The organism is Mycobacterium sp. NGS63, from assembly GCF_059812295.1.
Map to the genome: position 1 here is coordinate 1 of NZ_JCALCJ010000002.1, position 56,679 is coordinate 56,679.

At 69.9% G+C, this 56,679-nt stretch carries 51 protein-coding genes (1 of these 51 only partly in view); 32 read left to right on the forward strand and 19 right to left on the reverse strand.

The features are described 5' to 3' along the window. Window positions 1–21 precede the first annotated feature (21 nt). Together greA and AC5Y4Z_RS03440 are read right to left on the reverse strand one after the other, a co-directional pair. Window positions 22–516, reverse strand: coding sequence for a transcription elongation factor GreA (greA, locus tag AC5Y4Z_RS03435; protein ID WP_499960936.1), 495 nt, complete (start codon window positions 514–516; stop codon window positions 22–24). A gap of 210 nt (window positions 517–726) precedes the next feature. Then, the gene (locus tag AC5Y4Z_RS03440) at window positions 727–1,161 is read right to left on the reverse strand and encodes a DUF4307 domain-containing protein (RefSeq protein ID WP_499960937.1); all 435 of its coding nucleotides are present in this window, start codon (window positions 1,159–1,161) and stop codon (window positions 727–729) included. A 136-nt stretch (window positions 1,162–1,297) separates the two neighbouring features. Between AC5Y4Z_RS03440 and mca the strand changes: the two genes are divergently transcribed. Genes mca through AC5Y4Z_RS03460 form a run of 4 tightly spaced genes read left to right on the forward strand, consistent with a single transcriptional unit; the run spans window position 1,298 to window position 4,874 of the window. Further along, window positions 1,298–2,170: a mycothiol conjugate amidase Mca gene (mca, locus tag AC5Y4Z_RS03445; RefSeq protein ID WP_499960938.1), complete on the forward strand. Its 873-nt coding sequence runs from the start codon at window positions 1,298–1,300 to the stop codon at window positions 2,168–2,170. After that, window positions 2,167–2,466, forward strand: a complete 300-nt coding sequence (locus tag AC5Y4Z_RS03450) for a hypothetical protein (RefSeq protein WP_499960939.1) — start codon at window positions 2,167–2,169, stop codon at window positions 2,464–2,466. The genes mca and AC5Y4Z_RS03450 overlap by 4 nt, the downstream gene beginning before the upstream one ends. Continuing rightward, window positions 2,453–4,468, forward strand: coding sequence for a thioredoxin domain-containing protein (locus AC5Y4Z_RS03455; RefSeq protein WP_499960940.1), 2,016 nt, complete (start codon window positions 2,453–2,455; stop codon window positions 4,466–4,468). The genes AC5Y4Z_RS03450 and AC5Y4Z_RS03455 overlap by 14 nt, the downstream gene beginning before the upstream one ends. A 22-nt stretch (window positions 4,469–4,490) precedes the next feature. Further along, window positions 4,491–4,874 carry a nuclear transport factor 2 family protein gene (locus AC5Y4Z_RS03460; RefSeq protein WP_499960941.1) on the forward strand — a complete coding sequence of 128 codons (384 nt, stop codon included), beginning with the start codon at window positions 4,491–4,493 and terminating at the stop codon, window positions 4,872–4,874. Here AC5Y4Z_RS03460 and trhA read toward each other — a convergent pair. Then, window positions 4,871–5,623 carry a PAQR family membrane homeostasis protein TrhA gene (gene trhA, locus AC5Y4Z_RS03465; RefSeq protein ID WP_499960942.1) on the reverse strand — a complete coding sequence of 251 codons (753 nt, stop codon included), beginning with the start codon at window positions 5,621–5,623 and terminating at the stop codon, window positions 4,871–4,873. The genes AC5Y4Z_RS03460 and trhA overlap by 4 nt on opposite strands. A 118-nt stretch (window positions 5,624–5,741) precedes the next feature. On the opposite strand from trhA, the gene AC5Y4Z_RS03470 reads away from it, so the two are divergent. The 4 genes from AC5Y4Z_RS03470 (at window position 5,742) to AC5Y4Z_RS03485 (ending at window position 9,679) form a co-directional block, all read left to right on the forward strand. After that, the gene (locus AC5Y4Z_RS03470; protein ID WP_499960943.1) at window positions 5,742–6,530 is read left to right on the forward strand and encodes a (2Z,6E)-farnesyl diphosphate synthase; all 789 of its coding nucleotides are present in this window, start codon (window positions 5,742–5,744) and stop codon (window positions 6,528–6,530) included. Window positions 6,531–6,543: 13 nt separating this feature from the next. Continuing rightward, complete coding sequence (locus AC5Y4Z_RS03475) at window positions 6,544–7,926, forward strand: hypothetical protein (RefSeq protein WP_499960944.1); 1,383 nt, start codon at window positions 6,544–6,546, stop codon at window positions 7,924–7,926. A 12-nt stretch (window positions 7,927–7,938) separates the two neighbouring features. Further along, the gene (locus AC5Y4Z_RS03480) at window positions 7,939–9,024 is read left to right on the forward strand and encodes a methyltransferase (RefSeq protein WP_499960945.1); all 1,086 of its coding nucleotides are present in this window, start codon (window positions 7,939–7,941) and stop codon (window positions 9,022–9,024) included. Between the two features lie 241 nt (window positions 9,025–9,265). Next, complete coding sequence (locus tag AC5Y4Z_RS03485; protein ID WP_499960946.1) at window positions 9,266–9,679, forward strand: hypothetical protein; 414 nt, start codon at window positions 9,266–9,268, stop codon at window positions 9,677–9,679. 7 nt (window positions 9,680–9,686) lie between these two features. Here AC5Y4Z_RS03485 and coaA read toward each other — a convergent pair whose 3' ends face one another. After that, the gene (gene coaA / locus AC5Y4Z_RS03490) at window positions 9,687–10,625 is read right to left on the reverse strand and encodes a type I pantothenate kinase (protein WP_067321324.1); all 939 of its coding nucleotides are present in this window, start codon (window positions 10,623–10,625) and stop codon (window positions 9,687–9,689) included. Between the two features lie 115 nt (window positions 10,626–10,740). Between coaA and glyA the strand changes: the two genes are divergently transcribed. The 5 genes from glyA (at window position 10,741) to AC5Y4Z_RS03515 (ending at window position 17,033) form a co-directional block, all read left to right on the forward strand. After that, the gene (gene glyA, locus AC5Y4Z_RS03495) at window positions 10,741–12,024 is read left to right on the forward strand and encodes a serine hydroxymethyltransferase (RefSeq protein ID WP_499961781.1); all 1,284 of its coding nucleotides are present in this window, start codon (window positions 10,741–10,743) and stop codon (window positions 12,022–12,024) included. Window positions 12,025–12,093: 69 nt separating this feature from the next. Further along, window positions 12,094–12,921 (forward strand): acyl-ACP desaturase, encoded by an 828-nt coding sequence (locus tag AC5Y4Z_RS03500; protein ID WP_499960947.1) that lies wholly within the window; start codon window positions 12,094–12,096, stop codon window positions 12,919–12,921. Between the two features lie 250 nt (window positions 12,922–13,171). Beyond that, the gene (phoH2, locus tag AC5Y4Z_RS03505) at window positions 13,172–14,473 is read left to right on the forward strand and encodes an RNA 5'-3' helicase PhoH2 (RefSeq protein ID WP_499960948.1); all 1,302 of its coding nucleotides are present in this window, start codon (window positions 13,172–13,174) and stop codon (window positions 14,471–14,473) included. 127 nt (window positions 14,474–14,600) lie between these two features. Further along, window positions 14,601–15,485, forward strand: a complete 885-nt coding sequence (locus AC5Y4Z_RS03510; RefSeq protein ID WP_499960949.1) for a polysaccharide deacetylase family protein — start codon at window positions 14,601–14,603, stop codon at window positions 15,483–15,485. 75 nt (window positions 15,486–15,560) lie between these two features. Next, window positions 15,561–17,033, forward strand: coding sequence for an adenylate/guanylate cyclase domain-containing protein (locus tag AC5Y4Z_RS03515; protein WP_499960950.1), 1,473 nt, complete (start codon window positions 15,561–15,563; stop codon window positions 17,031–17,033). Here AC5Y4Z_RS03515 and AC5Y4Z_RS03520 read toward each other — a convergent pair. From AC5Y4Z_RS03520 to glpX, 3 genes are read right to left on the reverse strand one after another with little or no spacing between them, the layout of a single operon-like run. Further along, window positions 17,023–17,982: a hypothetical protein gene (locus tag AC5Y4Z_RS03520; RefSeq protein ID WP_499960951.1), complete on the reverse strand. Its 960-nt coding sequence runs from the start codon at window positions 17,980–17,982 to the stop codon at window positions 17,023–17,025. The genes AC5Y4Z_RS03515 and AC5Y4Z_RS03520 overlap by 11 nt on opposite strands. 2 nt (window positions 17,983–17,984) lie before the next feature. Beyond that, window positions 17,985–19,388 (reverse strand): class II fumarate hydratase, encoded by a 1,404-nt coding sequence (locus AC5Y4Z_RS03525; protein WP_499960952.1) that lies wholly within the window; start codon window positions 19,386–19,388, stop codon window positions 17,985–17,987. A gap of 30 nt (window positions 19,389–19,418) precedes the next feature. Next, a complete protein-coding gene (gene glpX, locus AC5Y4Z_RS03530) occupies window positions 19,419–20,447 on the reverse strand; it encodes a class II fructose-bisphosphatase (protein ID WP_499960953.1) in 1,029 nt (342 codons plus the stop codon). A gap of 80 nt (window positions 20,448–20,527) precedes the next feature. Between glpX and AC5Y4Z_RS03535 the strand changes: the two genes are divergently transcribed. Together AC5Y4Z_RS03535 and AC5Y4Z_RS03540 are read left to right on the forward strand one after the other, a co-directional pair. Next, window positions 20,528–21,211 carry a DUF4245 domain-containing protein gene (locus AC5Y4Z_RS03535; RefSeq protein WP_499960954.1) on the forward strand — a complete coding sequence of 228 codons (684 nt, stop codon included), beginning with the start codon at window positions 20,528–20,530 and terminating at the stop codon, window positions 21,209–21,211. An 11-nt stretch (window positions 21,212–21,222) separates the two neighbouring features. Further along, on the forward strand, window positions 21,223–22,020 hold the full coding sequence (locus AC5Y4Z_RS03540; RefSeq protein ID WP_499960955.1) for a dienelactone hydrolase family protein: 798 nt from the start codon (window positions 21,223–21,225) through the stop codon (window positions 22,018–22,020). Here AC5Y4Z_RS03540 and AC5Y4Z_RS03545 read toward each other — a convergent pair. The 4 genes from AC5Y4Z_RS03545 to AC5Y4Z_RS03560 form a co-directional block, all read right to left on the reverse strand. Beyond that, window positions 22,013–23,110 (reverse strand): 3-beta-hydroxysteroid dehydrogenase, encoded by a 1,098-nt coding sequence (locus AC5Y4Z_RS03545; RefSeq protein WP_499960956.1) that lies wholly within the window; start codon window positions 23,108–23,110, stop codon window positions 22,013–22,015. The genes AC5Y4Z_RS03540 and AC5Y4Z_RS03545 overlap by 8 nt on opposite strands. A gap of 74 nt (window positions 23,111–23,184) precedes the next feature. Beyond that, window positions 23,185–23,421 (reverse strand): exodeoxyribonuclease VII small subunit, encoded by a 237-nt coding sequence (locus tag AC5Y4Z_RS03550; protein WP_499960957.1) that lies wholly within the window; start codon window positions 23,419–23,421, stop codon window positions 23,185–23,187. Beyond that, entirely contained in the window at window positions 23,411–24,646 is a 1,236-nt protein-coding gene (gene xseA, locus AC5Y4Z_RS03555; protein ID WP_499960958.1) for an exodeoxyribonuclease VII large subunit, read from the reverse strand. The genes AC5Y4Z_RS03550 and xseA overlap by 11 nt, the downstream gene beginning before the upstream one ends. Next, on the reverse strand, window positions 24,643–25,233 hold the full coding sequence (locus tag AC5Y4Z_RS03560) for a lipid droplet-associated protein (RefSeq protein WP_499960959.1): 591 nt from the start codon (window positions 25,231–25,233) through the stop codon (window positions 24,643–24,645). Before AC5Y4Z_RS03560 ends, xseA begins: the two co-directional genes overlap by 4 nt. A gap of 58 nt (window positions 25,234–25,291) precedes the next feature. Here AC5Y4Z_RS03560 and AC5Y4Z_RS03565 point away from each other — a divergent pair, with 58 nt between their 5' ends. Continuing rightward, entirely contained in the window at window positions 25,292–26,290 is a 999-nt protein-coding gene (locus AC5Y4Z_RS03565; protein ID WP_499960960.1) for a 4-hydroxy-3-methylbut-2-enyl diphosphate reductase, read from the forward strand. Here the strand turns inward: AC5Y4Z_RS03565 and AC5Y4Z_RS03570 are convergent. Continuing rightward, the gene (locus AC5Y4Z_RS03570) at window positions 26,287–27,348 is read right to left on the reverse strand and encodes a DUF6542 domain-containing protein (protein WP_499960961.1); all 1,062 of its coding nucleotides are present in this window, start codon (window positions 27,346–27,348) and stop codon (window positions 26,287–26,289) included. The genes AC5Y4Z_RS03565 and AC5Y4Z_RS03570 overlap by 4 nt on opposite strands. A gap of 97 nt (window positions 27,349–27,445) precedes the next feature. Between AC5Y4Z_RS03570 and ychF the strand changes: the two genes are divergently transcribed. Continuing rightward, window positions 27,446–28,519, forward strand: coding sequence for a redox-regulated ATPase YchF (ychF, locus tag AC5Y4Z_RS03575; protein WP_499960962.1), 1,074 nt, complete (start codon window positions 27,446–27,448; stop codon window positions 28,517–28,519). Window positions 28,520–28,524: 5 nt separating this feature from the next. On the opposite strand, the gene AC5Y4Z_RS03580 is transcribed toward ychF, so the two are convergent. After that, window positions 28,525–28,950, reverse strand: coding sequence for a VOC family protein (locus AC5Y4Z_RS03580; protein WP_499960963.1), 426 nt, complete (start codon window positions 28,948–28,950; stop codon window positions 28,525–28,527). 206 nt (window positions 28,951–29,156) lie between these two features. Beyond that, window positions 29,157–29,630, reverse strand: a complete 474-nt coding sequence (locus AC5Y4Z_RS03585; protein ID WP_499960964.1) for a class I SAM-dependent methyltransferase — start codon at window positions 29,628–29,630, stop codon at window positions 29,157–29,159. Window positions 29,631–29,703: 73 nt separating this feature from the next. On the opposite strand from AC5Y4Z_RS03585, the gene AC5Y4Z_RS03590 reads away from it, so the two are divergent. The 7 genes from AC5Y4Z_RS03590 to AC5Y4Z_RS03620 all read left to right on the forward strand — a co-directional run bounded on the left by AC5Y4Z_RS03590 (window position 29,704) and on the right by AC5Y4Z_RS03620 (window position 32,847). Beyond that, complete coding sequence (locus AC5Y4Z_RS03590) at window positions 29,704–29,958, forward strand: type II toxin-antitoxin system Phd/YefM family antitoxin (RefSeq protein WP_499960965.1); 255 nt, start codon at window positions 29,704–29,706, stop codon at window positions 29,956–29,958. Continuing rightward, window positions 29,951–30,364 carry a type II toxin-antitoxin system VapC family toxin gene (locus AC5Y4Z_RS03595; protein ID WP_499960966.1) on the forward strand — a complete coding sequence of 138 codons (414 nt, stop codon included), beginning with the start codon at window positions 29,951–29,953 and terminating at the stop codon, window positions 30,362–30,364. The genes AC5Y4Z_RS03590 and AC5Y4Z_RS03595 overlap by 8 nt, the downstream gene beginning before the upstream one ends. A 44-nt stretch (window positions 30,365–30,408) precedes the next feature. After that, a complete protein-coding gene (locus AC5Y4Z_RS03600) occupies window positions 30,409–30,759 on the forward strand; it encodes an Mtp family mycobacterial-type pilin (protein WP_499960967.1) in 351 nt (116 codons plus the stop codon). Between the two features lie 120 nt (window positions 30,760–30,879). Then, window positions 30,880–31,158 (forward strand): hypothetical protein, encoded by a 279-nt coding sequence (locus tag AC5Y4Z_RS03605; RefSeq protein ID WP_499961784.1) that lies wholly within the window; start codon window positions 30,880–30,882, stop codon window positions 31,156–31,158. 40 nt (window positions 31,159–31,198) lie between these two features. Continuing rightward, window positions 31,199–31,597, forward strand: coding sequence for a VOC family protein (locus tag AC5Y4Z_RS03610; RefSeq protein WP_499960968.1), 399 nt, complete (start codon window positions 31,199–31,201; stop codon window positions 31,595–31,597). Between the two features lie 99 nt (window positions 31,598–31,696). Next, window positions 31,697–32,335, forward strand: coding sequence for a peptidoglycan endopeptidase (locus tag AC5Y4Z_RS03615; RefSeq protein ID WP_499960969.1), 639 nt, complete (start codon window positions 31,697–31,699; stop codon window positions 32,333–32,335). 188 nt (window positions 32,336–32,523) lie between these two features. Further along, complete coding sequence (locus AC5Y4Z_RS03620; RefSeq protein ID WP_499960970.1) at window positions 32,524–32,847, forward strand: putative quinol monooxygenase; 324 nt, start codon at window positions 32,524–32,526, stop codon at window positions 32,845–32,847. Here the strand turns inward: AC5Y4Z_RS03620 and AC5Y4Z_RS03625 are convergent. Beyond that, window positions 32,844–33,527: a guanylate cyclase gene (locus AC5Y4Z_RS03625; protein ID WP_499960971.1), complete on the reverse strand. Its 684-nt coding sequence runs from the start codon at window positions 33,525–33,527 to the stop codon at window positions 32,844–32,846. The genes AC5Y4Z_RS03620 and AC5Y4Z_RS03625 overlap by 4 nt on opposite strands. A 27-nt stretch (window positions 33,528–33,554) precedes the next feature. On the opposite strand from AC5Y4Z_RS03625, the gene AC5Y4Z_RS03630 reads away from it, so the two are divergent. Then, a complete protein-coding gene (locus tag AC5Y4Z_RS03630; RefSeq protein ID WP_499960972.1) occupies window positions 33,555–33,728 on the forward strand; it encodes a hypothetical protein in 174 nt (57 codons plus the stop codon). On the opposite strand, the gene AC5Y4Z_RS03635 is transcribed toward AC5Y4Z_RS03630, so the two are convergent. Continuing rightward, window positions 33,683–34,513: an adenylate/guanylate cyclase domain-containing protein gene (locus tag AC5Y4Z_RS03635; RefSeq protein WP_499961786.1), complete on the reverse strand. Its 831-nt coding sequence runs from the start codon at window positions 34,511–34,513 to the stop codon at window positions 33,683–33,685. The genes AC5Y4Z_RS03630 and AC5Y4Z_RS03635 overlap by 46 nt on opposite strands. A 121-nt stretch (window positions 34,514–34,634) precedes the next feature. Between AC5Y4Z_RS03635 and AC5Y4Z_RS03640 the strand changes: the two genes are divergently transcribed. Beyond that, entirely contained in the window at window positions 34,635–36,044 is a 1,410-nt protein-coding gene (locus tag AC5Y4Z_RS03640; protein ID WP_499960973.1) for a glucose-6-phosphate dehydrogenase, read from the forward strand. A 14-nt stretch (window positions 36,045–36,058) separates the two neighbouring features. Continuing rightward, window positions 36,059–37,081: a phosphogluconate dehydrogenase (NAD(+)-dependent, decarboxylating) gene (gnd, locus tag AC5Y4Z_RS03645; protein WP_499960974.1), complete on the forward strand. Its 1,023-nt coding sequence runs from the start codon at window positions 36,059–36,061 to the stop codon at window positions 37,079–37,081. 134 nt (window positions 37,082–37,215) lie between these two features. Here the strand turns inward: gnd and AC5Y4Z_RS03650 are convergent, their stop codons facing one another. The 3 genes from AC5Y4Z_RS03650 to AC5Y4Z_RS03660 are packed head-to-tail and all read right to left on the reverse strand — an operon-like array spanning window position 37,216 to window position 40,816. Then, window positions 37,216–38,079 carry an alpha/beta fold hydrolase gene (locus AC5Y4Z_RS03650; protein WP_499960975.1) on the reverse strand — a complete coding sequence of 288 codons (864 nt, stop codon included), beginning with the start codon at window positions 38,077–38,079 and terminating at the stop codon, window positions 37,216–37,218. 24 nt (window positions 38,080–38,103) lie between these two features. Continuing rightward, window positions 38,104–39,462, reverse strand: a complete 1,359-nt coding sequence (locus AC5Y4Z_RS03655) for a cytochrome P450 (protein WP_499960976.1) — start codon at window positions 39,460–39,462, stop codon at window positions 38,104–38,106. A gap of 52 nt (window positions 39,463–39,514) precedes the next feature. Beyond that, complete coding sequence (locus tag AC5Y4Z_RS03660) at window positions 39,515–40,816, reverse strand: hypothetical protein (RefSeq protein ID WP_499960977.1); 1,302 nt, start codon at window positions 40,814–40,816, stop codon at window positions 39,515–39,517. Window positions 40,817–41,449: 633 nt separating this feature from the next. Between AC5Y4Z_RS03660 and AC5Y4Z_RS03665 the strand changes: the two genes are divergently transcribed. The 5 genes from AC5Y4Z_RS03665 to AC5Y4Z_RS03685 all read left to right on the forward strand — a co-directional run. Continuing rightward, window positions 41,450–42,214 carry a thioesterase II family protein gene (locus AC5Y4Z_RS03665; protein ID WP_499960978.1) on the forward strand — a complete coding sequence of 255 codons (765 nt, stop codon included), beginning with the start codon at window positions 41,450–41,452 and terminating at the stop codon, window positions 42,212–42,214. A gap of 414 nt (window positions 42,215–42,628) precedes the next feature. Further along, on the forward strand, window positions 42,629–43,951 hold the full coding sequence (locus AC5Y4Z_RS03670) for a beta-ketoacyl [acyl carrier protein] synthase domain-containing protein (RefSeq protein WP_499960979.1): 1,323 nt from the start codon (window positions 42,629–42,631) through the stop codon (window positions 43,949–43,951). Further along, on the forward strand, window positions 43,951–46,995 hold the full coding sequence (mbtD, locus tag AC5Y4Z_RS03675) for a mycobactin polyketide synthase MbtD (RefSeq protein WP_499960980.1): 3,045 nt from the start codon (window positions 43,951–43,953) through the stop codon (window positions 46,993–46,995). The genes AC5Y4Z_RS03670 and mbtD overlap by 1 nt, the downstream gene beginning before the upstream one ends. Further along, on the forward strand, window positions 46,934–53,464 hold the full coding sequence (locus AC5Y4Z_RS03680) for an amino acid adenylation domain-containing protein (protein ID WP_499960981.1): 6,531 nt from the start codon (window positions 46,934–46,936) through the stop codon (window positions 53,462–53,464). Before mbtD ends, AC5Y4Z_RS03680 begins: the two co-directional genes overlap by 62 nt. Further along, window positions 53,461–56,679, forward strand: the 5' portion of a protein-coding gene (locus tag AC5Y4Z_RS03685) for an amino acid adenylation domain-containing protein (RefSeq protein ID WP_499960982.1). 1,221 nt of this gene lie beyond the right edge of the window; only the first 3,219 of its 4,440 coding nucleotides appear in the window; the start codon lies at window positions 53,461–53,463; its stop codon lies off the right edge, out of view. The genes AC5Y4Z_RS03680 and AC5Y4Z_RS03685 overlap by 4 nt, the downstream gene beginning before the upstream one ends.

The following is a 56,679-nucleotide window of genomic DNA, read 5'->3' on the forward strand; positions in this document are numbered from 1 at the left end:
CGTCTGCTCGCGGTGAAAAGGCTAGGAGTGGTAGGGCTCCGCGCTGACCAGGGTGACCTCGACGGTGTTGCCGTTGGGCACCATGTAGCTGCGGGTCTCGCCGACCTTCGCGTCGATCAGCGCGCTGCCCAGCGGTGAGTTGGGCGAATACACCTCGAGCTTGCCGTCGCTGACGCCCTCCTGGCGGGTGGCGATCAAAAACGTCTCGTTGTCGGACTTGTCGCCGTTGTAGTAGACCTTGACGACCGAGCCGGGCAGGGCGACGCCGGACTGCTTGGGCGCCTCGCCGACCTTGGCGTTGTTGAGCAGGTCCTGCAGCTGGCGGATGCGGGCCTCCTGCTGGCCCTGCTCCTCGCGGGCCGCGTGGTAGCCACCGTTCTCGCGGAGGTCGCCCTCCTCGCGGCGGTCGTTGATTTCCGCGGCGATGACCGGGCGATTCGCGATCAACTGGTCGAGCTCGGCCTTGAGTCGGTCATGTGACTCCTGGGTCAGCCAGGTCACCTGAGTGTCCGTCATCTCGTCGTGCTCCTCGTGATTGTCGTTCCGCGCATGTCACGCTCTGAAAGCCTGTGCACCCGCTGCCGGGGGTACCCGGTCCCGCCCCGCTTAGCGCCGCACCACTCTTTGACGGCCTCTAATGCAGCAATACACGGTCCCTGCGGGAACCGTGCATCGACCCATGTTACCACCGCGCCAACCGTTGATAACCCGATATTTGCAGCGCGGTCAGCCCGCCCGCAGGTAGCCGGGCACGTCGGCGCCGCACCCGTAGATGTCGGCCATCACCGGCGGCTGGAAGGATTTCACCGTCGTCGTCACCTGCACGGTGTGCTGGTCGGACGGCGGAACCAGCACCTCCCGCCGGCCCGTCTCGCCGCCGTCCTTGGCCCGCACCCGCACGATGCAGTCGACCGGGCGCGACGGGTCGGATCGCGTCACGCTGATCGTTACCGACGCGGTCTCGTCGTCGATCAGTTGATAGCCGGCCAACGAGCCGGAGACGTCGGCGGTGCCCAGCCGCTGGTAGCCGGCGACGGCGACGCCGACGCCGGCGGCGACGGCCAGCGCGGCCAAACCGATGGCCAGGCGGCGCCGGGACGCGCGCGACAGGCGCGGCCGCCCGTAGCGGGCCTCGGGGCGCGGAAGGGGAGTTTCGGTCATGCCTGCGGTATGTCTGGGTATGCCTGGGGGCGGCGGGACGCCGGCCGACAGGATGCAGCGGCCGGAACTGGAATTATAAGGTCGGTTCTAGCTCTTCTAGCTATTCGTGGTGACCAGCGATCCGATAAGGGGGCACGTGAGCGGGCTGCGGTTGATGGCGGTGCACGCGCACCCCGACGACGAGTCGAGCAAGGGTGCGGCCACCCTGGCCCGCTACGCCGACGAGGGTCACCGCGTTCTGGTGGTGACCCTGACCGGCGGCGAGCGCGGCGAGATTCTCAACCCGGCGATGGACCTGCCCGACGTGCTCGAGCACATGGCCGAGATCCGCCGCGACGAGATGGCCAAGGCCGCTGAGATCCTCGGCGTGGAGCACACGTGGCTGGGTTTCGTCGACTCCGGCCTGCCCAAGGGCGACCCGCCGCCGCCGCTGCCCGAGGGCTGCTTCGCGCTGGCGCCGCTGGAGGAGTCGGTCGAGGCGCTGGTGCGGGTGGTCCGCGAGTTCCGGCCGCACGTGATCACCACCTACGACGAGAACGGCGGCTACCCCCACCCGGATCACATTCGCTGCCACCAGGTTTCGGTCGGCGCGTTCGAGGCGGCCGGCGACTACGCCCGCTTCCCGGACGCGGGCGAGCCGTGGACGGTGTCCAAGCTGTACTACAACCACGGCTTCCTGCGCGCGCGGATGCAGCTGCTGCACGACGAGTTCGTCAAGCGCGGCCAGGAGGGCCCGTTCCAAAAGTGGCTCAAACACTGGGATCCCGAGCACGACCCGTTCGAGTCCCGGGTGACGACGCGCGTCGAGTGCTCGGCATACTTCGACCGGCGCGACGACGCCCTGCGCGCGCACGCCACCCAGATCGACCCGAACGCCGAGTTCTTCGCCGCCCCCATCGCCTGGCAGCAGCGGCTCTGGCCCACCGAGGAATTCGAGCTGGCCCGCTCCCGCGTCCCGGCCAAACTGCCCGAGGACGACCTGTTCGCCGGAATCGAGGATGACGAGTGAACCACCGGCTGCTCGCGGTGCTCGCCGACGCACCCCACAACCACGGGCCCGACTTCGGCAAGGCCAGCCCGGTGGGGCTGCTGGTCGTCGTGCTGCTGCTGATCGCCACCCTGCTGCTGCTGCGATCGATGAACCGGCAACTGAAAAAGGTGCCCAAGACGTTCGACCCCGAGCATCCCGAGCCGGACCAGGCCGCCGACGAGGGCACCGACACCGTCGCCGAAGGCCCCGACCAGGCCACCGGGCAGGCCAACGGAACGACGCGGGCGCCGGGACCGGGCGATGAGCCCGGCTGAGCCCGCCGGGGCGAACACGCTCGGGCAGGCCACCAGCCCCTATCTGCGCCAGCACGCCGACAACCCGGTGCACTGGCAGCAGTGGACGCCGCAGGCGCTGGCGGACGCGGCCGCGCGCGACGTGCCGATCCTGCTGTCCATCGGCTACGCCGCCTGCCACTGGTGTCACGTGATGGCCCACGAGTCGTTCGAGGACGACGAGGTGGCCGCGGCGATGAACGCGGGATTCGTCTGCATCAAGGTCGACCGCGAGGAGCGCCCGGACATCGACGCGGTCTACATGAACGCCACCGTCGCGCTCACCGGGCAGGGCGGCTGGCCGATGACGTGCTTCCTGACGCCCGACGGCCGCCCGTTCTACTGCGGCACCTACTACCCGAAACACAGCTTCCTGCAACTGCTTTCGGCGGTCTCGACCACCTGGCGGGAGCGCCGCGGCGAGGTGGAGGAGGCGTCCGACCACATCGCCGGGGAGCTGCGCAAGATGGCCGGCGGGCTGCCGGGCGGCGGTCCGGACGTCGCGCCGGAGCTGTGCGACCACGCCGTCGCCGCGGTGCTGGCCGACCAGGACACCGCGCACGGCGGGTTCGGGGGCGCGCCCAAATTCCCACCGTCGGCGTTGCTCGAGGCGCTGCTGCGCCACCACGAGCGCACCGGTTCGGCCGCGTCGCTGGAGGCGGTCGCGCGCACCGGCACCGCGATGGCCCGCGGCGGCATCTACGACCAACTCGCCGGCGGCTTCGCCCGCTACAGCGTCGACAACGCCTGGGTGGTACCGCATTTCGAGAAGATGCTGTACGACAACGCGCTGCTGCTGCGCGCCTACGCGCACTGGGCCCGGCGCACCGGTGACCCGTTGGCCCGCCGCGTCGCCGCCCAGACCGGGGCGTTCCTGCTCGACGAGCTCGCGGACGGCGACGTGTTCACCTCCTCGCTCGATGCCGACGCCGACGGCCGCGAGGGCTCGACCTACGTGTGGACCCCGGCGCAGCTGGACAAGGTGCTCGGTGCCGACGACGGGCGTTGGGCCGCAGAGCTTTTCGCGGTCACCCCGTCGGGCACGTTCGAACACGGGACCTCGGTGCTGCAGTGCCCCGTCGACCCGGACGACCCGCGGCGGGCCGAGCGCGTCCGCGCGGCGCTGCTGGCCGCGCGGCTCACCCGCGCTCAGCCGGGCCGCGACGACAAGGTCGTGACGTCGTGGAACGGGCTGGCGATCACCGCGCTGACCGAAGCCGGTGTGGCCGTTGGCGATCCGGCGTTGATCCAGGCCGCGCGGCGGTGCGCGCGGGCGGTGCTGAACACCCACGTGGTGGACGGCCGGCTGCGGCGCGCCAGCCTGGGCGGGGTGGTCGGCGACAGCCCGGGCATCCTCGAGGACCACGCGATGCTGGCCACCGGGCTGCTGGCGCTGTATCAGCTGACCGCCGAGCAGCAGTGGCTGGCGGCGGCGACCGGGCTGCTGGACACGGCGCTGCGCCACTTCGCCGACCCGCAGCGGCCCGGCCGCTGGTTCGACACCGCCGACGACGCCGAGCAGCTGATGCTGCGGCCGGCCGATCCGCTGGACGGGGCGACGCCGTCCGGCGCGTCGTCGGTCACCGAGGCGCTGTTGACCGCCGCGCACCTGGTCGACGGCCAGCGCGCGGAGCGGTACCTGCGCGCGGCCGGCGATGCGCTGCAAGCGCACTCCGTGCTGCTGGAACGCGCGCCGCGCTCGGCCGGACATTGGCTGGCCGTGGCCGAGGCCGCCGTCCGGGGGCCGTTGCAGGTCGCGGTGGCCTGCGACCCGTCGGACTCGGAGCTGCTGGCCGACGCGCGCCGGCTGGCGCCCGGCGGGGCGATCGTCGTGGGCGGCGCGGTGGACTCGTCGGCGCTGCTCGTCGGCCGCGACCGGGTCGCCGGCGCCGACGCGGCCTACGTGTGCCGCGGCCGGCTGTGCGACCTGCCGGTGACCCGGTCCGCCGAACTGGCGGCGGCCCTGGGTGTTTCGGGACACTAGCCCGGCGGTTACCCTGCGTCCCATGCCGAATGCCCCGGAGAAGGCCCAAGCGATCGCCGACACCGTCAAGCGCTACATCGCGCTGCTCGCCGAGGGGAGCGTGGACGAGCTCGTCGCGTTCTACGCCGACGACGCCACCCTCGAGGATCCGGTCGGCGGCGAGGTGCACATCGGCACCACCGCGATCCACGGGTTCTACTCGGCGCTCGACGGCCTGCAGCGCGAGAGCGAGCTGGTGTCGCTGCGGGTCTCCGGCAACGAGGCCGCGTTTCAGTTCCGGCTGACCGTGACCGCCGGCGAGCACAAGATGCGCGTCGAGCCGATCGAGGTGATGGCGTTCGACGCCCGCGGCAAGGTCACCTCGATGAAGGCCTATTGGTCAGAAGCCGACGCGACCCAGCTCTAGGCCGGGTGGCCGACGTAGAAGACGGCCAGCCACATCGCGATGTAGTGCAGGATCGCCGCGATCGCGGTCAGGGCGTGGAAAAACTCGTGATAGCCGAACGTCTTTGGCCACGGGTCGGGCCAGCGCAGCCCGTAGAGCAGGCCGCCGATGCTGTAGAACGCGCCGCCGACCGCGAGCAGCACCATCGCGGCGACCCCGGCGACGTGAATGATCGTGGGCGCATACCACACCGCGACCCACCCCAGCGCCAGGTACAACGGCACGCCCACCCAGCGCGGCGCCGTCGGCCAGCAGACCTTCAGCACGATGCCCGCCAGCGCCCCGCCCCACACGATCCACAGCACCAGCCGCCCGTCCGCCGGCGGCATGGCCAGCATCGCGAACGGGGTGTAGCTGCCCGCGATGAACACGAAGATCATCGAATGGTCGAGCCGCTTCATCAGGTTGCGCGACTTCGCGGACTTCCAGTTGACGCGGTGATAGGTGGCGCTGACGGCGAACATGGCCACGGTGGCCAGGGCGTAGGCGAACGTCGAGAGCCCGGCGCGGGTGGACGCCACCGGCCACGACACCGACACCAGGGTCGCGCCGCAGACGATGGCCAGCCACGCGGCGTAGAAGTGGATCCAGCCGCGCATGCGCGGCTTGCTCAGGACCTGGGCGGCGCCCTCCGCGAGCTGTTCGACAGGATTGGCGGGCGCGAGTACCTCGGGCTTCGAGTTCTGCGACGTGGTGGTCTCGCTGCTCATGCCCATCAACAGTAGTCGCGATCGGCCGCCGGACGCTTCCGGACGTGCGGCGACCTGGGCCAATTCGCCGGGAAACACGGGCCGGAATTTGTTGGCGCCCACAGTAGGGTGGAGCTTCGTGGAGATCATCCCGCCGCGGCTCAAGGAGCCGTTGTATCGCGTCTACGAGCTGCGGCTGCGGCAGGGCCTGGCGGCCTCGAAATCCGAACTTCCCCGCCACATCGCCGTGCTGTGCGACGGCAATCGGCGCTGGGCGCGCAGCGCGGGTTACGACGACGTCAGCTACGGCTACCGGATGGGCGCGGCCAAGATCGCCGAGATGCTGCGCTGGTGCCAGGAGGCCGGCATCGAGATGACCACCGTGTACCTGCTGTCCACCGAGAACCTGCAACGCGATCCCGACGAGCTGGCCGGGCTCATCGAGATCATCACCGACGTGGTCGAGGAGATCTGCGCGCCGGCGAATCGCTGGAGCGTGCGCACGGTCGGGGACCTGGGGCTGATCGGTGAGGAGCCGGCCCGCCGGCTGCGCGGCGCGGTGGAGTCCACCCCGGCCGTGGCGCTCTTCCACGTCAACGTCGCCGTCGGCTACGGCGGCCGGCGCGAGATCGTCGACGCGGTGCGGGCGTTGCTGAACAAAGAGCTCGCCAACGGCGCGACCGCCGAGGAGCTCGTCGACGCGGTGACCGTCGACGCCATCTCCGAAAACCTTTACACCTCAGGGCAACCCGACCCCGACCTGGTGATCCGCACGTCGGGGGAGCAGCGGCTGTCCGGCTTCCTGCTGTGGCAGAGCGCCTACTCGGAGATGTGGTTCTGCGAGGCGCACTGGCCGGCGTTCCGGCGGGTGGACTTTCTGCGCGCGCTGCGCGACTACAGCCAGCGTCACCGCAGGCATGGCAAGTGACAGACTGAACGACATGGCTGCGCTGTCGGCGGTGGTCTTCGCGCTGAGCTTGTGGCTGGGGTTGTACCTACTGGCCCGCGACCCCCGCAAGCCGGTGCTGGCGCTGGCGGCGCTGGGGCTCTGCGGTTTCGCGCTGGTGGTGGCGCTGGACGCGGTGCGCACTGCGGGCGTCGCGCAGGGCGGGCTGCTCGGCCGGATCGAGATCTACCTGGTCGCCGTGCCCGGCGTCGCGTGGTTCGCGGTGCTCGTCGAACTGTCGCGGCCGGGCGACCGCTGGCGCGCGCGCACGGGCGAGCTCCTGCTCGCCGGGGGTGTCGCCGCGCTGACCCTGTGCGGCGCGGCGATGGCCGGCAGCGTCGCCGGGCCGCTGCGGCCGGGTCACGTGCTGATGATGGCGGTGATCTCGGTGTCCACGCTGACGGCGATGGTCGTGGCGGTGCGCCGGCCCGCCCAGCCGATCCCGGTGGGCCGTAGTGGTCTGGGATTGATCATCGTCGCGACCCTGTTCTTCGCGCTGGCCAACGCCATCGTGATCATCCCGCTGGGGCTGCTGCCCAGCTGGCTGGCGCTGGCGTCGACGGGTTTCGACGTGCTGGCGCTCGGCGTCGCGGTGGCGGTGTGGGACGCCTTCGACGAGGGCCAGGCGCTGCGCGCCGACATGCTGCGCTCGTTCGCCGGCTCGCTGGCGGTGGCCGTGCTGTTCGGCGGCCAGGCGCTGATCGGCATGGCGGTCAGCGGCCACGAGCCCGGCGCGCGGACCCTGCTGACCGTGCTGCTGTTCACCACCCTGGCGATCGCGATCACGGTGCAGGTGCTGGCCGACCCCTTGGCCGGCGCGCTGGACCGGCTGGCGTTCTCGCGCTCGCCGTCGCTGCGCGCCGACCGGGCCGCGCTGCGGCACACCGGGGCGGCGCTGCCGCTGCGCTCGGCCGATCCCCTCGACGGCGTCGACGACGACACCTTCGCCCGGCTCACCCGGCGCGCGCTCGGCCACTACCGCGACCTGAGCAAGCTGGTCGCCAGCCCGCTGACCGCGCTGCCCGTGATCGACGAACGGCTGGCCGCCCGCGGCGCCCCCGACCAGCCCGTGGAGCGCGCCAACGAACTCAAGGCCGTCCTCGCCGACGGGATCGCGCGGCTCAAGCCCCGCGACGCGGGCGATTTCGGCACCAGCGAGGAATGGCGCTACTACAACGCGCTGTACTTCCCCTACGTCGTCGGCGTGCGCGCCTACGCCCAGAACGCGACCGCCGCCGGGCTGGACCCCACCGCGCGGCGGGCGTGGCAGTGGTTGGTCACCGAGGTCCCGCAACGCTCGCTGCACAACTGGCAGAACGCGGCGGCGCGGCTCGTCGCGGCCGATCTGCGCGGGCGGGTGCCGGTCCCCAGCGACTAAACTCCCGGCCTCGTGGCCCCGACGCTTCCCCCCGCCAAAGTCGTACGGTTCATCGAGATCGCCCGGCACTGTCTCGATCGGCTGAACCAACGGCTGATCCCGCCGCAGGCCGCGATGATGGAAATGGTCACGAGCGCCTGGGCTTCGCAGGCGATCACCGCGGCCGCCGACCTGGGCATTGCGGATGCGCTCGCCGGCGGGCCGCTGACGGCCGACGAGCTCGCCGCCGCGGTCGACGCCGACGCCGACGCGCTCGGCCGGCTGCTCAGGGCGCTGATCGGCCGCGGCATCTTCCGCCGGCGCCGCGACGGCCGCTACGAGCTCAACCCGCTGGCCGACACGTTGCGCACCGACTCCGCCGTCTCGGTGGCCGGGCTGGCCCGGTTCGTGGGAGCGCCGCAGCACCGCGAACACTGGAGCCGCCTCACCGAGGCGATCCGCACCGGCCGGGCCGTCGTCCCCGCATTGCGCGGCAAACCCGTCTTCGAATACCTGGCCGACGAACCGGAACTCGCCGAAGCCTTCAACGACGCCATGACCAGCGTGTCCGCGGCCGCGATCGCGCCGGTGGTCGCCGCGTATGACTTCAGCCGCTACGCGACGATCGTCGACGTCGGCGGCGGGCACGGCCGGCTGCTGGCCGCCATCCTGGATGCCACGCCCCAGGCCCGCGGCGTCCTGTTCGACCTGCCCCAAGTCGTGGCGGGAGCCCCGGAGGTACTGGAAAAACATGACGTCGCCGACCGGGTCCGCGTCGTCGAGGGTTCGTTCTTCGACGCGATCCCGGAGGGCGGCGACGCGTACGTCCTCAAGAGCGTGATTCACGACTGGCCCGACGACGACGCCGTGCGCATTCTCGGCAACGTGCGCAGCGCCGCCGAGGCGGGAAAGCGCGTGTTGCTCGTCGAATCCGTGATCCCGCGGCACGACCGCGAATTCCCGGGCAAGCTGACGGACCTGGAAATGCTGGTCGTGGCCGGCGCCCGGGAACGCACCGCCGCCGAGTACGGCCGGCTGCTGGACCGCGCCGGCTTTCGCATGACCCGGGTTGTCCAAACGGCCTCGCCGTTCAGCGTCGTCGAGGCGACCGCGATCTAGCGCGACCCACCCCGCCGCGCCGAGCGTGACGTCATGGCGGAGATCCGCTGAAATCCGCCCCGATTTGCCGCCCTGACGTCACGCTCGGCGAAAAACCACCTCGCAGCCGGGAATAGCCGGGCGAACCAGGGGGTCTTTTTACCCGTGGCAGTAGTTGGCAGCGCCACGCGTCGATATGGCAGTGCGCCGGCGGCACGCTGAAACCTGTTCGACCCCCTTTCGCCATCGCAAGGAGTGACCGATGACCGCAATATCTGGCCTACCGACCCGCCCCCTGTACGACTCGACCGACTCGCTGCTGCGTTTCGCCATGCGCGCCGACGCCACCCTGACGGGCTTGGGCGGCCTGGCCCTCGCGTTCGTCGCCGACCCACTCTCGTCGCTGACCGGGCTGACGTCGGGCCAGGAGTACGCGATGGGCGCGTTCTTCGTGCTCTACGGCCTGGCGGTGTTCAGCCTGGCGGCGCTGCCCAACCTGCGGCGCGCGGGCATCGGCGTCGTCGTGGCGAACCTCGTGTACACGCTGGCCGCCGTCGCGGCCGCCGAAACCGTGCCCATGACCGCGACCGGCGTCGCGGTGATGCTGGCCAGCGCCGTGTACACGGCCGGGTTCGCCTGGCTGCAATACCTGGGCGTGCGGCGCCTCGCGGCGTAACCGATCCCTAGAGCTTGCGCAGCCGCAGCCGGTTGATGGAGTGGTCGGCGTCCTTGCGCAGCACCAGGGTGGCCCGCGGCCGGGTCGGCAGGATGTTCTCGACCAGGTTCGGCCGGTTGATCGACCGCCAGATCTCGCGCGCGGCGGCGATCGCCTTGGTGTCGTTCAGCGCCGAGTAGTGGTGGAAGTGCGACTCCGGGTCGGCGAACGCGGTGCCGCGCAACGACAGGAACCGCGACACGTACCACTGCTCGATGTCCTCGATCCGGGCGTCGACGTAGAGCGAGAAGTCGAACAGGTCCGACACCATCAGCGTCGGACCGGTCTGCAGGACGTTGAGGCCCTCGAGGATCAGGATGTCGGGGTGGCGGACCACGTGCTTGGCGCCGGGGATGATGTCGTATTTCAGGTGCGAGTACACGGGCGCGCAGGCGTAGTCGGAACCGGACTTGACCGACGTGACGAAGCGCATCAGCGCCCGGCGGTTGTAGCTCTCCGGAAAACCCTTGCGGTGCATGAGGTTTCGCCGGTCCAGTTCGGCGTTGGGGTAGAGGAAGCCGTCGGTGGTCACCAGGTCCACCCGGGGGTGATGGTCCCAGCGGGCCAGCAGCGCCTGCAGCACGCGGGCGGTCGTCGACTTGCCGACGGCCACGCTGCCGGCCACGCCGATGACGAACGGCACCGGCCGGTCCGGGTTTTGCTGCGGCTCGCCGAGGAACTCCGCGGTGGCCGCGAACAGCCGCTGGCGGGCGGCGACCTGCAGGTGGATGAGCCGGGCGAGCGGCAGGTAGACCTCTTCGACCTCCAGCAGGTCGATCTGCTCGCCGAGGCCGCGCAGCCCGACCAGTTCCTCCTCGGTGAGGGCCAGCGGCGTCGACATGCGCAGTCCACGCCATTGCTTCCGGTCGAACTCCACATAGGGACTCGGCTCGCTAAGCCGCGGCATGGTGCCAAGTGTTGCAGGGGCGGGCGGGTGCCCGACGGCTGGGCCGGGAAAAACGCCGCTGGATAGACTGGCGCGCGTGACCGCCGCACCCGACGCCCGCACCTCTGAATCCATCATGTCCGCCCCGCTCGCCGAGGTCGACCCCGACATCGCCGAGCTGCTGGACAAGGAACTGCACCGGCAGCGCGACACCCTGGAGATGATCGCCTCGGAGAACTTCGTGCCCCGCTCGATACTCCAGGCGCAGGGCAGCGTGCTGACCAACAAGTACGCCGAGGGCCTGCCCGGCCGGCGCTACTACGGCGGGTGCGAGCACGTCGACGTCGTGGAGAACATCGCCCGCGACCGGGCCAAGGCGCTGTTCGGCGCCGAGTTCGCCAACGTCCAGCCGCATTCGGGCGCCCAGGCCAACGCGGCGGTGCTGCACGCGCTGATGTCGCCCGGGGAGCGCCTGCTCGGCCTGGACCTGGCCAACGGCGGGCACCTGACCCACGGCATGAAGCTGAACTTCTCCGGCAAGCTCTACGACGTCGGCTTCTACGGCGTCGACCCGGCGACGCACCTGATCGACATGGACGCGGTGCGGGCCAAGGCGCTCGAGTTCCGCCCCAAGGTGATCATCGCCGGGTGGTCGGCCTACCCGCGGATCCTCGACTTCGCCGCCTTCCGGTCGATCGCCGACGAGGTCGACGCCAAGCTGTGGGTGGACATGGCGCACTTCGCCGGCCTGGTCGCCGTCGGCCTGCACCCCTCGCCGGTGCCGCACGCCGACGTGGTGTCCACGACCGTGCACAAGACGCTCGGCGGCGCCCGCTCCGGGATGATCCTGGGCAAGCAGGAGTACGCCAAGGCCATCAACTCCGCGGTGTTCCCCGGCCAGCAGGGCGGCCCGCTCATGCACGTCATCGCGGGCAAGGCCGTCGCGCTCAAGCTCGCCACCACCCCCGAATTCGCCGACCGCCAACAGCGCACGCTGTCCGGCGCGCGGATCATCGCCGAGCGGCTGCTCGCTCCCGACGTCACCAAGGCGGGCGTGTCGGTGGTCAGCGGCGGCACCGACGTGCACCTGGTCCTGGTCGACCTGCGCGATTCGCCGCTGGACGGCAAGGCCGCCGAGGACCTGCTGCACGAGATCGGCATCACCGTCAACCGCAACGCCGTCCCCAACGACCCCCGCCCGCCCATGGTGACGTCGGGCCTGCGGGTGGGAACGCCCGCGCTGGCCACCCGCGGCTTCGGGGACGCCGAGTTCACCGAGGTCGCCGACATCATCGCCACCGCGCTGGTGGGCGGGGCCTCCGGGGCGGACGTGGCCGGGCTGCGGCAGCGGGTGACGCGCCTGGCTAGGGACTTCCCGCTGTACGAGGGGCTCGAGGAGTGGACGCTGGTCGACCGCTGATCGGGGCCGGGTCCGCGACACGGGTCACGTCTTTTCGCGAAACCTGTGTATGGAGGTTACAGTTACTTTATGGCACAGAAACCTGTTCCGAACGCGCTGACCCTGGAACTCGAGCCGGTGGTCGAGCAGCTCATGGATCACCACCTCAGCACCGAGGACCTCTGGTTCGCCCACGACTACGTGCCGTTCGACCAGGGCGAGAACTTCGCCTTCCTCGGCGGGCGCGACTGGGACCCGTCCCAGACCACGCTGCCCCGGACCATCACGGACGCCTGCGAGATCCTGCTGCTGCTCAAGGACAACCTCGCCGGCCATCACCGTGAGCTCGTCGAGCACTTCATCCTCGAGGAGTGGTGGGGCCGCTGGCTGGGCCGCTGGACCGCCGAGGAGCACCTGCACGCGATCGCGCTGCGGGAGTATCTGGTGGTGACCCGCGAGGTCGACCCGACCGCCAACGAAGAGGCTCGTGTCCAGTACGTGATGAAGGGCTACCGCGGCGACGCCTACTCCCAGGTCGAGACGCTGGTGTACATGGCGTTCACCGAGCGCACCCACGCCGTGTTCTGCCGCAACCTGGCCGCCGCCATCGAGGAGCCGGTGCTGGCCGGGCTCATCGACCGGATCGCGCGCGACGAGGTGCGCCACGAGGCGATCTTCGCCAAGCTCGTCGCGCACTGCCTGCAGTACACGCGCGACGAGACGATCGCCGCGATCGCCGCCCGCGCGGCGGACCTTCAGGCCGTCGGCGCCGACATCGACGCCTACCACGACAAGGTGCAGAACGTCGCCGACGCAGGCATTTTCGGCCCCGCGGACCTGCGGCAGGCCATCGCCGAGCGCATCAGTGAATGGGGAGTGGCCGACGAGCCCGCGCTGCGGCCGTTCGTCACCGGTTAAGCCCGCCGTCACCCGCCGGTCACGGGCTCCGGCCGGAATTTTGGTGTCGCCGTGTCGGTCTCGGCGCGCCTGCGCGGCGGCCGAGTGGCCACGGGAGTAGCGTCGTTGTCGATGGCCAGCGACATGCTCTGCTGCCAGGGCGGCACCTCCCGTCACTACAAGGGCAGGACCGGCCCCGGTCCTGGTGCTGCGGCTCCCGCCGACATGCCTGTGCGGGTCCGCGCGGGCTTACCCGCTCGAGGAGCGCTTCGTGACCGATCTCCGGACCTATGTGCTCGACACCTCCGTGTTGCTGTCCGACCCGTGGGCGTGCAGCCGGTTCGCCGAACACGAGGTGGTGGTCCCGCTGGTGGTGATCAGCGAGCTGGAGGCCAAGCGCCACCACCACGAACTGGGCTGGTTCGCCCGGCAGGCCCTGCGCCTGTTCGATGATCTTCGGCTCGAGCACGGACGGCTGGATTTGCCGATTTCCATTGGGACACAAGGCGGTACGCTTCACGTCGAACTGAACCACACCGACCCGGCCGTGTTGCCGGCGGGCTTTCGCACCGACAGCAACGACTCCCGGATCCTGAGCTGCGCCGCCAACCTCGCCGCCGAGGGCAAGCGAGTTACGTTGGTCAGCAAGGACATTCCGCTGCGGGTGAAGGCCGCCGCGGTGGGCCTGCCCGCCGATGAGTACCACGCGCAGGACGTCGTGGTCTCCGGCTGGTCGGGGATGCGCGAGATCGAAACGGCCACCGAGGACATCGACGCGCTGTTCGCCGACGGCGAGATCGACCTCGCCGAAGCCCGGGACCTGCCCTGCCACACCGGCATTCGGCTGCTGGGCGGCAGCTCGCACGCGTTGGGCCGGGTGACCGCGGCCAAACGCGTGCAGCTGGTGCGCGGTGACCGCGAGGTGTTCGGGCTGCGCGGCCGCTCCGCCGAGCAGCGCGTGGCGCTCGACCTGCTGCTCGACGAGTCGGTGGGCATCGTGTCGCTGGGTGGCAAGGCGGGCACCGGCAAGTCGGCGCTGGCGCTGTGCGCGGGGCTCGAGGCGGTGCTGGAGCGGCGCACCCACCGCAAGGTGGTGGTGTTCCGTCCGCTGTACGCCGTCGGCGGGCAGGAGCTGGGCTACCTGCCGGGCAGCGAGAGCGACAAGATGGGCCCGTGGGCGCAGGCGGTCTTCGACACCCTCGAGGGTCTGGCCAGCCCGGCCGTGCTCGAGGAGGTCCTGTCCCGGGGCATGCTCGAGGTGTTGCCGCTGACCCACATCCGGGGCCGCTCGCTGCACGACTCGTTCGTCATCGTCGACGAGGCGCAGTCGCTGGAGCGCAACGTCTTGCTGACGGTGTTGTCCCGGTTGGGCACCGGCTCGCGGGTGGTGCTCACCCACGACATCGCCCAGCGCGACAACCTGCGCGTCGGCCGCCACGACGGGGTCGCGGCGGTGATCGAGAAGCTCAAGGGCCACCCGCTGTTCGCCCACATCACGCTGCTGCGCAGCGAGCGGTCGCCGATCGCCGCGCTGGTCACCGAGATGCTCGAGGAAATCGCCGGCCCGCACTGAGGCCGCGGTTTCGAGTGTGAAGCTGTGGCGTCGAGTGTGACGCTATGGCGGGTTCCGGCGATTTTCGCCGCCCAGGGTTCACACTCGGCGCCATAGGCGCACACCGGGCGCCGGATAAACTTCCAGGGTGCGCAAACGCCCCGACAGCCAGGCCTGGCGCTATTGGCGGACCGTTCTCGGTGCCGTCGCGGCCGCCGCGGTGCTGGTGATCGGCGGCCTGACCGGCCACGTGACCCGCGCGGACAACCTCAGCTGCTCGGTGGTCAAGTGCGTCGCATTCACGTTCGACGACGGGCCGGGGCCGTACACCGACCGGCTGCTGCAAGTCCTCAAGGACAGTGGTATCCCGGACGCCAAGGCCACCTTCTTCATGATCGGCAACAAAGTCGCGGCCAACCCGGCGGGTGCCAAGCGCGTCGCCGACGCCGGCATGGAGGTCGGCAACCACACCTGGGAACACCCCAACATGACCACCATCCCGCCCGAGGACATCGCCGGCCAGTTCTCGCGGTCCAACGACGCGATCGCCGCCGCGACCGGCCGCGCCCCGTCGCTGTGGCGTCCGGCCGGTGGGCTGTCCAACGACGCGGTGCGCCAGACCGCCGGCCGGTTCGGGCTGGCCGAAATCCTCTGGGACGTCATCCCTTTCGACTGGATCAACGACTCCAACACCGGCGCAACACGCTACATGCTGATGACCTACGTCAAGCCGGGCTCGGTGGTGCTGTTCCACGACACCTACTCGAGCACCGTCGACCTGGTCTACCAGTTCATCCCGGTGCTCAAGGCCAACGGCTACCGCCTGGTGACCGTCACCGAACTGCTCGGGTCGCGCGCGCCGGGCAGCAGCTACGGCGGCCGCGAAAACGGCCCTCCCGCCAACGCGCTGCGCGACATTCCGGCCGACGAGATCCCGGCCCTGCCCAACACGTCCTCGCCCAAGCCGATGCCCAACTTCCCGATCACCGACATCCCGGGCCAGAACTCGGGCGGGCCGAATAACGGCGCCTAGCGCGGGCGCGGCTACCTTAATGGGGTGAACACCGCGGCCCCGGCGAGCACCCGAGGGCGAAAGTCGGCTCGCAGGTTGTCGATTGAATACGGCGTCGCCCTCGCCCTGGCCTACGTCATCGCCGTCGTCGACGCGGCCGCCATCCTGATCCCGCTGCGGGGGCACACCTCCATGGCGGCCAACGTGGACTTCGCGGAGAGAAACACGGCGGTGGTGGTGGTGCTCGTCGCGCTGGGGACCGCCGGGGTCGCCGTGGCCGGCGTGCTGAGCCTGCGCCCCACCCTGCGTTGGTATGTCCCCGGGCACGAACCCACCGAGGGACAGCGGGAAGCCGCGATGAAGATCGTCGGCCGCCAGTCGGCGATCCTGGTCGCGGGCTGGGGCGCGGCCGGGGTGATCTTCGCGCTGCTGAATCTCGGGGCCGGATCGCAGTTCCTGCTGCCCATCGTGCTCGGCATGGTCCTGGGCGGGCAGGCCGCCGCGGGGATGGGAATGCTGCTCGCCCAGTCGACTTTGCGCCCCATCATGGGGGCGGCCACCCGGGGCTGTGAACCCCGGCTGACGGTGCCGGGCGTGTTCGCGCGGCTGGTCATGCTGTGGTTCTTGTGCAGCGCGCTGCCCATCGCGGTGATCGCGACGATGGTCGTATTCCGTTCGTACGGCTGGCTAATCGCGAAGTCCGCATCGCTGGACGTGCCCGTCCTGGTGGTGTCGCTGGCGGCGCTGCTGCTCGGGCTGCCGACGATGATCCTGACCTCGCGATCCATTTCGGATCCGCTCGGCGAGGTCGTCGACGCCATGGCCGAGGTCGAGCACGGCCGGATCGACACGTACGTCGGCGTCTACGAGCGCTCCCAAATCGGGCGCCTGCAAACGGGATTCAACCGGATGATCGCCGGGCTGGCCGAGCGCGACCGGTTGCGCGACCTGTTCGGGCGCCACGTCGGGACCGACGTCGCCCAGCGCGCCATCCAGGAGGGGGCGTCGCTGTCGGGCGACGTCGTCGAGGCCGCGGTGCTGTTCATCGACCTGGTCGGCTCGACGCAGCTCGCGGAAAGCCGCCCGCCGCAAGAGGTTGCCGAGGTGCTCAACGACTTCTTCCGGATCGTCGTCGCCGCGGTCGACGAACACAACGGCCTGATCAACAAATTCGCGGGTGACGCAGCGCTGGCCGTGTTCGGCGCGCCGTTGCGCACGGCCGAGCCGGCGTCGGCGGCGCTGGCGACCGCACGCGCGCTGGGCACCCAACTGCGCCGGCTACCGGTGGTCGATTTCGGGATCGGGGTCTCGGCCGGACGGGTCTTCGCCGGCAACGTCGGCGCCGAAAACCGGTATGAATACACGGTAATCGGCGACGCGGTCAACGAGGCCGCGCGGCTGGCCGACCTCGCCAAGACCGCCGACCGGCGGATCCTGTGCTCGGCGGGGGCCGTCGACCGCGCCGGCGACGCCGAGCGGGCGCACTGGTCCGAGTGCTATTCGACGGTGCTGCGCGGGCGTTCGGAGGCCACCCACGTCTCGGCGCCGGCCGGCCCGCTTACTTCTTGACCTTGAGGGCGGCGATGGCCCCGTTGATGATGCCCGCCGACGGCGCATCGCCGATGGGCGTCGCGCCCAGGAAGATGGTGACCGGCTTGGTGTCGACGGCGATGATGACCACCGAGTCGCCCTTGACGTTGCGCGCCGGGTCGGCGATCGTGACGTCGGCGTCCACCCGGGCGGCCTTGACCCCGTCGACGGTGATCGACGACGTCTTCGTCGGGCCCAGGGTGGGCGTGGCGTTCGCGTAGCCCGGCCCGTTGGCCACGCAGCCCATCAGCTTCGAGGCCTGGTCGGCGAGGCCCATGCTCGGGACGAAGTTGGTGACGGCGACCTCCGCCTGCATCATCCACTGGTTGGCGCCCGGCACCTCCTGCGCGACGCCGACCGCGCCGATGAGGTTCGGGGTCTGGTCGTCGGAAAAGCCCATCCAGCCGGGCGTCGCGCTGGCCGGAAACGACAGCTTGCCCGCGCTGATCGTGTCGCCGGCGGGCTTGTCGCCGCCGGACACGTTGGGCGTGCAGCCCGTCGCCGTCTGCTGGCCGCTGCCCGGTTGTGACGTCGGCGCGCTCGTCGAAGGCGGGGCCGACGACGGTCCGGCCTTGTTGGACTTGTTGCCGCCGCCCAGCGCGATCGCCAGGATCACCACCAGCGCGATGACGCCGAGCACCGCGAGACCGGCGACGATCAGCCACGGCGCCTTGGAGCGCGGACCCCCCGGCGGCGGCCCGGGCGGGTACGGCCCGCCCGGCCAGCCCGGCGGGACCTGCTGGCCCGGCGGCGGATACTGCTGGGGCGCATAGGGTCCCGGCGCATAGGGGCCACCCGGCGGCGGGTACGGGTAGCCGCCGCCCTGCGGCGGGCCGCCCTGCGGCGGGCCACCCCAATACGGGCCCTGGCCATAGGGATTGGCCCCGTAGGGGTCTTGGCCGTAGGGGCCGCCGGGGGGAGCCGTCATCATCAATCCTCGGGCTTCACGCGGGCCATCGCCAGCACGTCGAGGCGGCGGTCCAGCTCTTCGATCGACAGCTTGTCACCGATCAGGCCGCGGTCGATGACGGTCTGGCGAATGGTCTTGCGCTCCTTGAGCGCCTGCTTGGCCACCGCGGCGGCCTCCTCGTAGCCGATGGCCGAGTTCAGCGGCGTCACGATCGACGGCGACGACTCGGCCAGCTCGCGCAGGTGCTCGACGTGGGCGGTCAGCCCGGCGATGCAGCGCTCGGCGAACAGCTTGGAGACGTTGGTCAGCAGCTTGAACGACTCGAGGATGTTGCGGGCCATCATCGGGATGTACACGTTGAGCTCGAAGGCCCCGTTGGCGCCGCCCCACGCGATGGCGGCGTCGTTACCGATCACCTGCGCGGCGACCTGGGTAACCGCCTCGGGTAGAACGGGATTCACCTTGCCCGGCATGATCGAGCTGCCCGGCTGCAGGTCCGGCAGCTGGATCTCCGCCAGGCCGGTCAGCGGGCCCGACCCCATCCAGCGGATGTCGTTGGCGATCTTGGTCAGAGACACGGCGATGGTGCGCAGCGCGCCCGACGCCTCGACCAGCCCGTCGCGGGCCGCCTGCGCCTCGAAAGAATTTGCCGCCGTACGCAGTTCGCTCAGCCCGGTGGACGCGACCAGCGCCTCGACCACCTTGGCGCCGAACCCGTCGGGGGCGTTGAGGCCGGTGCCCACCGCGGTGCCGCCGATCGCCAGCTCACCCAGCCGGGGGAGGCACCCGCGCACTCTTTCTATCCCGGCCTCGACCTGGCGGGCGTACCCGCTGAATTCCTGACCCAGCGTCACCGGGACGGCGTCCATCAGGTGGGTGCGCCCCGACTTGACCACCGTGTGCCACTCGCTGGCCTTGCCCGCCAGCGCCTCGTGCAGCACCTCCAGCGCCGGGATGAGGTGTTTGACGGCGGCCTCGGTGGCCGCGATGTGCGTGGCGGTCGGGAACGTGTCGTTAGACGACTGCGACATGTTCACGTCGTCGTTGGGGTGCACGGTGACCCCGTTGGCGGCCGCGATCGACGCGATCACCTCGTTGGTGTTCATGTTCGAGCTTGTCCCCGAACCGGTTTGGAAGACGTCGATGGGGAACTGGTCGTCGTGGCGGCCGTCGGCGATCTCGGCCGCGGCGGCGATGATCGCGTCCGCCTTCTCCGGCGCGAGCAACCCGAGGTCGCGGTTCACCTGCGCGCACGCGCCCTTGAGCAGGCCCAGCGCCCGGATCTGGGTTCGCTCCAGGCCGCGGCCCGAGATCGGGAAGTTCTCGACGGCACGCTGAGTTTGCGCGCGCCACAGCGCTTTTGCGGGCACCCGGACCTCGCCCATGGTGTCGTGCTCGATGCGGTATTCGGCGCTGTCGGCCATAGGGTGTGGTCCTCGCTAGGGTCGTCGGTTTTACGGCAGGGGATATTGGGCGTTGGAGTCGCCGGTGAAATCGATGGCGGAGTATTCGTTGAGCTTCGACAGCCGGTGGTACGCCTCGATCAGCCGGACGGTGCCCGACTTGGACCGCATCACGATCGACTGGGTGGTGCAGCCGCCGGGGTAGTAGCGCACGCCCTTGAGCAGGTCGCCCTCGGTGACCCCGGTGGCGCAGAAGAACACGTTGTCCCCGGACACCAGGTCCTCGGTGGTCAGGACCTTGTCCACGTCGTGGCCGGCGTCGATCGCCTTCTGGCGTTCCTCGTCGTCCTTGGGCGCCAGCTGCGCCTGGATCGCGCCGCCCATGCAGCGGATCGCGGCGGCGGCGATGATGCCCTCCGGCGTGCCCCCGATGCCGGCCAGCATGTCGGTGCCCGACTCCGGGCGGCACGCCGAGATGGCGCCCGCCACGTCGCCGTCGGTGATCAGCCGGATCCGGGCCCCGGTGGCGCGCACCTCCTCGATCAGCTGGGCGTGCCGCGGCCGGTCCAGGATGCACACCGTCATGTCGCGCACCGACAGCGCCTTGACCTTGGCGACGGCGCGGATGTTGTCCGCGATCGGCGCGGTGATGTCCAGCACGTTGGCCGCCTCGGGACCGACGGCGATCTTGTTCATGTAGAACACCGCCGACGGGTCGAACATCGCGCCCCGGTCGGCCACTGCCAGCACCGAGATGGCGTTGGGCATGCCCTTGCTCATCAGCGTGGTGCCGTCGATGGGGTCGACGGCGAAGTCGCAGTCCGGGCCGTCGCCGTTGCCGACCTCCTCGCCGTTGTAGAGCATCGGCGCGTGGTCTTTTTCGCCCTCGCCGATGACGACCACCCCGCGCATCGACACCGTGTTGACCAATTCGCGCATCGCGTCGACGGCCGCGCCGTCGCCGCCTTCCTTGTCCCCGCGGCCCACCCAGCGCCCGGCGGCCATCGCGCCGGCCTCGGTGACCCGCACCAGCTCGAGGGCCAGGTTGCGATCCGGGGCTTCACGGCGGGAGGCGGTCATGGTTGCTGATTGTCCCAGAGGGTGATCGGCCCACTGGAGCTGGGCTGCGGCTACCGGCGGACGGCTGGGATACTCGGGGGGTGACCGACCAGCCGCAGCCGAACGCCGAGGTGGGGGCGCCGGCGCCGCCGGCCGGGCCCGCCCCGAAGCCGGCCAAGCCCCGGCTGCTGCAGGACGGTCGCGACATGTTCTGGTCGCTGATCCCGCTGGTCGCCGGCTGCATCCTGCTGGCCGGCCTGGTCGGGATGTGCTCGTTCCAGCCGGTCGGGACGAACAAGGGGGTGGCGCCCTCCTACGACCCGGCGGCGGCCCTGCGCGCGGACGCCCAGGCGCTCGGGTTCCCCATCCGGCGGCCGCAGTTGCCCGCCGGCTGGCAGCCCAACTCCGGCGGCCGCGGCGGCATCGAGAACGGCCGAACCGACCCGTCGACCGGGCAGCGGCTGCACGCGGCGACCTCCACGGTCGGCTACCTCAGCCCGACCGGCATGTATCTGAGCCTGACCCAGAGCAACGCCGACGAGGACAAACTGGTCGCCTCGATCCACGCGTCGGCCTATCCGACCGGAACGGTCGACGTCGACGGCACCAACTGGATCGTCTATCGCGGCTCCGGTGAGGGCGCATCCGCCGAGCCGGTGTGGACCACCAGGCTGGCCGGCCCGGGCGGCGCCACCCAGGTCGCGATCACCGGTGCCGGCAGCACCGATCAGTTCCGTACGCTGGCGGCGGCGACGCAATCGCAGCCGCCGCTCCCAGCGCGCTGAAGGGAAGGCACGTGACCGCACCCGAGGCAGACCTCTCCGGATGGTCGGTGGCACCGTTTACCGGCGGCGGCTACACCCACGACGTCTACCGCAAGGGCGCCGGGCCCGGGGTGGTGCTGATCCCCGAGCTTCCCGGCATCCATCCCGGCGTGCTCGGCCTGGGTAACCACTTGGTGGACAACGGTTTCACCGTCGCCATCCCGTCGCTGTTCGGCACCCCGGGCAAGGTGAAGACGGGCGGCTACATCCTGACGTCGATCGCGCGGGCTTGCGTGGCCAGGGAATTCGCGGCGTTCGCCACCAACAAGCAGCGGCCCGTGTCGTTGTTTTTGCGCGCGCTGGCCCGCGACCTCAACGCCTCGACGCCGGGCAAGGGCGTCGGCGTCATCGGCCAGTGCTTCACGGGAGGTTTCGCGCTGGCCGCCGCGGTCGACGACAGCGTGCTGGCCCCGGTGCTTTCCCAGCCGTCGGTGCCGCTGCCGTTGGGCCGTGCGCGACGCGCCGACCCGGGGCTGAGCGAGCCCGAGCTGGCCGCCGTCGCCGATCGCTGCGCCAACGACGGCCTGTGCGCGATGGGCCTGCGGTTCAGCGAGGACAACGTCGTGCCGCGCGAACGGTTCGCGGCGCTCAAACAGCGCCTCGGCGACGCGTTCGAGGTGATCGAAATCGACTCGGGCCCGGGCAACGAGGGCGGCTTCGCCACGGGAGCGCACTCCGTGCTCACCGACGAGGTTCGCGAGGTCGACGGCCACCCCGCCTACGAGGCCCGCAAACGGGTGGTCGAATTCCTGACCCAGCGGCTCAGCTAGGGCCGACCGCCTGCTTGCCCGCCGGGGCTTGGCTTTTCATCTGGCGGAACAGGTCCACGTAGTACGAGACGCACTCCGACATCGCCTTGTCGGTGGTGTACAGCGGCTCGTAGCCGAGGTCGCGGCGCGCCTTGTCGATCGAGAAGTAGTTGTCCAGATACAACCGCTCGACGGCCAGCGGCTCCAGCAGCGGCGCCGGTATCCCGAACCGGAAGTGCATGCGCTGCCAACCGGTCATCGCGGCGCGGACCAGGGGCCCGTTGACCCGCACGCGCGGCCAGTTCTCCCCGCACGCCTCGATGACCGGGCGGGCGAACTCGAACATGTTGATCGGCTCGGCGTCGTTGATGAAGTACGCCTGCCCGGGGGCCGTCCCGCCGGGAACCAGGTGCTGGGCCGCCAGGATGAAACCGTGAATCAGGTTGTGCACGTAAGAGTTATCCAGCCGGGCCGACTTGCGGCCGATCAGCACCTTGACGTGGCCGGCGATCACGCTTTCGAACAGCTTGCGGAACATCGTCTGATCGCCGCGGCCCCAGATGCCGCTCGGCCGGATCGCGCATGTCAGCATGTCGCCAACACCGTTCTGCGCCAACACGAATCGCTCCGCGACCACCTTGGTCTCGGTGTAGAGGTCGTTGAACCGGTTGGTGTAGGGCAGCGTCTCGTCACCGCCGGCGATGTTCTGCCCGCCCATCACCACGCTGTTGGACGAGGTGTAGACGAACCGTTTCACCCCGGCCGCCTGCCCGGCGTGCACCAGGTTCTCGGTGCCGCCGACGTTGACCGCGAAGCTGCGCTGACGGTATTCGTCGGTCACCGACGCGCCGCCCATCAGCTCGATGATCGCGGCGGTGTGGAACACGGTGTCGATGCCGTCCACCGCGGCGGCACACACCCCCGCTTCGGTGATGTCTCCCTGCAGCACCTCCAGCTGCGGGTGCTCCGGAAGCGGGGAGGGGGCGCGGTCGAAGGAACGCACCTGGTATCCGCGGTCGAGCAGGGTGGTCACCAGGTTGGCGCCGACGAACCCCGAGCCGCCGGTGACCAGGACGCGGCCGAGTTCGGTTGTCAGTGATGCATCGCCCATCCGGGAAGCATAACTAAAACGTGTTCCAATTTTGAGGGGGAATTTCGGCAGAGGTTTCGCTATCCGGCTTGCGGTCAGCCCTCCTCGGGCTCGCCTGCCGCCAGCGCATCCTCCACCCGCTTTCGGGCGCCAGCTAAGTGCTCCTCGCAACGTTTTGCGAGTTGTTCGCCCCTTTCCCAGAGCTGCAGCGACGCATCCAGGTCCAGCCCGCCCTGCTCCAGCAGGCGCACCACTTCGATCAGCTCGTCCCGGCAGGCTTCATAGCCCAGCTGACTAATGGGTGTAACCGACTGGTTGTCCTCAGTGGCCATCGGTGGGCCCCTCGCTCACCGCCGCGACGGCGCCGTCGGCCACCCGCACCCGCAGCCGGGCGCCGGCCGGCGCGTCGGCGACCGAACGCAGCACCGCCGGCGTTCCGGCGTCGGGAACCGCCTGCACCACCGCGTACCCGCGGGCCAGGGTGGCCGCCGGCCCCAGCGTGGCCAGCCGCGCGCTCAGGTGGCCGACGCGCTCGGTCTCGGCGCCGACCAGCCGCCGGATGTCGCGGCGCACCGCCGAGCGGGCGCGGTGGATCTCTTCGGCGCGGGCGGACAGCGCCGTCAGCGGCTCGGCCAGCACCGGGCGGCTGCGCAACTGGGTCAGCGCCCGTTGCTCGCGCGACACCCAGTTGCGCAGGGCCTGCGCGCTGCGCCGGCGCAGGTCAAAGACCAGCCGCTGCTCGGCGGCGGCGTCGGGCACCAGCCGCTTCGCGGCGTCGGTGGGGGTCGCGGCGCGCAGGTCGGCGACCAGGTCGCACAGCGGGTTGTCGGGTTCGTGCCCGACCGCGCTGACCACGGGCGTGCGGCACGCCGCGACCGCGCGGCACAGGGTCTCGTCGGAGAACGGCAGCAGGTCCTCCACGCTGCCGCCGCCGCGGGCCAGCACGATCACGTCGACCTCGGGGTCGCGGTCGAGCGATCCCAGCGCCTCGACGATCTGCGCGACCGCGTTCGGGCCCTGCACGGCGGTGTTGCGCACCGCGAAACGCACCGCGGGCCAGCGCCCGCCCGCCACCGTGACGACGTCGCGCTCGGCGGCGCTGGCCCGGCCGGTGATCAGTCCGATCGTGTTGGGCAGGAAGGGGATTGGCCGCTTCAGGCGCGGGTCGAAGAGGCCTTCGGCGTCCAGCAGCCGGCGCAGCCGGTCGATGCGCGCCAGCAGCTCGCCGACGCCGACCGCGCGAATCTCGCTGAGCCGCAACGAGAATGTGCCCCGGCCGGTGTAGAACGTGGGCTTACCGCACACCACCACCTGGGTGCCCTCGGCCAATTTCACCGGCGCGTTGGCCACCAGGTCCCGCGAGCACGTCACGGTCAGCGACATGTCGGCGGCCGGGTCACGCAGCACCATGAACACGGTCTTGGAGTCGGGCCGCATCGTCACCTGCGCCAGCTGCCCCTCGACCCACACGGTGCCCAGCTTGTCGATCCAGCCCGCGACGCGGACCGCCACCGCGCGCACCGGAAAGGGGTTCTCGGCGGAGTTCGGTTGCGTCACTTCGCGTTCGCGCGGGTGATCCTGTTGGCGAGCAGCGTCTGGAACGGCGCGCGGGCCTTGGTGGCCTGCTCGTAGGCCAGCAGGGCCTCGAGTTCGTCGACGCTGAGCGACTGCAGCCGGGCCCGCAGCTGGGCCAGCGTCAGCGCCGCGTAGTCGAGTTCGGCCACGACCGCCGGTTGCGGAGCAGTCGCGCCGCCCGACTTCTTCGACTGCCTGGGCTTGGTCAGCCCGCTGGCGTCCTCGTGCGCCTCGGTCACCGAGTACAGCGCGAACCGCCCCTCGGCCCGCCGGTCGCCGTCTGCGCCCTCGGGCAGCGGCGCCGAGTTGTCCGTGTCGACGGGCAGGTCCTCGTCGAAGGTCGCCCACTCCGGCTTCTCGTCCTTGGGTGGAAAGATCGACTCCAGGGTGCTGTCGCCCTTGATCACCAATTCGGCCAGGTTCTGCTGAAAACGCATCACCATGTGCGCCGCCTGGCTGGCCAGGGTCATCGGGTACATCAGGATGGTCTTCGGCAGTTTGATCGTCTCCTCGACAGCGACTGTCGCCGCGCCGACCAGCAGCCGAACTCCGTACGGTGCAGAAGCCATGCGTCCCAGACTGCCTCAACCGGCGGCTAACTCCAAGCCGGTCGGTACCCTGAGTGTCATGCCGCCGACTTTCGACATGGGAATTCCCGGCGCATCAAGATCAGTAGCCACCGACCCGACACGCAAGCGTGTGCTCTTGGCCGAGCCGCGTGGCTACTGCGCGGGTGTGGACCGGGCCGTCGAAACGGTGGAGCGCGCCCTGGAAAAGCACGGCGCCCCCGTCTACGTGCGCCACGAGATCGTGCACAACCGCCACGTCGTCGACACCCTGGAAAAGGCCGGCGCGGTGTTCGTGGAGGAGACCGACGAGGTGCCCGAGGGGGCCATCGTGGTGTTCTCCGCGCACGGCGTCGCGCCGACCGTGTACGCGGCGGCGGCCGAGCGCAACCTGCACACCATCGACGCCACCTGCCCGTTGGTGACCAAGGTGCACAACGAGGCCAGGCGTTTCGCGCGCAACGACTACGACATCCTGCTGATCGGCCACGAGGGGCACGAGGAGGTCATCGGCACCTCCGGGGAGGCGCCCGAGCACGTGCAGCTGGTCGACGGGATCGCCGCCGTCGACAACGTGACGGTCCGCGACGAGAACAAGGTGGTCTGGCTGTCGCAGACCACGCTGTCGGTCGACGAGACGATGGAGATCGTCGAGCGGCTGCGGCAGCGCTTCCCCAAGCTGCAGGACCCGCCCAGCGACGACATCTGCTATGCGACGCAGAACCGCCAGGTCGCGGTGAAGGCGATGGCGCCCGAGTGTGAGCTGGTCATCGTGGTCGGCTCGCGCAACTCGTCGAATTCGGTGCGGCTGGTCGAGGTGGCGCTGGGCGGCGGGGCCGCGGCCGCGCACCTTGTCGACTGGGCCGACGACATCGACCCGGCGTGGCTTCAGGGGGTCACGACGGTGGGCGTCACCTCGGGGGCTTCGGTCCCGGAGGTCCTGGTGCGCGGCGTGCTCGAGCGGCTGGCGGAATGCGGTTTCGACGTGGTGCAGCCGGTGACGACGGCCCAGGAGACCCTGGTGTTCGCGCTGCCCCGCGAGATCCGATCGGCTCGCTAGCCCTCGTACTCCCAGGACTCGGCCGGGAAGCCGCGCGGCGCGCGGGTCCGGGGCTCGTCCGAGGGACCCGATCCGCGGTAGCGGACCTGCGAGATCGGGTGGTGTGTGGTGCCGGAGCCGTTCGAGCTGGTGGCGCGGCGGCGCCGGGGCGCGTGGGGCGCTTCATAGGGCGCCTCGTAGCTGTCGAAGCGGCTGCTTCGCGGCGGGGGCCCGTCGTAGGGCCGGTCGTACGGGTTGCGGCGGGTGCGCGGCTCGCGCCTTTCGCGCGGCTGGCGCAGGTCGGGGTCACCCTGCGGCCGCGGGCGGCGGCGCGGCGGCGGCTCGTCGTAGTCGCCGGGCGGCTGGCGGCGCCGCCGCGGCGGCTCGTCGTCCAGCGGTGGCCGCGCACGCCGCGTGTGGGTTCGGCTGGTGCGCGCGGCGGACCGGCCGTTGCGCGCGGTCCGGGAACCGGATTTGGGGGAGCGCTCGGTGGTGCGCGTCCGCTTCGTGGTGGAGGGCGCCTCGTCGGGGTCGTCTCCTCCCGACGAAAAACCGAGCAGCGAATTCAGTTTCGCCGCGACCGCGCCGACGAAGGACGGCTTGCCGCTCGTCCCCGCGTCGTCGGCGGCGTCGGCCGCGACCGCCGCGCGCTGTGACACCCCGAAATACCAGCGCACCAGCCCGATCAGCAGCACGCCGCCGGCGGTGCCCAGCATCAGCGGGAACCGCTCGATGAGCGGGTAGCCGCAGTTGATCAGCAGGTCCTTCAGGTTGCCGATCTTGCGGCCGTGGAACATCCAGTAGGCCCCCGGCACGGCGCAGAACAGGATCAGCGGCGGCTGGATGATCGCGGTGAACACGCCGTCCTGCCGCACGGCCAGCACCGCGGCCACGCAGCCCGCAATATAGAAGCCGGCGAAGACGTGGGTGAGCTCCTTATGGCCGGCGTCGATCCCGTAGCCGATCGCGGTCGCGGTCACGGCCAAAAGCAGGGCTGCGTACCACGGCACGCCCGGGATGTTGGGGTGGACCGAGCGGTGGCCAACCTCGACCGCCGATCTTGCCCGCTCTGCTGACACATGTAGACCGTACCGGGAATGCGGCCAAACGCCCGTAAAGACCTCGTAGAGACCGCGGGCGTGCCTTGACCGCCGCGAGTTCTAGACTTGGGTCCCCGTGAGCCTGAGCCTGGGAATCGTGGGCCTGCCGAACGTCGGCAAGTCGACGCTGTTCAACGCGCTGACCCGGAACAACGTGGTGGCGGCCAACTATCCGTTCGCGACGATCGAGCCGAACGAGGGCGTGGTATCGCTGCCCGACCCGCGGCTGGACAAGCTGGCGGAGATGTTCGGATCCGAGCGCGTCGTGCCCGCGCCCGTCACGTTCGTCGACATCGCCGGCCTGGTCCAGGGCGCCTCCGAGGGCGCCGGGCTGGGCAACAAGTTCCTGGCCCACATCCGCGAGTGCGACGCCATCTGCCAGGTGGTGCGGGTGTTCTCCGACAACGACGTGACCCACGTCGCCGGGCAGGTGGATCCCAAATCCGACATCGAGGTCGTCGAGACCGAGCTCATCCTGGCCGACCTGCAGACCCTCGAGCGCGCGGTGGGCCGCCTGGAGAAGGAGGCCCGCACCAACAAGGAGCGCCGGCCGGTGTATGACGCGGCGGTTGCCGCCCAGGCGGTGCTGGACGGCGGCAAGACGCTCTTCGGCGCGGGCGCCGACGTCTCGTTGCTGCGCGAGCTGAATCTCCTTACCACCAAACCGTTTCTGTACGTCTTCAACGCCGACGAGGCCGTGCTCACCGATGCGGGACGCGTCGCCGAGCTGCGCCAGCTCGTGGCGCCCGCCGACGCCGTGTTCTTGGACGCCGCCATCGAATCCGAGCTGATCGAGCTCGACGACGAGTCGGCCGCCGAGCTGCTGGAATCGATCGGGCAGACCGAGCGCGGCCTCGACGCGCTCGCCCGCGCGGGTTTTCACACTTTGAAGTTGCAGACGTATCTGACGGCGGGCCCGAAAGAGGCGCGGGCGTGGGTGATTCACCAGGGCGACACCGCGCCCAAGGCCGCCGGGGTGATCCACAGCGACTTCGAGAAGGGCTTCATCAAGGCCGAGATCGTGTCCTATGACGACCTGATCGCCGCCGGGTCGATGGCGGCCGCCAAGGCCGCCGGCAAGGTCCGCATGGAGGGCAAGGACTACGTGATGGCCGACGGCGACGTCGTGGAGTTCCGCTTCAACGTGTAGGCGCGCTACGGCGTCGTGTTGATGTCCGGTTCGTCGACGGCGATCGGATGGACGAAGAACTCGAGTTGAATGTTGTCCGGGTCGCGAAAAGTCACCGTAGGGCCCCAGCCGATGTCGACGATGCCCGAATGCGCCACCCCTTTGGTGTCCAGATGCTCGACCCACCGCTGCAACTCCTCGTCCGCCACTTCGAACGCAAGTTGATCCAGGCCGATGCGCCTTTCGTCGAAGCGCGTGTCGCCCACCAGGTCGTCGTGGCGCATCAGCGTCACCACGACGCCCGATGGGTGAATCATGGATCGTGTCTCGAAAGTGTCGCCGCGCGAACTACTTACGCTGACGAACCCCAGGACGTCTTCCCACCATTTCACCGACCGATCGCAATCTGTCACGGTCAGGTCGATGTGCGACCAGCCTTTGAGTTCGGGCATGGGCCGTCCCCTCTTGCGGCCGTGTGTCGGTCGCAACTAGCGAAGCGTAGCCTGCCTTGCTCGTTGACTCTGCGGCTATGGCGGCGGGCTCTCGCACTTTCGCGCCATGGACGCAGAGTCAATGGCTTGGAGGCGCGTGCTAGTCGACTGCTCAGCGCGGATTGCCCATCGCGGGAACGCCTTTCGGCATACGCTTGCACGGTGATCTATCGCTGGTTGGTGCGCAGGCTGGCGGCGACTCCACTGCCCTCGAAGAACCCCACGACGAGCGTTCCACCTGGGGACATCGTCCGGTGGAATTCGGTGAGGACGTCCGCGAGTTCGACTGGCGCGCAGTGGATCAACGAGTACCAAGCGAGGATTCCGGCTAGGGCATTGTCGGGCACGTCCAGCCTCTGCACCGAACCGACCGCGAAATCGACCCTGGGCCAGGTCGAACGGGCGCTGGCGATGAATTCCGGTACCAGGTCGATACCGCTCGCGGTCAGCCCGAGGTCGGCCAAGTAGGCCGTGAGGTGGCCGGGCCCACAACCGGCATCGAGGACCGCACCGTCGCAGCGACCCAGATTGCGCCGGAGAAATTCGAGGCCGTCAGGATCGACGTGTTCCACGGCCCCGAATCTCCGGATGTAGACGTCGGCGATCTCGGCGTAGCGGCGCCTGACAGCGGCTTCCGTCATTGTGCAGAGGCTACGAGGATGCTCGCCCCGTCCGCCGTAGGCGCGATGTAGCACGTGGTGCTACGATTGGGTGATGGCTGAGCAAATAAGCCAGCGCGAGTTGCGCAACGACAGCGGTCGCATCATGCGCGGCCTCGACGAGGGGCGCTCGTTCATCATTGCGCGACGGTCGGAGCCGGTTGGTGAGCTTCGACCGTTGCGGCGTCGGCGGTTTGTCGACGCTACGGCGGTGGTGGAGATCTTCCGCGGCGCACCTTCGGTCGATTGGACTCGGCTCCGGGACGATTTGAGCGTCACGGTCGACCAGGGCATCGAGCCGCGTGCCTGACCGATTGCCGCTGGGGCTGTTGGACACCTCGGTCGTCATTGACCTGGAGAAGTTGCAGCCCGACCAACTTCCCCTCCAAGTAGCCATTTCAGCGGTGACCATGGCGGAACTGGCCGCCGGCCCGGCCGCCACCGACGACGTCGACGAACGGGGGCGCCGCCAGGACCGATTGCAGCGGGCGGAAGCGGCGTTCGATCCGCTGCCCTTCGGCGTGGAGGCGGCACGCGCCTATGGCCGTGTCTATGCGGCAGTGCGCACCGCCGGGCGTCGACCGCGCCGAAGGCTCGCCGATCTGTTGATCGCGGCAACAGCGCTTGCCGAGGGGCTGCCGTTGATCACTCGCAACGGCGCTGATTTCGCCGGGCTCGCAGGCATGGTGGAGGTTGTCGAGGTTTCGTCGAACTGAAATCACTACTTGTCTGGATTCGGTCGGGGGGAAAGGCTTGGTGCATGGCGACTGTGTGGGTTCGGCGGTCTATCAGCATGCTGGTCGGCGGGTTAGCTTCGGCCGCTCTCGCACTGGCTTTCGCCCCTTCGGCCCAGGCCGCCCACTGGTGTCCGGGCCAACAGTGGGATCCGTCCTGGGGCACCAACTACAACTGGGACTGGAACCAGTGCCACGACTGGCAGCCACCCGCCCCGCCGGGCGCTCTGGCCGGCTGGGGCCCCTGGGGACCCCCGCCGCCGTGGGCGCCGCCGCAGCCGCCGCCCCCGTCGTGGGCGCCCCAGGCCCACCTGATGTGGAACCCGACGGTCGGTAGTTGGGGATTCTTCAACAACGGAATCTGGACTTCGATCTGACCGGACGCCGTCGGCCTGGGCCGATATGTCGCCGCGCTAGGGTGAATTGTGGTCGCTGAGGACCGTGCCCGTGCGCTTGAACTCACGGCCGACGAGCTCGACGCGCGTGCGGCGTCCCTGATGCAGCGCGAGGCTGAGGTCAGAAGGCGCGAGTTGTTCGCGGCGCGAAGAGATCGAATCGCCGACGAGCGCGAGCGGCTTGCCGATGAACGCGAGCGGCTGGCCGACGAGCGGGAACGGCTCGCGGACAAACGCGAGGGGACGGCCGCGGACCGGGAACGCGAGCGCATGCGCCGCGCCGACGAACGGGCCGATCGCGTCCGGGAGCGCGCCCGCCGGGAGCAGGCCGGCATCGAGCGCGAGATGGCCGAAACCGAAGGACGCACGGACTACGACTAAACGCGCGATCGTGTCGGTGGGGGTTCTTAGCATGCCTGCCATGAAATTCATTTCGACACGCATCATCACCGCCGACGTCACGCGGCTCGTCGCCTTCTACGAGATGGTCACCGAAGTCCCCGCGGTATGGGGCAACGAGCTCTTCGCCGAGATTCCGACCTCGGTGGGCACGCTGGCGATCGGCAGCGACAAGACCGTGCCGCTGTTCGGCGAGGGATCCGCCGAGCCGGCGGCCAACCGCAGCGCGATCGTGGAGTTCATCGTCGAAGACGTCGACGCGGAATACGAGCGGCTGCGCGACCGCGTCGCCGAGGTCGTGACGCCGCCGACGACCATGCCGTGGGGCAACCGCGCACTGCTGTTCCGGGATCCGGACGGGAACCTCGTCAACCTGTTCACCCCGGTCACCGACGCGGCGCGGGCCAAGTTCGGAGTTTGACGGCACAAGGAATTCGCCGGCATCGATTTGCTGCATATGCGGCGCACGCCATTGTTTAATTCGTAAGTGACGCCGGCCACAAATTTTGATTATCAATGAATGCTATTGCTAGCGTGCCTGCTCGTGTTTGTTCTTGCCACATTGATGTCGCTCATCAATCAGGTCTCGGGGACGCCCTATATCGCGGGCGGAGATTCTCCGGCCGGGACCGATTGCTCCGGGCTCGCCTCGTGGGTCGCCAACGCGGCGGCCGACAGGCCGGTCTTCGGCGACAGGTTCAACACCGGAAACGAGGAGGCCGCGTTGTTGGCGCGGGGCTTCCAGTACGGGACCGCCCCCAACGCGGTGGTGATCGGCTGGAACGGCGGGCACACGGCCGTCACCCTGCCCGACGGCACGCCCGTCTCGAGCGGCGAGCACGGCGGCGTGCACATCGGTGGCGCGGGCGCCTACCAGGCCGGATTCACCCACCACATGTTCCTGCCGATTCCGCCCGACGGCGCGCTGCCGCCGCCTTTCGACGCCCCGCCGCCGCCCGCGGACGCGCCGCCGCCACCGCCGGACGCGCTGCCCCCGCCGCCGCCGGATGCCCCGCCGCCGCCGCCCGACGCGCCGCCGCCAGCGCCGGCCGTGCTGGTCGACGCCCCTGCTCCCGCGCCGCCGGCGCCCGACGCCCCGCCGCCCCCGCCGGCACCCGACGCGCCCCCGCCCGGCGACCCCGGAATTGCGAACCCGTAACAAATTGAATTGCGTTCGTATCGGTTCGGTCCGAATTCAATTTCGCCGATCGTGTGAAATGACCCGGATTTAGCCCGATGTGTGGCATGCGTCACGCCAATGGGCGCGAGTCCAATAGCGAAGTTTGCCCAGGCGTCAACGAAGACGCCTGGGCAAACTTTGCTGCGGGAGGGGTGCACAATCGGCTCATGATCTTCATCGTCGTCAAGTTCGAGACCAAACCCGAGTGGACTGAGCGCTGGCCGGAGCTGGTGGCGCCGTTCACCGCCGCCACCCGCGCCGAGGAAGGCAACCTGTGGTTCGAGTGGTCGCGCAGCCTGGACAACCCGGCCGAGTACGTCCTGGTCGAGGCCTTCCGTGACGGGGACGCCGGCGGCGTCCACGTCAACAGCGAGCACTTCCAGCGGGCCATGCAGGAACTGCCCCAGGCGCTGGCGTCGACGCCCAAGATCATCAGCCAGACGATCGACGCCGCCGGCTGGTCGGAGATGGGGGAGATGTCGGTCGGCTAACCGACCGTCACCGCGATCTCCTCGCCCAACCGGTAGCCCGGCGCCAGCGGGAGCGTGTCGCCGCTCCAGAACCTGCCCGGGTCGAACCAATTCGCGTCCTTGTCGGTGACGAGCAATCCCATCTCCTCATAGGTGATCGCCACCGTCTCCGCGCAGTACGCCGTCTCCAGGCCCATCCTGCGGTGCTCGGCCTTGCGACGCTGCGTCTGTTCGCGAACCTTTTTGTCCACCAACGGGATTCCCCGTATCCAGTCGTTGACGGTCGGCAACCGGCCGCGGAACCAGCGGCCGGTGAGCCGGGCCGTCGTCGGGAACGCGGTGCCGTCCATCCGAGCAATGACCCGCAGCAGCGCGTTCTCCTGTTCCCGGGTGGCATACGGCGTCAACTGGCGCAGCCAGCACCGCTGCTGGTAGCGGTCGGTCCACTGCAGGACGGCCTGGCGCAGGTCGTTGAGCTGCACGCCGCGGTGGTTGGTGCCGGACCAGACGTCGACGAGCTTGTCGCCCAGTTCGGCGTGCCAGATCAGCGGCGGCAGGTCGTCGATCGCCACGGTCATCCCGACGTGGTTCACCGGGGCGTTGGTCAACGTCTGGATCGCGCGGTCGGGCCGGGAGCGGCCGCGGAACAGCCACAGGTCGCCGGTGCGGGTCTCGTCCAGCGCTTGGTCCAGTGTCAGCATGTGGGCCTCGGTAATAGCCTGTCAGCCATGCGCAGCGTTTGGAAGTGGCTGGGGCTGGCCGGCGTCGCGGGCGTCGTCGCGGGGGGAGTGCTGGTCGCCCGCGATCAGCGGAAGCGCAAGTCCTACACCGCCGATGAGGTCCGCGCCCGGCTTCATCAGCGGCTGGCCGAATCCGACGCCGACACGGCGAACAAACGGTAGCTGCCCGAAAAGCCTTTCAGCTCGACGTCACGGCCCTCGTCGAATCGAATGTCGTCACAGTCGGCGACTGCGTCGCGCACCGACTCGCTCACCAGGATCTGCCCGCCGACGGCCTGCGCGGCGACCCGGGCCGCCATCGCGACGTTGCGCCCGAACAGGTCGTCGCCGCGTCGCACCGAGCGACCCATGTGGATGCCGATCCGAACGCGAATGTCGTCGTGCCGCTTGCGTTTTCCGTTGCTGCCCAACGCGCGCTGGACGTCCACGCCGCAGCGCACCGCCTCTTCGGCGCGCGCGAACGCGATCATGTAGCCGTCGCCCTGGCTTTTGACGACGTGCCCCGACCGTTGCTTCACCAGGCCCGAGATGAGCTTGTCGTGCGAGCTGATCAGCTTGACCCAGGCGCGGTCGCCGATCCGCTCGTTGAGCGCGGTGGACTCCTCGATGTCGGAGAACAGGATCACCACCCGGCCGTCGGGGGTGACGCGGGCGAGATCCGGACGCTCGACCTCGGCCCAGTCGGCGAGGTCCTCGATCGAGCTGCGCACCACCGCGCTGAAACCCTCCTTGCGCATCAGGTTGGCGGTGTTCCACACCCTCTTGACGGCCTCGCGCCCGCCCGACAGCAACTGGTTGCGGGCGTCGGCCCGCTGCCGCAACTCCTCGGCCTCCCGGCGGGCGCGCGCCAGCAGCACCGAGAGCACCGCGATCGCGACGGCCTCGAGCGCGGCGATCCCCACCAGGACATAGACCGCGAGATGCAGCACGTCACCCACGCCAGGAATCCTGCCAAAGCCGACGATCGCCGCGCCTTGTCGGGCCTATGTGCGATGTCTAGTGTTGAGTCCGGCCGCCGCGGGTAGTGATTCTCCAGAGCCAATTGGGTGAATTTCGGGAGGTGCGGGCTTGACCGACGGCGGCGAGGAATCTTCGAACCTGCTGGTGATCTTCGGCATCACCGGCGACCTGGCGCGCAAGATGACCTACCGCGCCCTGTACCGGCTCGAGCGCAAGGAAATGCTGGACTGCCCGATCATCGGCGTGGCCAGCGACGACATGACCGTCGAGCAGCTGGTCGAGCGGGCGAACGAGGCGATCAAGGCGTCGGGGGAGAAGTTCGACGCCAAGGTGTTCGACCGGCTCGCCGACCGGCTGTCGTACCTGCACGGCGACGTCACCGACGACAAGCTCTACCAACAGCTCGCCAAGCAGATCCCCAAGGACGCCCGGCCCCTGTACTACCTGGAGATGCCGCCGTCGCTGTTCGCGCCGATCGTCGAAAACCTCGCGAAGGCCGACCTGCTGGAGCGCGCCCGCGTCGCGGTGGAGAAGCCGTTCGGCCACGACCTGGAGTCCGCGCGCGACCTGAACGCGCGGCTGCGCGCGGTGCTCGACGAGGAACAGATCCTGCGCGTGGACCACTTTCTGGGCAAACAACCCGTCGAGGAGCTGCAATACCTGCGCTTCGCCAACCGGGGCCTGGCGAAGCTGTGGGACCGCGACAGCATCTCCGAAATCCACGTCACCATGGCCGAGGACTTCGGGATCGAGGACCGCGGCAAGTTCTACGACGCGGTGGGGGCGCTGCGCGACGTGGTGCAGAACCACCTGCTGCAGGTGCTGGCGTTGGTCGCGATGGACCCGCCCGTCGGGCCCGGCGCCGACGACCTCAACGACAAGAAGGCCGAGGTGTTTCGGGCCATGCCGGCGCTGGACCCCGAGCGCTGCGTGCGCGGCCAGTACCGCGGCTACACCGACGTCGACGGCGTCGCCAAGGATTCCAAGACCGAGACCTACATCGCGCTGCGGACCGAGATCGACAACTGGCGCTGGGCCGGCGTGCCCGTCTTCCTGCGGGCGGGCAAGGCGCTGCCGGAGAAGGTCACCGAGGTCCGGATGTTCCTGCACCACGTCCCCGGGTTTTCCTTCCTGCCCAACCGGCGGCCGCCGGAACCGAACCAGATCGTGCTGCGCATCGACCCCGACCCGGGGATGCGCCTGCAGCTGTCCGCCCAGGTCGGCAACTCGTGGCACGACGTGCACCTGGATTCGTCGTTCGCCGAAGACCTCGGCGAGGCGGTGCGGCCCTACGAGCGGCTGCTGTACGCAGGGTTGACCGGCGATCGCCAGCTTTTCGCCCGCGAGGACGCCATCGAGGAGACGTGGCGGATCGTGCAGCCGCTGCTGGACAAGCCGGGCCGGATCCATCACTACGACCAGGGCTCCTGGGGTCCCGAGGCAGCGGAGTCGCTGCTGCACGGTCACCACAAATGGCAGGAGCCGTGGTTACCCAAGAGCACACCGGCGAGCAAGTAAGGAGACGAAACACGATGCAGCTGGGGATGATCGGCCTGGGCCGCATGGGCGCCAACATCGTTCGACGGGTGGCCAAGGGCGGACACGAATGCGTGGTGTACGACCACGATCCCGACGCCGTCAAGGCGATGGCCGGCGAGGACAACACGACCGGGGTGTCCTCGCTGAAGGAGCTCGCCGGGAAGCTCACCGCACCCCGCGTCGTGTGGGTGATGGTGCCCGCCGGGTCGATCACGACCGGCGTGATCGAGGAGCTGGCCAAGACCCTGGACTCCGGGGACATCGTGATCGACGGCGGCAATTCCTACTATCGCGACGACATCAGCCACGCAAAGACGCTGTCCGAGAAGGGCATTCGGTTACTCGACTGCGGCACCAGCGGCGGCGTATGGGGCCGCGAGCGCGGCTATTGCCTGATGGTCGGCGGGGACACGGACGCGTTCGAGCACGCCGAGCCGATCTTCGCCACCGTCGCGCCCGGCGTGGACGCGGCCCCGCGCACACCCGGCCGCGACGGCGAGGTCGCGCAATCGGAGCAGGGGTATCTGCATTGCGGGCCGTCCGGGGCGGGGCACTTCGTCAAGATGGTGCACAACGGGATCGAGTACGGGATGATGGCCTCCCTCGCCGAGGGGCTGAACATCCTGCGCAACGCCGACATCGGCAAGCACGTGCAGGCCGGTGACGCCGAAACCGCGCCGCTGTCGAACCCCGAGTTCTACCAGTACGACTTCGACATCCCCGACGTCGCCGAGGTGTGGCGGCGCGGCAGCGTGATCGGCTCGTGGCTGCTGGACCTGACCGCGAGCGCGCTGCGGGAATCGCCTGAGCTGAAGGAGTTTTCGGGGCGGGTCTCCGATTCCGGGGAGGGCCGGTGGACCTCCATCGCCGCGATCGACGAGGGAGTGCCCTCGCCGGTGCTGACGACCGCGCTGCAGTCCCGCTTCGCCTCCCGCGACCTCGACGACTTCGCCAACAAGGCGCTCTCGGCGATGCGCAAGCAGTTCGGCGGGCACGCGGAAAAGCCGGCCAACTAGTGCCGTAACGCGCTGCCGGTGCGCCGAAAGTGAATCTCCCGACGGGTCGGCGGCGTGTCGCGTCGTGAAATTCACACTCGGCCGCGGGGGCGGGGCTCGGCGGCGGGGGCGGGGCTCGGCGGCGGGGGCGGGGCTCAGGTGCGCTTGACGAAGGCGACCACGGTGTCGCTGAAGGCGTCGTTGTCGTCGCCGGCGGCGGTATGCCCCGCGTTGGACAGCTCCACGAACTCCGCGTTGGGCACCGTCGCCAGAAAATGCCGCACGCCCTCGGGGCTGACGACGTCGGACAGCTTGCCGCGGATCAACAGCACCGGGATCGTCAGGCTCCGGGCCGCCTGCTCGAATTTCTCGGTCCGCAGCTCGGGGTCGTCGCCGGGTTTGGTCATGAACGCCGGATCCCAGTGCCAGTACCAGCGGCCGTCGCGCAGGCGCAGGTTCTTCTTCAGCCCCTCGGGGCTGCGCGGCTTCTTGCGGTACGGCAGGTAGGCGGCCACGGCGTCGGCGGCCTCGTCCAGCGAGTCGAACCCGTCCAGGCCGCTGATCATGAAGTCGCGGATGCGGGCGCTGCCGCCCTTCTCGAAGCGGGGCACCACGTCGACGAGAACCAGCCGGGTCACCTTCGCCGGCCCGGCCCGGTGGGCGGCCAGGATGCCGGTCAGGCCGCCCATGCTCGCCCCGATGATCATCACCGGCCGGTCGATCGCATCGATGACGCGCAGGACGTCGGCGGTCAGCGTCTCCACGGCGTAGTCGGCGGCGGGCGCGCGATCGCTGTCGCCGTGCCCGCGGCTGTCCAACGCGACGACGTGCAGCCCCTCGTCGGCCAGGATCTGACCGGTGTTTTTCCAGGAGAATCGGTTCTGCCCGCCGCCGTGCAGCATCAGGACGGACGGCCGCCGCGTCGTGTCGGCGCCGCGGTTCCATTCGTCGGCGACGAGGGTGATCCCCTTGTGGCCGGCGAATTCGACCGTCTGGGGGCTGCTGCTCACGACGCTCACGCGTTCTGACGTTACATAGGGCGCTTAAGCAGTTTTGCGCGGGTCGACGACCTGGTGCCGGCGTCGGTGCACCGCGATACGTCCGCCGTCTTTCGGGAGGGAACCCAGCCCGCCCGCTTTGATCTTCTCGGGGGGCGTGGTGGCGGGCTCGATGGTCAAGTGGCGCAATATGGTTCGCAGCACCACGTTCATCTCCATCTTGGCGAACGCCGCCCCCGCACAACGCCGGGTCCCCCCGCCGAACGGGATCCACGCGAACGGCGACGGCTTGCCGTCGATGTAGCGCTGCGGGTCGAAGTGATCGGGCTCGGGGAACGCCTGGCCGTCGGCATGGCATTTGGAAATGCTGACGACGATGGAGCAGCCCTCCGGGAGGGCATACTCGCCGAGCTCGAACACCGGAGCCCGCACCCGGCGCCCGGAGAAGTCGATGACCGACCTGGTGCGTTGCACCTCGTAGATCGCGGCGTGGCGTAACTCGGTCTCGTCCCGAGCGGGGTTGTCGGCCTCTTCGACCAGCGCCGAAAGCACCTCGGGGTGGCGGCTCAGCCGTTCGAACACCCAGGCGAGCGTCGTCGCGGTGGTTTCGTGTCCGGCGACCAGGAGGGTGAGCAGGTCGTCGCGGACGTCCTTCCGCGACATGGCCGACCCGTCGTCGTACGCGCTGCGCAACAGCAGCGACAGGATGTCGGTTTTCTCCGCCGATTCCCGGGTCTCGCCGGCTTTGTCGATCATCCTGTCGATGACGACGTCGTACTGGCGCCGCCACTCGGCCAGCCGTCCCCACGGGGTGTAGCGACCATAGGTTCGGGTCGGCATGGGCAGCGTGGCCAGCAGCGAGCCCAGCTTGGCCCACGGCGGGATGATCCGCCTGAGGTCTTCGAAGTCATCGCCGCGGGCCCCGAATACCGCGCGCAAGATGACGTTGAGCGTGATGCGTTTCATCGGCGCCAGCGTGGCGAATCCCTCGCCCTCGGGCCAGTCGCGGATTTCGCGGAGGGTTTCTTCCTCGACGATTTGCTCGTAGTTCTTCATGTTGTTGGCGTGGAAAGGCTGCGCCAGCAGCTTGCGCCGCTCCCGGTGGTCGGCGCCGTCGAGGCCGAACACCGAGCCCGAACCCAGGAGCCGGCTCAAATTGGGCTGTATGGCACCGAGATCGTGGATTCCGCTGGTGTAGACCTGTTTGGCCAGCTTCGGGTCGACCACCACCACAAGCCGGCCGAACACCGGGACATCGAGGCGGAACGCGCCGCCGTACCGCCGGGCGAGTCGCTCGGTGGTCCACCGTCGCGCCGCAAAGAAGGCGATGCCCTGCAGCGCCTTGGGGATAATTCGTGGGGGTCCCGGCGGTAAGTTCACCGCCGATTCAACGGAGGCTGGCACGTCTGCGGGTTTACCCAACGGAATATGCGTAAAACGGTGGGGGCGTACGGGCTTACTCGATCACCCCGGTGAGTTCGAACTCTTCCAGGGTTTTTGCCACGACGTCGCGCAATTCGGGCTTGGAGTTTTTTCCGTCGGTCCGGTAGGCGCCGACGGTGATGCACATCTTGCCGCCGATCCGCAGACACCACAGGGCAAGTTCGCCGTGCGCCCGCTCGAGGTCGCGGCGCTTGACGCCTTGGATTCCCCCCCGCCCGAACACGCATTCGGCCTCCGTGCCGTCGGGGCGGGCCGCCATGGGGGCGATGTCGCCCATGCTGGAATTCGCGACCGGCAGATCGTCGAACGCGAACGCGGCCTCGGTCACCCGCTTCAGCACCCGCTTGGGGGTGAACGTCACCAGCGGGGCGAGGGGAAGCATCGGTGACGCCTGCTCGGGCGCGTTCCGTACGGTCTCGAACGTGCGTTTGGCCGCGGCACGCGCATCCGCCAGGTCGGCCGTCACCCGCGCCGGGTCGACGATGATGCTCACATACGACAGCGTGTTGGCGCGGGTGTCGTTCTCGGAGCGGTCGCTGAGGGGGACCTGCAAGACGACCGCTCCGTCAGCGGGACGTCGGCGCCCCAGCCGCTCACCGAGTTTCGCGGCGAACCCGGCCACCAGGTGGTGGCTGGATCCGCCGAGGGCCTGCGCCCGCGCGTCCCAGTCGTCCTTGTCGATGTGGACCGCGATGGTCGGTACCAGGACTCGCTCATCGCCGCCGGCGCCCCGGACGGCGGGAGGTTGCGATGGGCCGGCCGGCGGCGCGTCCGGGCCGGGACGGCGCGCCGCTTTTGCCGCCGCGACGATCGCCCGCGCGACCGCGGGAACACCCCGCATCGTTTGGCGCGCGTCCTGAACCAACGCTCGCCGCCGCGTGCGCGACGAGGGCGGGGGGTAGCCCAGTTCGCGCGTATTGCCGCCGGCCGCCTCGGCGACGGCCTGGCCGATGCCGAGGCCGTCGATCAGGCAGTGGGAAGCCACCAAGGTCACCGCGGTCGAGCCGTCCGTCAAGGGAAGGACCCCGAGGTGCCAACCCGGCCCGCGCTCGGGATCGACCGGTAGTTGGGCGCGTTCGTCCAGCCAGTCACCGAGTTCGGCGCGTTCACGCGCGGGCCCGGCGACATCGATGTCCGTCGGCCATCGATCCCGGACCCACCGATCGCGGGCGAACGGCAGCGGCGAACGCTCGATGCGGCGTCCCAGCAAGCCGTAGCCCAGGTTGTGGTGGAAACGCTTGAGCCCCTCAAGACGCACGGGGTGCTCGTAGATCCACACGCACTGGACGATCGCATTGCGGTCGAGAGCGCGCATAGTCTGAAACATGGCTTGGTCCATGAACGACAGCTGGTTGTCGGGCTGCACCTCACCGTCGGATGCGTTCCGTCGCGAGCGCACTCGTCTCGGCCGCGTGTGGAGTTGCATTGGTCAGCCTCCGATCATTGCGGGGTGGAGTGCTGGGCACGACGGCCACCGCCGTTTGTTACGCGGTCAGGCCCTGTTTCCGCCAAGTGTACGGAAACTTCTGGCAACCCCCCGGCGCGTGTCGGGGTTCACCGGAGCCCGCCGATTAACGGCTGACAGCGTGGGTATCTGGGGATTTATGTGGCTGACCCGAGGGATGGTCATCCGGCGATCGACAACGCCAAAGTGCCCGGACCGCCGGCTAATTAACGCCGCCGAAAAGCGTGCATCAGCCGCCGACGGCTGCCGAGCCGGGGGACTGCCCGCCCGAAACGCCGGGCCTGTCAACGACTTTCGGGCGCCCTCGTACTCGCTGGTGAGGGGTAGCCTGGAGATGATGCCAAGGCGCGCATTTTCGCGACCGGCACACATGGTCGTGCCGAGCCGGCCGCCAACCGTCCGCGCCGGTCGATTCCGTAGCGCACCGCGCCGGCCCAAGGGACGGTCCGCCCGGTCAAGCGTTCGAAAGGAAGGCGAGACAAGATGACCACCGACGAAAGGGCTCATGTGTCAACGACGTTCGCCCCCTGGATCAAACACCTGCCCGGTCCCGGCCGAGAACCGTACCGGGGCGGCATCGTGGTGTTCCCCCACGCGGGCGCGGCCGCCGCGAGCTACCGGAAGCTGGCGAGAAAGCTGGCCGCCGGCGGGGACACCTTTGTCGTGCAGTATCCCCAGCGGGCCGAGCGGCTCGATCACCCGGCGCCGGAAACCGTGCACGACCTGGCCTACGGGCTGTTCGAGTCGGGACCGTGGCGCGAGGCCGCGCCGCTGCGGCTGTTCGGGCACAGCATGGGTGCGGTGGTCGCCTTCGAGTTCGCTCGCATCGCCGAGCAGCGCGGGGTCGCGGTGCGAAAGCTGTGGGTGTCGGCCGGGCCGGTTCCGTCCAGCGTGGCCAGCCTGGCCGAGCTCCCTACCAGCGACGACGAGCTGCTGGCCGACCTGGCCGATCTCGGCGGAACCGACCCGCGGCTGCTGGCCGACGAAGAGTTCGCCGAGCTGCTGGTCAACGCGGCGCGTTGCGACTACGAGGCGCTCAACCGCTATGACTGCAGCGACGGCGTCCGCATCCGTGCCGATATCCACGCCGTCGCCGGCAGGCATGATCGCCGCGTCGACGCCGGATCCTTGCGCCGGTGGGCCAAGCACACCAAGGGCGCGTTCGCCCTGTCGTTCTTCGACGGTGGCCATTTCTACCTCGACGACCACATCAACACCGTCGGCAACCGGGTCATCACGGAGGTCTGACCCGGCTGCGGCCGTCGCTTCGCCCGTTCACTGGCGGTTTGACGTCGCCGTAAAGCGACACCAAACACCCGTGGGCAGAAGGCTTTAACGTTCGGCCCCGTTGTGAGCCATGTCTCGGCGTAAACCTGAGAAATCGCCGTCGTTGTGTTTGTGGTCGACAGCTACGGGTAGACCATGCGAAGCGCGCAGGAGGGCGACCGCTGATCTCGTTCCGCTCCTCAGCGCGTGACGTCGTCGGCGTGTAAAGCCAATGCGCCGGTCAGTTAAAAAACAACACATCTCCGAACCTTTCGTGGGTGGAGCTTCGGGGGATTCTCGGAGGAGTCATCGTGATGACGCGGTGCGTTGTGACGGCACACATCCCGTGCCGGTATCTGATTCGGGGGGCGGCAGTCGCCAGGCGAGTCCTCGCCGATGCCTGAGCGCCGGCCCGGCGCCGGCTCCGATCATGACCCTGTCGTCGTCGTGGGCATGGGGATCGAAGCACCCGGTGGCGTGCACACAGCCGAGGACTATTGGGCGCTGCTATCCGAGCAGCGGGAGGCATTCAGCCCGTTTCCAACCGACCGCGGCTGGCCGATCCGCGAGCTGTTGACCGGGTCGTGCCGCGACGGCTTCAAGAGAATCCACGACTGCGGCGGATTCTTGACTGGCGCAACGACATTCGACCCGGCGTTTTTCGGCATTTCGACACGCGAGGCGATCGCGATGGATCCGCAGCAACGCGTCGCCCTGCGGGTCAGCTGGCATGCGCTCGAAAGCAGCGGTATCAATCCCGACGACTTGGCCGGGCACGACGTGGGCTGCTATGTCGGCGCCTACACCACCGGCTATGGCCCGGACATGACGGAGTTCTCCCGCCACACCGGCCACCTGATGAGCGGTACCGCGCAGAGCGTCATCTCCGGCCGGATCGCCTACACCTTGGGCCTGGCCGGCCCGGCCATCACCGTCGATTCCTCCTGCTCGGCCGCGCTCGTGGCGTTTCACCTGGCGGTGCAGGCGATCCGGGCCGGCGACTGCGACATGGCGCTGGCCGGCGGGGTGTGCGTGATGGGCTCTCCCGGATTCTTCGTCGAGTTCTCCAAACAGCACGCCCTTTCCGACGACGGACACTGCCGCCCGTACAGCGCGCAGGCCAGCGGAACGGCCTGGGCCGAGGGCGCGGCGATGTTCGTGCTGCAACGAAAGTCCGCCGCGCTGCGCCACGGTCGGCGCATCATCGCCGAGGTCCGCGCCAGCGCCCTCAACCAGGACGGGCGAAGCCCGGGACTCACCGCCCCGTGCGGTGCGGCGCAAAGCCGCCTGTTCCGGCGGGCCATGACCCAAGCCGGGCTTCGGCCCGAACAGGTGGGGATGATCGAGGGTCACGGCACGGCCACCACCCTGGGCGACCGCACGGAATTGCGCTCGTTGGCCGAGACCTACGGCAACACCGAACCGGGCCGCGGGGCGCTGCTGGGTTCGGTGAAGTCCAACTTCGGCCACGCGCAGTCCGCCGCCGGGGGGCTCGGGCTGGCCAAGGTGCTGCTGTCCGCCGAGCGCGGCGCCGTCCCGGCCACGCTGCACGCCACCGAGGCCAGCCGGGAAATCGATTGGGACAGCCAGGGTTTGCGACTCGCGCGGGAGTTGACGCCGTGGCCCGCCGTGGACGGGCAGCGGATCGGCGCGGTATCCGCGTTCGGGATGAGCGGCACCAACGCCCATCTGATCGTTTCGGTGACGGAGGCCGCATGATGCCGGCCCATCGACTGCCCGACGATCGCATCCCGGTGCTGCTCAGCGCGCATGAAAACGACCTCATCGGCCAGGACGCCGCCGCCATTCTGGACTACCTGAAGCGCTACGGCGGGACCGAAGACCCGACCGCTGCGGTGGCTTCCACGCTGCTTGCCACGCGGCGCGTGCGTCGTCACCGAGCCGTGGTGCGCGCAGCCGACCGGCGTGAGCTCGAGGCAGGGCTGGGCGCGCTGGCCGCGGGTGAACACCACCCGCTCGTGGCCCGGTCCCCGGGACGCGCCGGCGGCCCGCGTATCGCGTTCGTGTTTCCCGGTCAGGGCAATCAGTGGCCGTCGATGGGCGCCGAAGCCTACCAACGGCTTCCGGTGTACCGGGCCGAAGCCGACCGGTGCGCGGAAACGTTCGTCGCGGCGGGGCTGCCCTCGCCGCTGGCATACCTGCTGTCCGACACCGAGCGGAGTTGGTCGCAGATCGACATCCAGGGCGCGCAATTCACGCACGCCGCGAGTTTGGCGCAGCTGTGGAGATCCTGCGGCGTGCTCCCGGACATCACCTTGGGGCACAGTCTGGGGGAGGTGGCGGCCGCCTACGTGGCCGGCGCCGTGGCACTGCCCGACGCGGTTGCCGTCGTGGCCGCCCGCGCCGCGGTCGTCGACCGGCTGCCGGGTCGGTACGGCATGGCGGTTCTGGGTCTGGGCGCCGAGGCCGCCGGGCGGCTGGTCGCCGAAGCGCCGGGCTGGCTGGAGCTCTCGGTGGTCAACTCGCCATCGTCGAGCGTGGTGTCCGGAGACCGTGACGCCGTGGCCGGCATCGTGCGACGGGCCGGAAAGGACGGCATCTTCGTCCGCGAGCTTGCCGTCGAATATCCGGGCCACACCAGCAAGCTGGAATCGCTGCGTGGCACGCTCGACGACCTGCTGCCCGCCTCGGCGTTTCGGGACGCCCCGGTCGAGTTCGTCAGCTCGGCGCGGGGCGGCGTCGTCGGCGCGGACACCGACTTCGCCGGCTACTGGTACCAAAACCTGCGCAATATGGTCCGTTTCGACAAAGCGGCGGAAACGGCCGTGCAACGCGGGGCGGGCACGTTCGTCGAAATGTCCGCGCACCCTTCGCTGCTGTACGCGCTCGACGAGCTGGCCGAGGGCGCGGTGATCGTGGGTTCCGGTCGCCGCGACGAACCCGTCGTCGAGCAACTCGCCGCCAGCATGGTCACCGCCGCGTTGGCCAATCCCGGTTATCGGTGGTCTGACCTGGCGGGCGTCAGCGACGAGCGATCGCTGCGAGCGTTTCCGACGGCGCCCATGCGCGCGGTGCACCTGTGGGCCACGCCGGAGCCGTTGCCGCCGGCGCCGGGATCTGTCGTGACGGTCCTGTCCGAAAAGTGGGAGCCGCAGCCGACGACCCAGCCCGTCGAGACCGACCGGCCGCCGTGCAGCGTCGCGGTGGTGGCGCAGGACCCGGGTGACGGGACCGCCGATCCCCTGGCGCGTCAGGTGACCGACGCGATCGCCGCGGATCGCAGGTGCGAGCTGACGGGACCCGACCAGGCGGAAGTCGCCGTCCTGATCGCGCCCGCCCTCTTGCAGTCCGAGGTGCTGAAGGCCGCCGACGAATTCCGCTGCCACGCGGGGCAACTCGACTACCGCGGGGCAATCGGCCCGCGCTGCCGGCGCGTCTGGCTCGTCACCAGGTGCGGTGAGCAGGTGGCTTCCGGCCCACCGGTGGCATTGCCGGCGCAGGCGGGGTTGGCTGCGGCGCACCGCAGTGTCGGTTTCGAATTCCCCGACTGCACGTTCGCGCACCTGGACCTTCCGACCCAGGGCATCGATGCGGATATTGCCCACGAGTGCGTCGACGTGCTGCTGGGCGACCGCACCGAGGTCGCGTTGCGCGACAATGGCCCGGACGGCCGGGGTTGGTTCGCGCGCGAGTTGCGCGAGTGTGCCGAAGGCGCCCCCGAGCGCCTCCTGGACACAGCGGCGCTCGACTGCGTGGTGATCACCGGGGGCAACGGGACCATCGGCCTGCGCTACGCCCGGCACTGCATCGAACATGGCGCGCGGCGGGTGATCCTGTTGAGCCGCAACGGCCTCGCGCCGGACCAACTCGGCCGACTGAGCGAGGGATATTCGGCACAGGTGTATGCCCCGCCTTGCGACATCACCGAGCCGGGGGCGCTGTCAAAGGTGGCCGACGAGTACGCCGGCGACGGCGCGTCACTTTTGATCCACGCCGCCGGCGCCGCGAGGTTCGCGCCCCACGACCAACTCGGCGACGACGACCTGGCAGATGCGTTCTCGGCCAAGGTAACCGGGCTGGCCCGGATGACCGATATCTGGCCGCTGCGTCGGGACGTGCGGATCCTGCTGTGCTCGTCCGTATCGGGGGTATGGGGTGGTTACGGCCATGCCGCCTACGCCGCGTCCAACCGCATGCTCGACGCATCCGCGGCTGAGTTGCGGGCCAAGGGGCTGGACTGCGCCGCGGTGCGGTGGGGCCTATGGCAGGGGACCACGATTGCCGACGCCGAAGAGGTCGCCCGCATCGAGCGGTCCGGCCTGGTCGCGATGGACCCCGACGCGGCGGTGATCGCCAGCCTCTGCCACCACCGTGGCGACCCGCTGATCTTGGCCGCCGACTTCGACCGCCTGCGGATTTTCTTCGAAAGCCAGGGCGCCGCAGCGCCGTTCACGACGGAACGGACCGAGCACGAGCCTGAGCCGGCGGCCGACGACGAAGGCCCCGGCGCGCGATCGGTTGACGATATCGTGCGCAACGCCCTCGCCGCGACGTTGTCGCTCGACGGTGGCGAGTCCGTCGATTTGAGCGCGAGGCTGGTCGACCTCGGCGTCGACTCGCTGCTGGGCGTCGACCTTCGCGACCGATTGCGCCGGGGGATCGGGCGATCGGTGTCGCTCGGCCGGATGCTCGGCGGGATGACCGGCACCGAACTGGTCGACTGTCTGCACTCGGCCCCCGATGGACAAACCGCGAACGCACAGCCCGAGAGACCAGAAAGGTTGGAATCCTCGCGTGACTGATACCACCGAGCAAGCCGTGCCGATCGCCGAGCTGTCCGAGGGCCAACGCCGGATGTGGTTCGTACAGGCGACCGATCCGACCAGCCCTCAGCTCAACGTGTGCGCGTCCTACCGGCTCACCGGCACCGTCGACGTCGAGCGGTTGCACCGGGCGCTGGACGCCGTGGCGGTTCGGCACCCCGTGCTGCGCACCACCTATCGGGCGGACGACGGTCGCGAGCCACATCCCGTGCTGAGCGACGAACTCCGCCCCGGCTGGGCCGACCACGACCTGTCCGGGCTGGCCGAACAGGCCCGGCAACTGCGACTGGAAGTGTTGGCGCAACGCGAGTTTCGTCGCCCCTTCGACCTGGCCGCCGACTCGCCCCTGCGGGTCACCGCCGTCCGACTGGGCGCCGACGAGCTGATGCTGTTGATCACCGCCCACCAGATCGCGTGGGACGAACGGTCGTGGGCGCCCTTCTTCACCGACCTCACCCGCGCCTACACGGCCCCGGGTCTCGACGGCGCGCCACTGGCGCCGCCGTCGGCCGCCGCCGCGCTCGACGACGACCTGGCCTACTGGCGCCCCCTGATGGCCGATCTTCCGGAGCCCCTGGAGCTGCCCGGCCCCGACGGTTCGGCCGAACCCAGCTCGTGGCGCTCGCTGCGCGCATCGACGTTCCTGTCCACGAACGCTTTTGACCACGCCACGGCGCTGGCGCACGGCTGCGGCACCACCCCGTATGTGGTGCTACTCGCCGCGTTCTCGGCTCTGATTCACCGCTACACCCAATCCACCGACTTCCTGATCGCGGCGCCGGTGGTGGGCCGTGGCTGCGAAACCGACACGGAGACCGACGGCGCGATCGGCGGCTGCGGCAACACCGTCGTCATACGCACCCGGCCGCAGCCGCGGCAAACATTTCGCGAGCTGGTCGCGCAACTGCGCGAGAGCGCCGAGGAAGCCTTCGCGCACCAGCATGTGGATCTGGACCGCCTGGTGCGTGAGTCCAATCCCGATCACGGAACCGATCGGCTGACCCAGGTCGCCTTCAGCCTGCGGGCAACCGATGGTGGCGGCTTCTGCCCGCCCGGGGTGGAATGCGAGCGCGGGCAACTGGACAGCCGATTCAGCCAAGTTCCGCTGAGCTTCACGGTGACCCCGGCGGGGCCGGACGGCGAAGGAGCGCTGGCGGAGGCGGACTATCTCATCGAGGTGCTGGACGCCGGACTGGTGTGTCAGCTGCTCGAGCACTACACCGTCCTGCTGGACGATGCGCTGCGCGACCCCGATACCGCGTTGTCGCGGCTGTCGCTGATGAGCGACGCCGACGCGGATTCGCTCCGCCGGGCGTCGGCGGGTGAGGAGTTCTCGACGCCGGCGACCACGCTGCCCGCATTGATCACCGAGCGCGCAACGTCGTCGCCGGACGCCGTCGCCGTGGTCTACGAGGGCCGCCACTACACCTATCGCGAGATCAACGAAGAAGCAAACCGGCTGGCGCACTGGCTGATCGAGCAGGGCATCGGTGCCGAGGACCGGGTCGCCGTATTGCTCGACAAGTCGCCCGAATTGGTGATCACGGCGCTGGGGCTGCTGAAAGCCGGGGCCGTCTACGTGCCGGTCGACCCGACCTATCCCGAGGACCGGCTCACCTTCATCCTCGGCGACGTCGACGCCAAACTCGTGCTGCGCGAACCGGTCACCGGGCTATCGCGGTATTCGCCGCACAACCCGACCGACGATGAGCTGGTGCGGCCGCTGCGCCCGAACAACACCGCTTACCTCATCTACACCTCGGGCTCGACCGGCCTGCCCAAGGGCGTGGCGGTGCCGCACGCACCGGTCGCGGAGTACTTCGTCTGGTTCGGCGACGAATACCAGGTCGACGAGACCGACCGGCTGCTGCAGGTCGCCTCGCCCGGCTTCGACGCGTCGATCGCCGAAATCTTCGGCCTGCTGATTTGCGGCGGGCGCCTGGTCATCCCACGCCCCGACGGCTTGCGCGATATCGGTTACCTGACCGGCCTGCTGCACCGCGAAGGCATCACGTCCATGCACTTCGTGCCCTCGCTGCTCGGGTTGTTTCTGTCGCTGCCCGAGGTGAACCGGTGGCGCACGCTGCGCCGGGTCCCCGTCGGCGGGGAAGCGTTGCCCGGCGAGATCGCCGACAAGTTCCGCGCCACGTTCGACGCGGCGCTGTACAACTTCTACGGGCCCACCGAAACCGTGATCAACTGCACCAGTTATCCCGTGGAAGGCACCCAGGGCGCGCGTATCGTGCCGATCGGACGGCCCAAGATCAACACCCAGGTCTATCTGCTCGACGACGCGCTGCAGCCCGTGCCGATCGGTGTGATCGGCGAAATCTACATCGGCGGAACACATATCGCGCACTACTACCACCGCCGTCCGGCGCTGACCGCGGAGCGCTTCGTCGCCGACCCCTTCACGCCCGGCGGACGCCTGTACCGCAGCGGGGATCTGGCCCGCCGCGACGCCAACGGCGACATCGAATTCGTCGGCCGCGCCGACGAGCAGGTGAAGATCCGCGGCTTCCGCATCGAACTCGGCGAGATCGCGGCCGCGATCTCGGTCGATCCCAGCGTCGGGCAGGCGATCGTCATCGCCGCGGACCTGCCCCAGCTGGGCAAGAGCCTGATCGGCTACGTCACCCCCGCCGAGGGCAAATCCGTTGACGTCGAGCGCATTCGCGAGCGGGTGTCCGCCGCGCTGCCCGACTACATGACGCCGGCGGCCTACGTCGTACTGGACGAGATCCCGATCACCACGCACGGCAAGATCGACCGCGACGCCCTGCCGCAACCCGAGATCGCGGCGGGCGCGGACTACCGCGAGCCGATCACCTCGACCGAGCGCCGCATCGCGGACATGTTCTCCGAACTGCTCGGCCACGACCGGGTGGGCCTCGACGACTCGTTCTTCGACCTCGGTGGTCATTCCCTGCTGGCCACCAAGCTCGTCGCGGCCATCCGGTCGCAATGCGAGGCGGAGGTCGGCATCCGGGACGTCTTCGAGCTGGCGACCGTCGCGCGGCTGGCGGAACGGATCGATCAGATAGCTGCCGGTGAAGTGTCGGCGCCCCTGCGCCCGAGGCTGATCACGACCTCGCGCGACGAGCCATTGCCGCTGTCCGCCGCCCAGTTGCGGACGTGGTTCGCCTACCAGGTCGAGGGACCAAACGAGGCCAACAACATTCCGTTCGCCGCCAGGCTGACCGGGCCGTGTGACGTCGAGGCCCTCGTCGCCGCCGTCGGCGACGTCGTGACGCGCCACGAGATCCTGCGCACCACCTACGCGGAAAAGGACGGCGTCCCCTACCAAGTGGTCAACCCCGCCGCCGAAGTCGCGGTGCGCCGGGCGACCGGCGAATCCGAAGAGTGGCTGCGCGCGGAGCTCGACGCCGAGCGCCGGCACTGCTTCCGGCTGGACACCGAGTGGCCGATTCGGGTGGCCGTGTTGCACACCGGTGATGAGCACGTGCTGTCGCTGGTGGTGCACCACATCGCCATCGACCACTGGTCCGGCGGCGTGTTGTTCACCGACCTGCTGACCGCGTACCGGGCGCGCCACCTACGCCAAACGCCCTCCTGGACACCGTTGCCCGTGCAATACGCCGACTACGCGGCGTGGCAGGGCGCGTTGCTCGACGGCGAAGGCCCGCGCGCGGACGGGGACGGTCCCACCGTCGCGGAGACGCAGCGCGACTATTGGGTGCGCCAGCTCGACGGCATACCGGAGGACACCGGGCTGCGGCCCGACCTGCCGCGGCCGCCCGTGCCCAGCGGCGCCGGCGACGCGGTCGAATTCAGCGTCAGCCCCCAGACCCGGGCCGCGCTCGTCGCGCTGAGCCGCGAGCTGGGCCTCACCGAGTTCATGCTGCTGCAGGCGGCCGTCGCGGTGGTGTTGCACAAAGCCGGTGGCGGGGTCGACATCCCGCTCGGCACGCCGATCGCGGCGCGCACCGAACCCGAACTGGACCAACTGATCGGGTTTTTCATCAACATCCTGGTGCTGCGCAACGACTTGAGCGGCAACCCGACCCTGCGCGAGGTGCTGAGCCGGACCAGGGAGACCGCACTGGCCGCCTACGCCCACCAGGATCTGCCGTTCGAGCGGGTGGTGGACGCGGTCAACCCGGTGCGTTCGCTGTCGCGGAACCCGTTGTTCCAGACCGTCGTGCACGTCCGCGATCAACTGCCGACGGACCGGGTGATCGACTCCGGCCCGGACGGGGACACGGTGTTCACCGCGCTGGAGCCGCCGTTCGACATGGCGCACGCCGACCTGAGCGTCAACTTCTTCACCACCGACGCGGCCGGGGAAGAGGCCGGCAGCACCGGTTACCAGGGCAAGATCCTCTACCGCACCGAGCTGTACCGCAAGGCCACCGTCGAGCGCCTCGCGGGATGGCTGACGCAGGTCGTCGACGCGTTCGGCGGCGACGTCGATCAGACCCTGCGCGACGTGCAGTTGCTCGAACCCCAGGAACGCCAGCGCATCCTCGCCCAATGGAGCCGCGGCGCTCCGCCGCCGCCCGAGCGCCCGCTCACCATCGCCGACCTGCTCGAGCCCAGCCGCGAGTGGGGTTCCGATCGGATCGCGGTGCGCTGCGGGAACGAGGAGATCGATTACCCTGCGCTGCACCGCCGTTCGGACAACCTGGCCCGGCTGCTGTGCGATCGTGGGGTTGGGCCGGGGTCGTTGGTGGGCCTTTCGACACGGCGGGGCATCGACATGGTCGTGGCCCTGGTCGCCATCATGAAGGCCGGCGCCGGCTTCTTCCCGCTCGATGCCGCGTATCCGTTGGCGCGCAAGCGGTTCATGCTCGACGACGTCGACCCCCGGGTCGTGGTGGTGACGTCCGAAGCGGCCGACACGATGCCCGAACACCGCGGAATGACACTGGTTTCGCTCGACGACCCGGGCGTGCGGGCGGCGATGGACGCCGCACCGGCCACGGTCGCGTCGGCGAGACGTCTTCCCAAGGCGCACCCCGACGACCCGATGTACCTGGTTTTCACGTCGGGCTCGACCGGCGAGCCGAAGGGGGTGGTGGGCACCCACCGGGCCATGACCACGCGGCTGAACTGGCAGGTGCGGCACTACCCGGTGGCCGGTGACGACGTGCGGCTGGCGCAGGCCTCGTGGACGTTCCTCGAGGGCTGCATGGAGACGCTGGGCGGGCTGGCGGCCGGCGCCACCACCATCCTGGCCGACGACGGCGAGCACCGGGACCCGGAAGCGTTGGCGTCGCTGATGCAGCACCACTCGGTGGCGCAGGTGACCGCGGTGCCCAGCCTGGTCTCGACGATCGTCGATTCGTGGCCCGAGTCGCTGAAGTCGTTGAGCCGGTTGGTGTGCGGCGCGGAGCCGATGACGGTCTCGCTGCAGGATCGGTTGCTCGCAGCGTGCGACCCCGGTTCACACGAGGGCCCCGAGTTGCTGAACAACTTCGGCGCCACCGAGACGTCCGGCGCGCTGGTCCGCGGGCCGCTGACCCCGCCGGTCCCGATCCTGGGCACCCCCATGCCGGACTCGCAGGTCTACCTGCTCGACGACGGTCTCAATCCGGTGCCGGTCGGGGTCGTCGGCGAGTTGTACTACGCCGGAGGGCAATTGGTGCGCGGCTACTGGAAGCGGCCCGGACTGACGGCCGCGCGCTTCCTGCCCAACCCGTACGCGACCGAGCCCGGCGCGCGGTTCTACCGCAGCGGCGACCGGGCCCGCTGGACCGAGGACGGCCGATTGGAGTTCGTCGGCCGCGCCGACCATCAGGTGAAGGTGCGGGGCTTCCGCGTGGAACTCGGCGAGGTGGAGACCGCGCTGAAGGCGGCCGACGGTGTGGCCGCCGCGGCGGCGCGAACCTGGGCCGTCGACGGCAGCACGACATTGGCCGGTTACGTCGTACCGCACGAGCCGGCCGCCGACGACGCGGCGAAATCCGCCTTCGCGGCCGCGGTCCGCAGCGAAATCAGCTCGCTGCTACCCGGATACATGGTGCCGTCGTCGATCACCGTCCTCGACGAGATGCCCAAGACGGAGTCGGGCAAGCTGAACCGGCCCGGCCTGCCCCGGCCGACGGTGAGCACCACGGGCCACAGTGCACCACCGCAGACCGCCACGGAGCGTGGGCTGGCGACCGTGTTCGTCGACCTGCTTCCGGTCACCGAGGTCGGGCGCTTCGACGACTTCTTCGCGCTCGGCGGCGACAGCATCCTGTCGGTGCAGCTCGCCGCCCGGGCGCGGGACGCGGGGCTGCCGGTCAGCCCGCGGATGGTGTTCGAGAACCCGACCGTGCAGGCGCTGGCCGCCGCCGTGGATGCGGCACCGGAGTCCGGCGCGGACAGCGAGACCGACACCCGGCACGCGCCGATGAGCACCTCGGGGTTGTCGGACGACGATCTGCTGGCGGTGACGCAGTCATGGACGGGATCGCAGTCCCCGGATCGGGGGAAGCCGTGACCGCCACCGAAACTCGCATGCCTCCGGGGATCGAGGACGTGATGGCGCTCAGCCCCCTCCAGGAGGGGCTGTACTCGCTGACGATGCTGTCCGGCGGGGCTTCCGACGGTCTCGAACCCGGCCCGGCGGCCGCGGTTGACGACCCCTACGTGGTCGGCATCGTCGCCGACATCGCCGGCGAGCTCGATGTCGAGCTGCTGAAGGATTGCGCCGCAGCGATGTTGGCGCGGCACCCCAACCTGCGGGCCAGCTTCGTCAGTCGCGACATCCCGCGCCCCGTGCAGATCGTGCCGTCGCGCGTCGACCTGCCCTGGCGACGGGTTGCCGCCCGGCCCGAGGACGTCGACGGCCTGGAGGCCGAGGAGCGGCGCCGGCCGTTCGACTTGGAACGCACGCCGGCGATCCGCTTTCTGCTCGTCGAATTGCCCGACTCCCGCTGGCGTTTGGTCATCACCGCGCATCACATCGTGATCGACGGGTGGTCGTTGCCGGTGTTCGCCGCCGAGATGATCGCCCTGTACGGGGCGGGCGGCGACGAGCAGGCGCTGCCCGAGTCGCCGCGCCCCTACCGCGACTACATCGGGTGGCTGGCCGGACGCGATCACGCCGCGAGCGAACGGGTTTGGCGCGAGCATCTCGAGGGTCTGTCGGGTCCGACGCTGTTGTCGGCGGCGATGACGAGCCAAACCCCGGGGACGGCACTGCCGCGGCGCACGGAGTTGCGCGCCGACCGGTCGGCCACCGCACGCCTGACCGACGGCACGCGCGCCAACGGGATCACCGTCAACACGCTGATGCAGATGGCCTGGGCCCTGGTGCTGTCGCGGTCGACCGATCGCAACGACGTGGTCTTCGGCGTCACCGTATCGGGTCGCCCGCCCGAGCTCGACGGGGTCGAGACGATGATCGGCCTGTTCATCAACACCGTGCCGCTGCGGGTGCGCCTCGACCCGGATGGCGCCGTCGGCGCGCAATGCCGTGGCGTGCAACGCGATGCGGCGATGCTGCGCGAACACAGCTACCTCAGCCACGCCCAACTGCGGTCGCTGGGCGGCGTCGGCGAGCTGTTCGACACCCTGCTGGTCTACGAGAACTTTCCCACCGGGGGGCTGGCCGACGGCGGCGAACTGACCGCCGGCGGTGCGACATTCCGGCCGGCGGGGCTGGAAAGCGTGTCGCATTTCCCCGTCGCGCTGGCGGCCCACATGGACGACGGCGAGCTGGTCATGCTGGTGGAAGTGATCGACGGCGCGCTGGGCACCACGACCGCCACCCGCCTGGGCCGCCGGGTGCTGGCCACCGCCGAGCGGCTGCTCGAGCTGTGGGACCGCCCCCTGCGCGAGGTGAGCGTGCTGCTCGGCGACGAGGCGGTGGAGCCGCACCGCGCCGGGGCTCCCGCGCCGGCGCCGGGTCTGCCCGCCCGGTTCGCGGCCGTCGCCGAAGCGACGCCCGACGCCGTCGCCTTGAGCTGGGCGGGCGGGGCGTTGAGCTATGCCGGGCTGGACGCCGCCGCCAACCGGCTCGCCGCGGCGCTCGTCGCCCGCGGCGCCGGCGCCGAAACCCCAATAGCGATAAGGCTTCCCCGCGGCCCCCAGTACGTCATCGCGCTGCTGGCGGTGCTCAAGGCCGGCGGCGTCTGCGTGCCTCTGGAGCCCGGAACCCCGCCCGAGCGGGTGGAATCCATCCTGCGTCAGAGCGGCGCGACGATCGTCGCCGACGAAGACCTGATGGCCGATGCCTGCGACGGGCCGGGCGACTTCACGGCCGCCGACGTCGGGCCCGGGCAGGCCGCGTATGTGGTCTTCACCTCGGGAACGACGGGAGAGCCCAAGGGGGTCATCGGAACCCACGCCGCGCTGGGCGCCTACGCCGACGATCACATCGAGCGAGTGCTGCGCCCCGCGGCGCAGCGGGTGGGTCGCCGGCTGCGCATCGCGCACGCGTGGTCGTTCGCCTTCGACGCCGCCTGGCAACCGCTGGTGGCGCTGCTCGACGGCCACACCGTGCACGTCGTCGACCAACACACCCAGCGTGACGCCGAGGCGCTCGTGACCGCCATCGCCGAGCACGGCATCGACATGATCGACACGACTCCGTCGATGTTCGCTCAGCTCAAGGCGTTTGGCCTGCTGGAGCGGGTGCCGCTGGCCGTGCTGGCGCTGGGCGGGGAAGCCATCAACGCGCCGACGTGGGCGGCCATCCGGGAGGAGTGCGCACGCACCGGCATGGCGGCCTACAACTGCTACGGGCCGACCGAGACCACCGTCGAAGCGGTGGTCGAAACCATCGCCGAGCGCGACGAGCCGTCGATCGGCAGGCCGACCCGGCAAACGCGCGCCTACGTGCTGGACTCGGCGCTGCGGCCGGTGCCGCACGGAGCGACCGGCGAGCTCTATCTGGCCGGCGCCCAGCTCGCCCGCGGCTACCTGGGCCGGGCCGCCGAGACCGCGACGCGATTCGTCGCCGACCCGTTCGCCGAGGGCGAGCGGATGTACCGCACCGGCGATGTGGTGCGACGCCACCCGGACGGCTCACTGCCCTACCTGGGGCGCGCCGACGCCCAGGTGAAAATCCGCGGCTTCCGCGTCGAACCCGACGAGATCGCCGCGGCGCTTCAGGCACATCCGGGAGTGCGCCAGGCGTGCGTCGTGGTGGGCGGGGACGGCGGCACGCCCCGGCTGACCGCCTATGCGGCGAGCGCGAACGGCGCCGCGCCCGCAGCGGCCGAGTTGCGCGGGACGCTCGGCGAGCGGCTGCCGCACTACATGGTTCCGCAGCGCATCGTCGTCGTGGACGAAATCCCGTTGACGCCCAACGGCAAGCTCGACGAGGCCGGGCTGGCCGAACTCGACCCCGCCACCGACGCGGGACCCGAACCCGAGACCGCCACCGAAACCGCGCTCGCCGAGCTGCTTTCGGAAATCCTCGACCGCGACCGGGTCGACGTCACCGCCGACTTCGTCGAGCTCGGACTGGACAGCATCGTGGCCCTCACCGTCGTGCGCGCGGCGCGGCGGCGGGGCATCGCGCTGCGCGCCCGGCTCATCCTCGAGTGCACCACCATCCGGGAACTCGCCGCCGCCATCGATTACGAAGCCAGCGAACCCACCGAAGGCCTGCGGGCCCCGCATGCGGACGACGACCCGGGCGGGCCGATCCCGTTGCTGCCCAACGCGCATTGGGTCTACGAATACGGCGACCCGCGCCGGCTGGCG

Coding starts and splice junctions, on each gene's coding strand:
- greA (WP_499960936.1), bottom strand. CDS start 516: ATGACGGACACTCAGGTGACCTGGCTGACCCAGGAGTCACATGACCGA.
- AC5Y4Z_RS03440 (WP_499960937.1), bottom strand. CDS start 1,161: ATGACCGAAACTCCCCTTCCGCGCCCCGAGGCCCGCTACGGGCGGCCG.
- AC5Y4Z_RS03455 (WP_499960940.1), top strand. CDS start 2,453: ATGAGCCCGGCTGAGCCCGCCGGGGCGAACACGCTCGGGCAGGCCACC.
- AC5Y4Z_RS03460 (WP_499960941.1), top strand. CDS start 4,491: ATGCCGAATGCCCCGGAGAAGGCCCAAGCGATCGCCGACACCGTCAAG.
- trhA (WP_499960942.1), bottom strand. CDS start 5,623: ATGAGCAGCGAGACCACCACGTCGCAGAACTCGAAGCCCGAGGTACTC.
- AC5Y4Z_RS03475 (WP_499960944.1), top strand. CDS start 6,544: ATGGCTGCGCTGTCGGCGGTGGTCTTCGCGCTGAGCTTGTGGCTGGGG.
- AC5Y4Z_RS03485 (WP_499960946.1), top strand. CDS start 9,266: ATGACCGCAATATCTGGCCTACCGACCCGCCCCCTGTACGACTCGACC.
- coaA (WP_067321324.1), bottom strand. CDS start 10,625: ATGCCGCGGCTTAGCGAGCCGAGTCCCTATGTGGAGTTCGACCGGAAG.
- glyA (WP_499961781.1), top strand. CDS start 10,741: ATGTCCGCCCCGCTCGCCGAGGTCGACCCCGACATCGCCGAGCTGCTG.
- AC5Y4Z_RS03500 (WP_499960947.1), top strand. CDS start 12,094: ATGGCACAGAAACCTGTTCCGAACGCGCTGACCCTGGAACTCGAGCCG.
- AC5Y4Z_RS03520 (WP_499960951.1), bottom strand. CDS start 17,982: ATGACGGCTCCCCCCGGCGGCCCCTACGGCCAAGACCCCTACGGGGCC.
- AC5Y4Z_RS03525 (WP_499960952.1), bottom strand. CDS start 19,388: ATGGCCGACAGCGCCGAATACCGCATCGAGCACGACACCATGGGCGAG.
- glpX (WP_499960953.1), bottom strand. CDS start 20,447: ATGACCGCCTCCCGCCGTGAAGCCCCGGATCGCAACCTGGCCCTCGAG.
- AC5Y4Z_RS03545 (WP_499960956.1), bottom strand. CDS start 23,110: ATGGGCGATGCATCACTGACAACCGAACTCGGCCGCGTCCTGGTCACC.
- AC5Y4Z_RS03550 (WP_499960957.1), bottom strand. CDS start 23,421: ATGGCCACTGAGGACAACCAGTCGGTTACACCCATTAGTCAGCTGGGC.
- AC5Y4Z_RS03560 (WP_499960959.1), bottom strand. CDS start 25,233: ATGGCTTCTGCACCGTACGGAGTTCGGCTGCTGGTCGGCGCGGCGACA.
- AC5Y4Z_RS03565 (WP_499960960.1), top strand. CDS start 25,292: ATGCCGCCGACTTTCGACATGGGAATTCCCGGCGCATCAAGATCAGTA.
- AC5Y4Z_RS03580 (WP_499960963.1), bottom strand. CDS start 28,950: ATGCCCGAACTCAAAGGCTGGTCGCACATCGACCTGACCGTGACAGAT.
- AC5Y4Z_RS03585 (WP_499960964.1), bottom strand. CDS start 29,630: ATGACGGAAGCCGCTGTCAGGCGCCGCTACGCCGAGATCGCCGACGTC.
- AC5Y4Z_RS03590 (WP_499960965.1), top strand. CDS start 29,704: ATGGCTGAGCAAATAAGCCAGCGCGAGTTGCGCAACGACAGCGGTCGC.
- AC5Y4Z_RS03600 (WP_499960967.1), top strand. CDS start 30,409: ATGGCGACTGTGTGGGTTCGGCGGTCTATCAGCATGCTGGTCGGCGGG.
- AC5Y4Z_RS03605 (WP_499961784.1), top strand. CDS start 30,880: ATGCAGCGCGAGGCTGAGGTCAGAAGGCGCGAGTTGTTCGCGGCGCGA.
- AC5Y4Z_RS03610 (WP_499960968.1), top strand. CDS start 31,199: ATGAAATTCATTTCGACACGCATCATCACCGCCGACGTCACGCGGCTC.
- AC5Y4Z_RS03615 (WP_499960969.1), top strand. CDS start 31,697: ATGCTATTGCTAGCGTGCCTGCTCGTGTTTGTTCTTGCCACATTGATG.
- AC5Y4Z_RS03620 (WP_499960970.1), top strand. CDS start 32,524: ATGATCTTCATCGTCGTCAAGTTCGAGACCAAACCCGAGTGGACTGAG.
- AC5Y4Z_RS03625 (WP_499960971.1), bottom strand. CDS start 33,527: ATGCTGACACTGGACCAAGCGCTGGACGAGACCCGCACCGGCGACCTG.
- AC5Y4Z_RS03630 (WP_499960972.1), top strand. CDS start 33,555: ATGCGCAGCGTTTGGAAGTGGCTGGGGCTGGCCGGCGTCGCGGGCGTC.
- gnd (WP_499960974.1), top strand. CDS start 36,059: ATGCAGCTGGGGATGATCGGCCTGGGCCGCATGGGCGCCAACATCGTT.
- AC5Y4Z_RS03660 (WP_499960977.1), bottom strand. CDS start 40,816: ATGCGCGCTCTCGACCGCAATGCGATCGTCCAGTGCGTGTGGATCTAC.
- AC5Y4Z_RS03665 (WP_499960978.1), top strand. CDS start 41,450: ATGACCACCGACGAAAGGGCTCATGTGTCAACGACGTTCGCCCCCTGG.
- AC5Y4Z_RS03670 (WP_499960979.1), top strand. CDS start 42,629: ATGCCTGAGCGCCGGCCCGGCGCCGGCTCCGATCATGACCCTGTCGTC.
- mbtD (WP_499960980.1), top strand. CDS start 43,951: ATGCCGGCCCATCGACTGCCCGACGATCGCATCCCGGTGCTGCTCAGC.
- AC5Y4Z_RS03680 (WP_499960981.1), top strand. CDS start 46,934: ATGGACAAACCGCGAACGCACAGCCCGAGAGACCAGAAAGGTTGGAAT.